We start from the raw sequence: 46,705 nt of genomic DNA, 5'->3' as shown, positions 1-46,705 counted from the left end.
CGGCGGCGGCGGCGGCGGAGGCTCGCCCGCGTCTTCCTCCTGCGGCTCGCCCGCGTCGGTGCGTGCGGGGCCGGCGTCCTCCTCTTCCACGGTCGCGTCGGGGTCCGGGCCCGCGTCCTCCTCCTGCGGAGGAGGCGGCGGCTCGGCGAGGTTCGACTCGAAGAACGTCAGCGCCGGCGCGGGCGCGGCCGGCGCGCCTGCGAGGTAGACCTTGGCCTCGCCGCCGCCGACGGGCACGGTGACGAGGTCCGGCTTGCCGTCGCCGTTGAGGTCGGGCGTGCCCGCGATGAACGTGTCGGCGCTGTACGGGATGGGGAGCTCGACGGCCGCGACGGCCTTCGCGGTCGGACCGTAGCCGCACGCGGCGTAGAGCTTCGAGTCGTCCGCGGCGGCGAAGACGATCTCGCCCTTGCCGTTCTTGTCGAGGTCGAGCGCGGCCTTCGCGCGGCCGGAGAGTGTCGCGAACGTGAGCGGCTCGGACGACTGCTTCGTCGCGTCGATCGACGTGATCGTGAGCGTGTCGGAGAGGATCGCGAGCTCGCTCTTGCCGTCGCGATCGAGGTCGCCGCCGAGGCGCGTCGCGCCCTTCACGAACGAGGTCCACGGCGTCTCGACCGCGGTCGCCGCGTGCGCCGGCGTGGCGTCGAACGTGAGCGTCGCGATCTTGTCGTCCGTGACGAGGACGAGGCCCGCGGGCTTCTTGCCCGCCTTCGGCGAGTAGAACGCGAACCGGCGCTCGGCCGCGTTCGCGTACGCGATCGAGACCGGTTGCACGTTCCGGTTCGCGCCGCCGAAGAGCGCGGTCTGCGAGGTCGCGGTGACGATCACGACGTCGTCCTTGCCGTCGCCGTCGAGGTCGCCGATGACGTGGTAGAGGACCTTCTCCGTGACGGCCGGGATCGTCTTCTGGTTCCAGAACGCCGGGTCGCCGTCCTTCGTGCCGTAGACGATGCGGTACTCGATCTGCTCGGGGCCGTTCTCGTCGTTCTTGGGGACCGACGTCTGCGCGACCAGGACGTCGTCGTAGTCGTCGCCGTCGAAGTTGCCGATACCGACGATCGCGAGCGACGTGCGCGTCCGCGTCGAGTCCCAGCGCTGCCCGAGCTTCTCCTCCGCGCCGACCTTGAACGTGCCGTCGCCCTGCCCCTTGTAGAACTGGAGGTTGTTCTTGTCCCGGACGCGCACGAGGTCGAGCTTGTCGTCCTTGTCGAAGCGACCGAACACGAGGCGGGCCGGCGCGAGCAGCGGGCTCTCTCCGCCGCCAAGCGCGACGAGGTCCGGAAGCGGCTGCGCCACCGGATCGAAGCCGAAGTTGCACGCGGCCTTCGTCTCTTCGTCGAGGTGGGCAGCCGCGCCGTCCGTCTGGGCCTCGTTTTGGTGGAGGCAGGCGACGACCGGGACCGTGAACGAGACCGCGACCAGGGCGAAGGAGAGGCGCTTGAGCATGGGCACGTACGACATACGGGCCCGCGCCCTCGGCCCTTCCCTACATTTCGGCACCCAACGTCAAATGCGAAAAGGACAGCTATTTTCGCTGTCCTTCTCGAGGGGTGGGAGTGCGGGCCGGAGGCTACGACTTGCGGCGGCGGCGGCCGAGGAGGAGCATCGCGGCGATCACACCGCCGATCGCGCTGGTGGAGACGCCGTGCGAGGAGGCCGGGGTGGCCGAGCAGCCGTCGTTGACTGCCTGCGGCTGCGGGCGCGGCGTGATGGTGACGCCGCCGGTGGTCGAGGGCTTCGTGGTCGGCTTCTTCGGCTTCTTCGTCGGACCGTCCGCCTCGTCGACCGGGCGCTCGGTGGGCTCTTCGCTGTCATCGTCGTCGCCGGCCTGATCGGGGTCGGTGTTGCCACCGCCGCCACCACCGCCGCCGCCTCCCGCGTCCGGGCGCGGGCCTGCATCCGAGGACGGACCCGCATCCGGCGCCGGCCCCGCGTCGTCTTCCGGCGTCTCGCCCGCGTCGGCGGTGACCGTGCCCGCGTCCTCCGCGGTCCCGGTGTCGGGCGTCTCCGTGCCCGTGTCGGGCGTGCCCGTGTCGGCGCCCGCGTCGGGCGCGACCTCGGCGCTCGCGGAGAAGACGGTGAGCTCCGGCGGCGGATCGTTGCGCGTCCCGCCGAGGTAGACCTTGAGCTCGCCGCCGGCGGTCGGCAGCGTGACGAGGTCCGGCTTGCCGTCGCCGTTCAGGTCGTCGGTGCTGCCGAGGAACATGTCGGGGCTGTACGCGATCGGGAGCTCCACCGCGGCGATCGCGGTCGCGTCCGGCGCGTAGCCGCAGGCGGCGTACAGCTTCGTCTCGTCGGAGACGGCGTAGATGATCTCGTGGTTGCCGTTCGCGTCGAAGTCGGCGGCGCCGACGGTGCGGCCCGAGACGTCGTCGAACGTGAGCGGCTTGCCCTTGGCGCCGAGCGTCGAGATCGTGAGCTTGTTGGAGAGCATCGCGACCTCGAGCGAGCCGTTCTCGTCGAGATCGGACACGACCGGCGGGGCCTTCTTGTCGAAGCCGGCGAGCGTGGTCGTGACGGACGTGACCTTGCGATCGCCGCCGAACGTGAGCGTGCTGACCTTGCCGTTGTTGGTCAGGATGTTGAGCGCGGCGGGCTTGTCCTCGGTCTTCGGCGTGACGAACGCGAGGACGCGCTTGGAGGCGTTCGAGTACTCGATCGTCTCGGGCTTGACGTCGCGGTTGTTCTTCTGACCGAAGATGAAGCTCTGTCCCTTGTCGGTGAGGATGACGAGGTCGTCGGCGCCGTCCCCGTCGAGGTCACCCACGGTATGGGAGAGGACCTTCTCCATGACGGGCGGAAGGACCTGACCCGAGAGCGCGAGCTTCTGGTCGGACGTGCCGTTCACGACCTTGTAGTCGACGCGGATGTCCTTCGGGTCCGGGTTCTCGCCCTTCGGAACGGAGGTGATGGCGAGGATGAGGTCCTGGTAGCCGTCGCCGTCGAAGTCGCCGGTCGCGGCGACGGTGAGCGCGGTACGCGTCCGGCCGGTGACGGCGCCGGCGACGTTCTTCTCGGCGACGGCGGAGAAGGTGCCGTCGCCCTTGCCGACGAAGAGCTGGATCTTGGTGACGTCGCTCGCGACGACGATGTCGGGGTTCTTGTCCTTCGCGAAGTTGCCGACCGCGAGGCGCCTGCCGCCGACGACGTTGCTCTTCGGCCCGAGCTTGATCGGCTTGTTGGCCGCGGCGTCGACCGGCGTGAACCCGAAGTTGCACGCGGTCTTGGTCGCCTCGTCGAGGTTGTCGGACGACACCCCTTCCCGATCCGTCCCTTCGTCGAGGCATGCGACCGCAGGAACCGAAAGGGCAAGAGCGACAAGCGCGAAGGGCAGACGTTTCATACCCACCCCTCGTGCAACGACGGCGCCAAAACACCGACAAGGTAGTCAAATGTAGGCCACATCATTCAACCCACCGAATTCACTAGCCCCCGCCTCACGAGGAACAATCACTGCAGGGTAGTCAAAGCGCCCACACACGATCCGGTAGGGCGGTGCCTGACCGATCCAGATCCCCCCACCTCGATTGCGCAAAAACACGCCACCCACCCGACAGCAGTGCGGCAACGTTGCGCCTAACCGAGCGTGGCGGAGCACGCCGACATCGCGCGCCGCGCGGTTCCTGTACACGACGCTCCTCGAAGTCACGTCACGCGCTCGCGCTTCCACATCCAGTCGTCGACTCATCCCGCGCTCTGGTGACCGACAGGCGCGCCTCGACAGCATGCGCGCGTGAACAGGATGCAGACGAACGCGTGCGGCCCTGGTCGGCGTCGTCATCGCGCGGCGAGGATGGCGCGGACGAGACGCGGCGCCTCGCGACGCGCGAGCTCCTGCTTGGTCGGATCCTCCACCGTCAAGTGCAGGCGCTCCTCCTGATGGAGTAGCGCACGACCTCGACGCGCGCCCCCACGGGTTACGACCGCGCATCTTCGATGACCGTTGCCGCCTAGCAACCGGCGGCTCCTTTCCCATCGCGCAACCATGCCCACGAACCGCGGGGACCTCGGCACGGAGGTCCCTCACGGTCGGGCGAGCGCGGGCGATCAGAAGATGCGGATCGAGGAGGCTTCGTCGCCGAAGCCGCCGAGGCTCTGCGTCTGCTCGCCCGGTCCGAAGGTGCGCGTGCTGCCCTTGCAGTTTGCATCCTTGTAGAGACGGAGGGTCCTGCCCGTGCGATTGCGGATGCTGCTCGCGCGGTCGTTGAAGTTGTACTTGCCGCCCAGGTTCTGACAGCCGCCGTCCCGGAACTGGAGCAGGCGACCTCCGAACTTGCTGTGCTGATAGATGCACGCGTACCCCGCCGAGCAGGAGCTCGCGAGCGCCGAGCTCGTCTCCCCTTGCTCCTCTTCTTCTTCGACGTCTTCGGCTGCACAACCCACGGCAAAGGAAGCGAGGAGGAAAAGCGCTGCGAGCTTGGTGATGAGAGAAGTCGTCATCGTTGCACCTCGCAGGTCACTACGACGGAGGCGCTGCTCGGTTACGTGGCCGGTTGCTTTTTCTTTTCTATTTTCCAATAGATGGACTCCTTTTCACCGGGGCGCGCGCGGACCATCTGGCGCGACGGCGATGCGCAAGTGCTCGCGCTAACATCCGCGTCTCCGCGTCGGGTTCGATTGCCGCAACGCCGCGGGCGAGATATGTGACGGGACCGATGCGCCCGCGTTTTCCTTTGGTTTTGTCGCTCTGTGCCGCGATCGCGGCTTGTGCCCTCGGAGACGACGACAAGCCCTCCGGCGACTCCGCCAACCTCGCGAGCGTGAACGCGTGCCTCGGCGGCGTGCGGCCGTCCGGCGGCTACGGGTTCGCGCCCGCGTTCAACGACATCTCGTTCCGGAACCCGATCGCCGTCGCGCCCCTGCCGGGCGACAACGAGCACTTCCTCGTCGTCGAGAAGGCCGGCGTCATCAACTACGTCGCCAACGACGGAACCCGCAGCGTCGCGCTCGACATCAAGGACCGCGTCAACTCGAGCCCCAACGAGGCCGGCCTCCTCGGCCTCGCGCTCCACCCGAAGTTCGCGGAGAACGGCCTCGCCTTCCTCTCGTACACGAAGCCGAGCTCGACGAGCCCCGCGAACCTCGCCTCCGTCATCGTCCGCATCAAGAGCAACGACGGCGGCAAGACGTTCGACAAGACCACGCTCACCGAGCTCCTCCAGTTCGATCAGCCGTACTCGAACCACAACGGCGGCCACGTCGCGTTCGGTCCCGACGGCCGGCTCTACGCGTCGTTCGGCGACGGCGGCTCCGGCGGCGATCCGCGCGGCTACGGCCAGAACAAGGACGTCTTCCTCGGCAAGATGCTGCGCATCGACGTCGACGTCGTACCGGACGGTCAGCTCTACGGCATCCCGGAGGACAACCCGTTCGCGAACGGCGGCGGCAAGCCGGAGATCTACGCGTACGGCCTCCGCAACACGTGGCGCTTCAACTTCGACTCGCTCACGGGCGAGCTCTGGGCCGGCGACGTCGGCCAGAACCGCGCCGAAGAGGTCGACAAGATCACGCTCGGCGGCAACTACGGGTGGGGCGTCCGCGAAGGCTTCCGCTGCTACAAGCCGGAGCCCTGCCCCGTCGTCGAGAACGCGATCGATCCGATCGTCGAGTACGGCCGCTCGATGGGCTTCTCGATCACCGGCGGCTACGTGTACCGCGGCACCGCGCTCCCCGAGCTCCAGGGCCGGTACATCTTCGGCGACTTCGGCGGCAAGATCTACTCGATCCCCACCACCGTCTCGCCCACGCCGCCGCCGATCGCGACCGTCGCCTTGACGAACTACTCGATCTCGTCGTTCGGCCAGGACAACGACGGCGAGCTCTTCATCCTCGACTACGGCGCCGGGAAGGTGAAGCGCCTCGTCCCGCAGCTCTCCTCCGAGGGGCTCCCCGCGAAGCTCTCGCAGACCGGCTGCGTCCTCGCGAACGATCCGAAGACGCCGTCGTCGAAGCTCCTCGCCTACGACGTCACGACGCCGCTCTGGAGCGACGGCGCCGAGAAGTACCGGTGGATCTCGCTGCCGCCCGACGGGAAGATCAACGTCGCGCCCGACGGCCACTTCGATCTTCCGAACGGCACCGTCCTCGTGAAGGAGTTCCGCCTCGGCGGCAAGCGCATCGAGACGCGCCTCTTCGTGCGCCACACCGACAGCAGCTGGGCCGGCTACACGTACGAGTGGAACGCGGACGAGTCCGACGCGCTCCTCCTCCTCGACGGCAAGACGAAGGAAGTGCCGAACGGCAACGGCGCGCAGGTCTGGACGTATCCGAGCCGCTCGCAATGCATGCAGTGCCACAACGGCGCCGCGGGCGGCAGCCTCGGTCTCGAGATCGGCATGCTCAACATGGAGCACGACTACCCGGCCGACGAGGCGGGTCCGGCGGCGCGCATGAACCAGCTCGCGAAGCTCGAGCAGCTCGGCGCGTTCGCGGCGCCGCTCCCCGCCGAGCCGCGCGCGAAGTTCCCGAACCCGGCCGACGAGTCCGTCGACGTCGAGGCGCGCGCGCGCTCCTACGTGCACGCGAACTGCGCGTTCTGTCACCGCCCCGGCGGTCCGGGCCGCGGCGCCGCGGACTTCCGCTTCAGCCGCACCTTCAAGGGCACGAAGGTGTGCGAGGCCGAGGCGGAGACGGGCGACCTCGGCGTCCCCGACGGCAAGCTCTTCGTCCCCGGCGATCCGAGCAAGTCGCTCATCTCGCTCCGCATGCACACGCTCGACGGCAACCGCATGCCGCCGCTCGCGTCCGCGATCGTCGACCCGATCGGCACGTCCGTCGTCGACGGATGGATCACGACCACGCTGATGTGCCCGTACTGAGCCCGTACTGAGCCCATACTGAGCGCTCGACGCTTCGTCACGCCGCGAACGTCAGCGCGCTCGGTAGGTCAGCGGGATGGCCGCGGTGGCGTGGCCCGTGTCGACGTTCGCGATGCGGCGGCCCGTGACCGCCTTCGCGATGCAGGTGGCGACGTCGGTGCTCGCGAGCGCGCCGGTGACGTTCGCGCGCCGGACGTTGCCGACGTCGTCGGTCTCGAGATGAAGCGTGGCCGCGCCCTCGACCGGGCTCGCCGCGCGCGACAGCGCCGCGCGATAACACAAATCGATACGTGACTTGACCGGCACGATCGCGCGCTCGACGCTCGCCGACGTCGCGCCCGTCACGACGGGCGTACCGAGATCGACACGCGCCCTCTCGAGGGAGAACGCCCGCGCAGACGCCGAAGACGACGCCGGTGCCGCCGTGACCGGAGCAGACAGCGCGGGCGACGACGGCACCACCGGGGCGGGCGGGACCGCGAGCGACGGCGCGACCGGGGCGGGCGACGACGGCGCGACCGGGGCGGGCGGGACCGCGGGCGACGGCGCGACCGGAGCGGGCGGGACCGCGGGCGACGACGGCGGGTCCGGAGAGGGCGGTGCGGGCGACGACGGCGCGACTGGAGCGGGCGGTGCGGGGGACGACGGCGCGACTGGAGCGGGCGGTGCGGGGGACGGCGGCGCGAGCGGAAAGGGCGACGCGGGCGACGGCGCGACTGGAGCGGGCGGGGCCGAAGGGGGCGGAGCGGGGATGGGCTCCGGCCGCACGAGGACCGGTGTCTCCGGCGCGGTCGGTGGATGAACGACCGGCGCGGGCGTCGAAGCGCGCGGCTTGGCGGCGATCGCGTGCACCGCCGCGGGCCGCGGTGCCGCGACGATCGACACCGGACGTGTCATGACCTCGGGCGCCTTCGGCGCGGGCGCGGGCACCGGAGCGGACCGCGGCGCCGCGGCGACGGGCGCCGTACGCGGCGGGGCCTCGGGCTCCTTCGACGCGACGGACAACGCGACCGGCGGAGCGACGACGGGCGTGTCGGGCGCGACCGTGAGCGCCGCGGTGACGTTCACGCTCTCGCGACGACTCGTCTTTGCGATCTTGACGCCGCCGAGCACCAGGACGGCGACGGCAGCGAGCGTAAGCCCCGCGCCGACGACACGCCGCGACCCACGAAGCGGCGGCAGCGGCGCGACCACACAGGTTAGGGAGCTCCGCGACCGCAACGACGCGACGACCGGAACGAAGCTCCCCTCACCCGGCGACACCACATCAGACGAAGCAACGGCTTCCATCGACACGACCGCACCACGCGACGCGATGCCGGACGACGCAACAGCTCCCGGCGACGCGACGGCTCCCAACCGCGCGACCGCGCCACGCGACGCGACGGCGCCCGGCGGCGCGGCTTCCAACGACGCGACCGCACCTCGCGACGCGATGCCGGACGCGACAGCTGGCGCGACCGCACCTCGCGACGCGACGCCGGACGACGCGACAGCTCCCAACGACGCCGCGCCAGGCGCCGCGGGCCCCCACGTCGCCCCCTCCTCCGTCGCGGGGCCCGGCGCGAAAGGGGCCGAGGCGCGGCGGGGCGTCGTTGGGGCGGCGAGCGCGTCGCGGAGGGCGGCGCGCATTGCGCGGGCGGTCGCGAAGCGGTTTGTTGGGTCCTTCTCCAGCGCCTTGAGGCAGATGCGCTCGAGGACGCGATGGCACTGCGGCGCGAGCGCCGACGGAGCCGGCGGCGGCGCGTTGATCTGCATGAGCGCGACCGCGACCGCGGAGTCGTCCTCGAACGGTAGGCGGCCCGTCAGGAGGAGATAGAGGACCACGCCCGCGGCGTAGACGTCGCTCCGCGCGTCCACGGACTCCGCGCGCGCCTGCTCCGGGGACATGTACTCCGGCGTCCCGAGGAGGAAACCCTTCATCGTGAGACGGCGGCCGGACTGCGACGGCAGATCGTCGATGTGCGCGATGCCGAAGTCGCATACCTTCACGCGCTCGCCCGCGCCATCGTCGTCCCACGTGGGCGCGACCATGATGTTCTCGGGCTTCAGATCACGATGGAGGATGCCGACGTCGTGCGCCGCGCCGAGCGCCGCGAGGGTCTGCGCGAGCAGATCGACGATGCGGCGCGGGGGGAACGCCGCCGGAACGCCGCCAGGCTGGTGCGCCGCCTCCTCGATCAGATCCGCGAGGTCACGCCCCTCGACGAGCTCCATCGCGATGTAGAGGACGTCGCCTTCGGCGCCGTGATCGAGGATCATGATCGAGCACGGATGATCGAAGCGCGAGGCCGCGCGGGCCTCGCGATAGAAGCGCTCCGCGAAGAGCGGATCCTTCGCCAGCTCGGGGTGCATGACCTTGATGCACACCGCCTTGTCGAGCGTGACGTGGTGCGCGCGATAGATCGCACCCATCGCGCCGGCGCGAAGACGCTCCTCGAGCCGGTACTTCCCCGCGAGGGTTCGCCCGACCAGCCCATCGAGTGACGCGCTCATTCCGCGCCGCGAAGTGCAACCCACGCGCCGCGACGCAACCGCGAGCAATCCCGATCGAGCCAGCTCGAGTCAGGCCGCGTCGTTCGCGGCGAAAGACACCGGCGTGGCGCTTTGGATCTTCTCCGCGCGACAGACGCGGTTGCGACCGCCCACCTTCGCGCTGTACATCGCACGGTCCGCGCGATCGACGAGCGAGTCGAGCGACTCGCCGACCGGCCCGGGCGAGAGCTCCGCGGCGCCGATCGACGCGCTGAGCGGCATCGGCGTCCCCCTCGCGTTCGTCACGACGAGCTTCTCGATCGCATCGCGCATGCGCTCGGCGACGATGAGCGCGCGCTCCTCGTCCGTGCCCGGCAGCGCGATCACGAACTCCTCGCCGCCCCAGCGACCGACGAGGTCGTACGTCCGCGACACGCGCTGGAGCGTCTGCGCCACCGCGACGAGGACCGCGTCGCCGGCGCCGTGTCCGTGCGTGTCGTTGATCGCCTTGAAGTGATCGAGGTCGAGGAGGAGGACCGACGTCGCCGTGCCGGTCCGCATCGCGCGGTCCATCTCGCGCCGGAGATTCGCGACGAACGCGCGACGGTTCATCAGGCCGGTCAGGCCGTCCGTCGTCGCGAGCCGCTGCGACTCCTCGACGAGGAGCACGAGCCGCACCACCGCGGGGAGCTCCTGCGCGACGAGCGGCGCGATCTTGTCGATCCGCGACGGCCCCGCCGGCACGCCGAACGCGATGCGGCCGAGGCGCGACCCGCCGAGCGTGAGGTCGTAGACGAGCGTGCGCGCGGCCGCGTCGACGTCGCGCGCGTCGTCGTCGTGGATCCGGACCATGCGCGACGTCTCGGGCGCGATCGCCAGCGCCTTGGCCGCTTCTCGCTCCGCCGCCTCGGCCTGCCGTCGATGCGCGTGGATCGCGAAGTACACCGGCGCCGTCGTCGTCAGCGCGACCCAGCGATAGTCGACGAGCTGCGTGAGGAGCTGGGAGAGCGAGTCGAACATCCGATCGAGCGCGCTCGATCCCGCGAGGGAGCGGACCTCCGCCGCGACGACGGAGGCGAAGAGCGCGCGATCGAGGTTCTCCGCGATGCGGTCGCGGATGTCGTGCGCGCCGCCGGACATGCGGAAGAAGAACGGCGTGCTCTCCTCCTCCTCCTCGAGGACGTCGTCGAGCGCGCGGACGAGCTCGCCCATGCGGCCCTTCATGACGAGCGCGCGCGCCCCCGCGTGGCGAGACCAGAAACGCGAGCGCGGATCGTCGACCTCCGAGCGCAGGATGATCGGGACGTCCTCGGTCCCCGGCTCGGCGGAGAGCAGGCGGCAGAGCTGGACGCCGGACACGCCCGGCATCCAGAGATCGCAGACGATCGCGGAGGGCGGATCGGCGAGCGACATCTCCGCGCCCGCGACCGCGTCGGCGGCGTCGTCCACCACGTAGCCGTGCGCGCGGAGGCGCTGCGCGAACACGTTACGAGTCTCGGTGACGGGATCGATCAGGACGACGCGGCGGGAGGCGACGGTCATGGAGAAGCTGTTCGGTGATACGGCCTTCGTGCGTCGTTCTTCAGGCGGCGAGCGCGGTCGGCGCGGCCTGGCGGTACGCGTCGCCGAGCGTCGCGACGGGGAACACGAAGCGGAGCGTCGTCCCCACGCCGCGCCGGCTCTCGATCGTGACGCGACCGCCCATCGCCTCCGTCACCGCCCGCACCGCGGCGAGGCCGACGCCGTGGCCGGAGACCTCGTGCGCCTCGCGCATGGTCGAGAGGCCGTCGGCGAAGACGGCGGTCTCGAGGTCACGCTGGGTCCGATGCGGGAGACCTCGCTCCGCCGCGCGCTTCGCGACCGCGGGCCAGTCGACGCCGGCGCCGTCGTCGGTCGCCTCGATCACGACGTGGTCGTCGCGCCGCGACACCTCGACCGAGATCCGCCCGCGCGGCGGCTTGCCGGCGCGGACGCGCGCGTCCGTCGCCTCGATGCCGTGGTCGACCGCGTTGCGGACGACGTGACCGAAGGCGCTCCAGAACGGCGTCCACGCGGCGGAGTCGCAGCGCAGCGCGCCGGCGCCGCCGCTCACGTCGACGCCCTTCCCGAGCCGGCGCGCGAGCGCGACCGCGGCGTCCTTCGCGCGATCGACGCGGAGCTGCATCGGCTCGAGCCGGAGGAGCCGCGCGCGATGCGCGAGCTCCGCGTGCGAGGCCTTCGCGTCGATGCGGGCGACGAGCGCGTCGAGGTCGTGGCGCTCGACGTGGACCGTCGCGGTCGGGACGTTCGCGAAGAGGAGGCGGAGGCGCGTCTCGAGCGCGAGCCAACGAAGCGCGAGCCGCGCGACGTCGGCGGGACGAGGCGCCTCGTCCGACGCGAGCACCCCGGCCTCGATCACGGCGCACGCGGCGGCGACGGAGCTCGCGCCGACCTGCGCGGCGACGCCCTTCAGCGTGTGGATCGCGCGCCTTCGATCGATGAGCGTCCGCGCGTCCTCGATCGCGCGGACGAGCGCGCTCGCCTCCAGCACGAAGTCGGCGACGGCGGCGCGGTCGACGAGCGCGCGCTCGCACAGCGCGACGAGATCGCTCCGCGTCGCCTCCGCGTCCTCTTGTTCGATCTGCTCCGTGACGTCGGTGAGCACGACCAGCGCGTGGCCGTCGCCGGTCGGACGCACCGCGAGCTCGAACGTCGACGCGCCGTGGCGGAGGCGCTTCGGGAGCTGTTCGAGGGCGACCTCGACGGGGAGGAAGCCGTCGAAGATCGCCTCCCACGCGAGCTCGAAGTACGCCGCACGCTGCGGATCCTCGCGCCGGAAGAGGCTCCAGATCGCGGCGCCCTCCTCGATCGGACCGAACCAGCGCGCCATGACCGCGGAGCGGTGCGCGCCCATGCGGCCCTTCGCGTCGACGACGACGAAGCCCTGCGCGACGTTCGCGAGGAGGAGCTCGATCTCGCGGCTCCGCGCCGCGAAGCGCCGCGCGAGCATCGGGCGAAGACGACCCAGCAGCCATACGCCAGTGAACGCGACCGCGAGGGCGAACGCGGCGGCGAGGAGCGGCCGCCGCGGCGCGGCGCCCGAAGCCGCGACCTCGACGACGACGGGTCCTCGCGCCGCGCGAGCGGAGGAGACCGCTGGCGCGCCGCGGCTCGCGAGGACGGAGCCGTCCGCGCGCTGAACCGCGATCCATCGAAGCTCCGTGTCCGCAGCGATCACCTCGAGCACGGCGCGCGCGTCGCCGGCGTCGTCGCGCGCGACGGCGGGCCCGACCTCGCGCGCAGCGATCGCGGCGTAGCGCTCGGCTCGTCGCTCGAGCGCGTGGCCGTCGTCCGTCGCGACGCGGCTCGCGTGGAGGACGGAGAAGGCGAGCACGAGGGCACCGGCGACGAGCGCGACGACCGCGAGCACCTGGAGGTGGAGGCCGGCCTTCACGGCGCCTTCAGGTCGTGCCGGTGATCTTCCGCGCGGCGGCGACGAGGAGCTCGGGCTTGAACGGCTTCACCATCCAGCCGCGCGCGCCGCAGGCCTTCGCCGTGCGGACGAGGTCGGGGTGCCCCTCGCTCGTCAGCATGATCACCGGCGGCGGGAGGGCGCCGGTGTGCGAGAGCGCCTCGACGAACTCGATCCCGTTCATGCGCGGCATGTTCACGTCGCACACGATGAGCTTCACCTCGTCGGAGGTCGCGAGCTTCTCGAGCCCGTCGATCCCGTCGCACGCTTCGATGACCCCGAACCCCGCGGCCGAGAGCGCCCGCGCCGCCTCTAACCGAACCGTCGCCGAGTCGTCGATGAGCATCACGCACGCACCCATGATCCGAACCTTTCACGCTGGGGGAGTCCATGGTCCAAACGGCCCGACGTCCCCCGCGATTAAGGCCCCGCGCTACTCCATCTCGACGCGGTTACGGCCGCCGCGTTTGGCGCGGTAGAGGGCCTTGTCGGCGCGGTCGAGGATCGCTTCGCAGTCGAAGTTGTTGCGCTCGTCCGCCGCAGCGACGCCGCCGCTGAAGCTGATGTGCCGCTCCTCGTTCTTCTCGCCGAGGGCGATCCCCTTCGCGGTGACGGAGGCGCGGAGGCGGTTCGCGACGACGCGCGCGGCCGGCCCCGCCGTCGCGCGCAGGAGGAGCACGAACTCCTCGCCGCCGTAGCGGCAAGCGATGTCGTCCTCGCGGAGCGAGCCGCTGATGAGCTCCGCGACGTGGCGGAGCACCTTGTCGCCGTCCTCGTGCCCGTAGGTGTCGTTCACGAGCTTGAAGTGATCGATGTCGACGATGACGAGCGAAAAGGGCCGCTTGTGACGGCGCGCGTGGGCCGACTCCTCGCGCAAGCGGCGCTCGAAGTAGCGGCGGTTGTAGAGGCCCGTGAGCGCGTCGAGCGCGGAGTACTCGATCGCCACCCGCAGCTTGTTGCGGAGCTCCCGCTGCAACTTCGAGCGCTCCGCGACCGCGCGCACCTTCGCGCAGAGGAGCGGCGTCGAGAGCGGCTTCACGACGTGATCCATCACCCCGGCCTCGAGCAGCTTCATGAGGTCGGCGTCGTTCGGGGCGCGGTCCATGATCATCATGACCGGGATCGCGGAGGTCTCCGGCTCGATCCGCAAGCGGGAAAGGATCTCCCACGCGTCGAGGCCGAGCGCGATGTCGACGAGGACGCAGTCGAGCGAGGCCGCCTTCTCCGAGGCGATCGCGGCCGCCTTGTCGGCGCTGTCCGCGTGCGCCGCCTCCATCGCGAGGAGGCTCACGCCGTTCACGACCGCGTGCCGCGTCGCCTCGTCCGCCACCACGAGGATCTCGCCCGCCGCGATCGGCGCAACGGAGGCGAGCATGGAATCTCGGGCGGTCAAGACGGGGAAGATTGTACTCCATCCTCGTGCTTCGCGGTGACGACCGCGAGGGCGCCGCCGAGGATGAGGAGGCCGCCCGCGACCGAGCCGCGGTGCAGCGGCTCGCCGAGCACGACGACCGAGCACACGACCGCGACGAACGGCTCCAGCAGCGTGAGCACCGACGCGTGGCTCGCGCGAATGCGCTTGAGCGCGCGCGTGAACGCGAGGCCGCAGAACGTCCCGATGCCGAGCGAGGCCGCGAGCGCGACGCCGATCGACGTCGCCGGCGCCGCGCCAACGGCGCCGGCCGGCACGAACGACCAGAGGAGCGGTACGCCGATCAGCCCGTGGTAGAACATCATCTCCGACGCGGAGAACACGGTGTTGAGCCGCTTGTTGGTGAGCACGTTCGACGCGTAGAACACGGCGCTGCCCGCGCCGAGCGCGGCGCCGGCGAGGTCGCGCGCGCCGAAGCCGTCCCGCCACGGCGCGAGGAGGAGGACGAGCCCGACGAACGAGACCGCGACCGCGGCCGCGGTCCGCCGCCCGAGCCGCTCCGCGAGCAGGAGCGGCGCGGAGAGCGCGACGAAGATCGGAGTGAGGTAATGCGTGAGCACCGCGATCGCGACGCTCGTGCGCTGGTACGCCGCGAAGAAGAGCGCGATGTTCGCGGCGTCGGAGACGCCGAGCCAGGCGACGCCGAGCCAGTCGCGAAGGGTCGCCTTCACCGGGAGGCGATCGCGCAAGACGAGCGGCGCGCTCGCGACTGTCATCACCGTCATCGCGATCGCCGACTGCAAGGACGAGTGCATCGGCGCGTGGCGAAGGACGAGCGGCCACGTCCCCCACCCCGTCGCCGCCACCGCGACGAGCGCGTAGCCGAACGACCTACTCCGATTTGGCAAGGTCCTTGAGCTTCGCGAGCGTCGTGAGCGCCTCGATCGGCGTGAGGCGATCGATGTCGAGCGCGCGCAGCATGTCGAGCGCGGGATCGGCGGGTCGCTCCGGAGCCCGCGGCGCCGCGGCGAAGAGGCCGAGCTGGTCCTCGTTCTTGCGCTTCCGCACCCCGCGCGAGGAGCCGCCGGTCGGGAGCGACGCCGTCGTCTCGAGCCCCTCGAGGATCGCCTTCGCGCGCGCGAGCACGTTCTCGGGGAGCCCCGCGAGCCGCGCGCACGCGACGCCGTAGCTGCGCGAGGCCGCGCCGCGCTGGACCTTGTGGAAGAAGACGATCGTGCCGGCGTGCTCGCGCGCGCTCACGCTGAAGTTCTCCGCGCGCGCCGACGTCTCCGCGAGCTCGGTGAGCTCGTGGTAGTGCGTCGCGAAGAGCGCGCGGCAGCCGACCACGTCGTGGAGGTGCTCCGCGACCGCCCACGCGATCGAGAGGCCGTCGTAGGTGCTCGTCCCGCGGCCGATCTCGTCGAGGACGACGAGCGAGCGCCGCGTCGCGCACTTCACGATGTTCGCGGTCTCCTTCATCTCGACCATGAAGGTGCTCTCGCCGCGCGCGAGGTTGTCGCTCGCGCCGACGCGCGTGAGGACGCGATCGACGACGCCGATGCGCGCGCTCCGCGCCGGGACGAACGAGCCCGTGTGCGCGAGCACGACCGCGAGCGCGACCTGACGCATGAACGTCGACTTGCCGGCCATGTTCGGGCCGGTGACGATCCAGAGGCGCGAGCGGTCCGCCGCGGCGTCGGGGGACGCGTCGAGGGTGACGTCGTTCGGGACGAAGCGGCCCGCCGCGGCGAGGCGCTCGACGACGGGGTGGCGCGCGTCGACGAGGTCGAGCGCGAGCGAGTCGTCGACCTCGGGCCGCGTGTAGTCGTCGCGGTGCGCGACCTCCGCGAGCGCGCTCGCGACGTCGATCGTGGCGAGCCGGTTCGCGACCGCGCGGAGCCGCTCGTCGTGCACGGCGAGGTCCTTCACCAGCGCCGACCAGAGCTCGGCCTCGCGCGACGAGAGCCGCTCCTCCGCGTGCGCGAGCTTGTCGGCGAGGTCGTCGAGCTCGTCGCAGGTGAAGCGCTCCCCGGTCGCGATCGTCTGCTTGCGCCGCCACGCCTTCGGCACCTTCGCGAGGTGGCTCTTCGTCACCTCGATGTACCAGCCGAAGACGCGTGTATAACGCAGCTTCAGCGACGGGATCTGCGCCTCCTCCCGGCACCGCGTCTCGAGGTCGACGATGAGGCGCTGCCCGTCCTTCGCGAGCACGCGCGCCTCGTCGAGCTCCGCGTCGAAGCCGTCGCGGAACACGTTCCCCTCGCTCGCGCGGATCGGCGGCTCGTCCGCGATCGCGCGCGCGAGCAGGTCGTGCACGTCCTCGCAGCGATCGACGAAGGCTTTTCTGGTTCGAGAGGGCTCTGCCCTCTCGAGCTCTCCCGCCGGGGGCCGTCGCGCGAAGACGCGCTCCGCGCCCCCGGACCCCACGAGATCGTCCGATATCTCGAGCGCCTCGCGCGCGCCTTTGTCGGGGCACGCCTTCAGCGCGTCGTCGAGGCCGGGGAGCTCGGCGAGCGAGCTGCGGAGCGAGGCGAGCTCGCGCGGGCCGATGCGGTCGATCGCGAGCTTCACCGCGAGCCGCTCGACGTCGGCGATCTTCGCGAGCCGCGCGCGGACGTCGCTGCGGAGGCCGGGCTGGGTGACGAAGAGCTCGACCCCGTCGAGGCGGCGCCGGATCTCGACGACGCGCGTGCGCGGCGCGAGGAGGCGGCGGCGCAGGAGCCGCGCGCCGGGGGCGGTCTTCGTCGCGTCGATCTGCTCGAGGAGCGAGCCCTTCGTCTCCCCATCCATCGTCCGGACGAGCTCGAGGTGCCGCTGCGTCGCGTCGTCGAGGACGAGCGTGTCGCCGAGCGTGTACTCGGCGAGCTTCGCGAGCGGGAGCTTCTTGCCGGGCTCGCAGATCTTCGCGAGCGCGACGCAGCGCGCGGCGGCGCGGAGCGCGACGTCGCTCGCACACGCCTTCCGCGCCTTGCCCTTGCCGAGCACGTCGTCGAGGAGGGCGATCGCGCTCGCGAGATCGAGGTCGGCCGCCTCTTCGCGCACGGTGGCGCGCGGCAAGCTGGCCCGCACCTCGGCGAGCAGCTTCGGCGCGCGGACGAGGACCTCGCGCGGATCGAGGCGCACGATCTCCGCGATCGCCGCCTCGGCGCTCTCCGCCTCGCACGCCTCGAGCGTGCCGGTCGAAAAGTCGAGGACCGCGACGCCGACCCGATCGCGCTCGTCGACGTCGATCCCCATGAGGAAGAGGTTCTTCCGCGCGTCGAGGGCGGAGTCGTCGTAGGCGAGCGCGGGCGTCGCGATGCGCACGACCTCGCGCGGGACGATCCCCTTCGTCTTCGCGGGATCGGCCATCTGCTCGGCGATCGCGACCTTGAAGCCCTGATCGAGGAGCTTCTGGATGTAGCCGGCGGCGGCGTGGTACGGGACGCCCGCCATCGCGATCGGCTCGTCCGCGTTCTTGTTGCGGCTCGTCAGGGTGAGGTCGAGCACGCGCGCGGCGACGACGGCGTCTTCGAAGAAGAGCTCGTAGAAGTCGCCGAGACGAAAGAACAGGATCGCGTCGGGATACTGCGCCTTCGACGCGAGGTACTGCTTCATCACGGGAGTGTCGGCCCCGTGCCCGGTCTTGCCGCCATTCATCGGACGGACGAAGGTCTGTCAGTAGTACGGCGCGCGCGCAATGGACACGAGCGAGAGATCGATCAGGACGAGCCCCTGCGCCGCGCCGTCCACGACCGCGATCTGGCCCAGCGTCTCGATGAACCTCATCGATTGCGGGTTCACGGAGGTCGAGCCGGTCGCGGAGGTCAGGTCGATGACGAGGGGGCTGAACTGCCCGCGCGTCTGGAACGCGTAGAAGGTCTCGCGCGTGGGCACGCTGTCGACCGCGGTGAGGCCGCCGCCCGTCGACTCGGGGTCGATCGTGAAGCCGTTCTGGACGAAGAACGAGAACGCCGGGTTCCGCATCGCGAGCGGCGTGTCGCGGTGCGGCGCGAACTCACCCGGACCGTACGGCAGCGCCGGCGCGCGCCCGTTGAGGAGCTGCTCGCGCGGGTCGCAGGACGGCACGCATCGCCCGGTGGCGTCCGGCAACAGGTGGCTCATGAAGCCGAGCGTCGTCCCGACGGTGATCCACTGCGCGCCGCCGCGCACGGTGAAGCCCGCCTGGTTGTGGAAGCAGCAGCGCGCGAGCTTCATGTACGGGACGTTCGAGGCGTCGGAGTAGATCGCCTCGCGCGTCTTGTTCGGCGCGATCGTCGCGAAGCGCCCCACGACGACGTGGTCGTCGTACGCCTCGAGGATCGGGAAATCGCGCGTCGCGTTCTGCTGCTGCACGGTGCCGAAATAGCTCGAGCACGCGGCGTGGCGCCGGCCGGGGACGCGCGGATCTTCCGCCGCGCTCCGCGCGAGCTCGCCTTCCCAGCAGGCGTCCGCGCCTTGCAGGTCGGGCAGCGACCAGTACGGATCCGTCGCCGGGAGGAGCTCGTCCGTGATCTGGACGTAGTCCATCATCCGGCGATCGAGGCGCTCCGAGTACCCCGGCCGGCCGGACGCGGCGAGCGCGTTCGTGACCGCGTTCGCGCGCTCGGCGCCGAGGACCCAGTCCTCCACCCCCTTCGCGCAGAAGCGCGCCTGGGGCTGGCTCAACGTGAGCGTCCGGTACTCGTCGCGCGTCGCGATCGCCGCGGGCAGGCCCTCGAAGCCGGGGAGCTTGCCCTCGTAGGTCACGGTCCATTCCTGATCGAAGTGGACGTCCGGCGTGTCGATCGAGAAGCGGACCCCGACCTCCTCCGTGCCGGCGGAGACGCCGGGGCGCGCGGCGGTGGGACGGAGGCGCGGCGTCGCCTCGCTGCCCTGACCGAAGAGCGCGAGCGGCGCGCCGGTCCCCGTGATCGACGGCGCGGACGGCAGGTACGGGACGTGTTTGCCGGTCGTGAGGTCGTCGCGGAGGAGGAACGTCGAGCGGATGCGGTGCGGCGCGGAGACGGGGAAGAAGATCTCCTGCGACACGCTCTCTGGCGCCGGGATCGGCGCGTGGTACGGATCGACGTCGCCGGGAGCGGGCGCCGGCTGCGGCACCGAGAGCGCGCCGATGTTGACGGCGACGCCGGACTCGCTCGAGGAGAGGTCCTGCGGGCGGCGGCACGGCGCGTCCCAGTCGTCGACGTCGATCGCGACGATCTCGCCCGTCGTCAGCGTCGCGAACGCGAAGATGCCGCGGAGGCGGGTCGGGACGAGCCCGACGTCGACGTCGCTCGAGCTCGCGCGGTACGCCGCGCCGAGGTCGCCGTTCGGATCGGCCTTCAGGTCGACGTTCGGGTTCGGGTTGCACAGGAGGCCGCTCTGCGCGGTCGGGAGGCCGAGGCCGTTCACGCGCTTGAGCGGGAAGTCGTGCCGCGCGAAGGCGACCGCCACCACCGGCGCGCCGAAGCCGATGCGGTCCTCCGGCTGGAACGGGTTCAGCTCCGGGTGCGGGCGGCGCATCGGCGTCCGCTCCGCCGTCGCGAGGTTCGTGACGTCGAACACGGCGATCGTGCCGTCCTTGCGATCGACGGCGTAGAGGAAGCGCCTGTACTCGCGCGTGGGCGGGCTCACCGCGAGGTCGCGGATCGACGCGGCGCGCGTCGGGTCGGCGAGGCTCGACACGACGAAGGGCTCGCGCTCCACCGGCGCGCCCGGGGTCGAGAGGTCGATCACGTGCACGAGCGGGAGCGCGTCGTCCGCGATGAAGAGCGTCTGGTCGTCGCGCGCGATCGCGACGGGCTGCGGCGCGTCGAGCGGCCCGAGATCGAGCGCGACCTCCTCCTCGGGGGCGCCGGCGTCGGCGTCGCCGCCGGCGTCGGGCTCGCACGTCTCCGCCCCACCGTCGACGGGGAGCGGCGCGCCGCCGTCGGGTCCGGCGAGGCGGCTCGGGCACGCGCACGGACGCAGGCCGCAGCTCGCCGGTCGATCGGCGGCCGCGCACGTCAGGTCGATGCCGCCGTCGACCCACTTCACGCCGTCGTCCCAGCGCGCGCCGGGGACGAACGACGCCGGGATCGCGTCGCCGCCGGCGAGCTCGATCGCGGAGGTGACGGGGCAGTCCACGAGCTCTCCGGGCGGCAGCGACGGGCCGGCGCCGAAGTCGTCGAGCACGTCGCCCGCGCCGTTCTTGCGCGGCGTCGCGCGGAGGAAGGGCTTCGGATCGATCGTGACGATCTTCGCCGGGTTCACGCGATCGCCGGGGAGGACGACGACGAGCTCGTAGGCGGCGAGGTCGTCGAGCGTGCCGCGCGGCACGACGCTGAGCGCGCCCGGCCGCTGCGGGAGGCGGCAGACCGGCCACGAGCCGAGGGTGGTGGGGCCGTCCGGATCGCGGCGCGGCGCGCGGTCGCCCATGATGCGGTGACCGGGGATGCCGTAGATCGCGAACTTGTTCGGCTCCGCCGCGGCGACGAAGGCCATGCGTCCGTCGGGCGTCGCGGCGACGTCGGTCGGGATCGCGCCGACGGGGAGGAAGTTCAGGCCGGGGACGGCGTGGTTCTGATCGACGACCTCGGAGGCGCTGAGGTTCACGACCGCGACCTCGCCGCGCGTGGTCTGCGTGACGAGCGCGAAGAGCTGGTTCTCGAGGACGCTGCCGTCGCCGAACGGCGGCACCGGCGCGCAGCCCGCGGGCGGGAGCGGCTCCGGCGCGTCGGGGCCGCGGACGCGGAGGCAGATCGTGTCGACCCGCTGCGCGCGCTCGAAGGTGCGGATCGGTACGCTCGTCGGCGTCTGCGAGCACGCGAAGAGCACGCCCGCGATCGTGAGGACCGCGCACGCGAGGAGCAAGAGGCGGAGTCGCAGCGCTCGCATCTCAGGAGCCCTTCGGGTTCGTCGGCTCGCCGAGCGTGAAGACGACGCGCTCGAACGTCGCCGTGCTCGGCACCGCGTTGTCGAGGTCGATGACCTGCACGTACGACTGCGTGAAGCTGGCGAGGTACGCGAAGCGGTAGCGCCGGACGTTCTGATCGCGCGCGTCGATCGGCACCTGTACGTGGCGCGCGACCTCGTCGAGGTCGAACGGGTCGAAGGCCATCGAGAAGGGTCCGACCCCGACGCGGATGACGTTCTCGAGCACGCCGGCGTCGGGGTCGTAGACGAAGACCGTCGCCGAGTCGAAGCAGACCGCGAACACGCGGAGCGCGTAGGCGCCGTCCTTGTCGACGATAGGTGCAATATACACCTTCGACGGGCCCGCCGAGAGCGGGACCGAGGTGTGGATCCGCAGGCGATCGGGGTCGTAGGTCGCGACGCCGTCGAGCCCGACCGGCCCGTTCGCGCCGACCTCGCCGACGAGCAGCGCCGCCGGCGATCGGTTCGCGATGAACGCGCGCGCCGGCTTCCGCGCGCAGGCCGCGATCTCGCGATCGCGCGTCGCTTCGTCCGTCGCGGTCACCTTCGCCTTGCACGCGAGGCGCGGGGTGGGGTCGACGACGATGCCGCGCGAGTCGGCGCCGTTCGCGCTCGCCGAGATCGGGAAGGCGGACTCGAAGTCGAGGAAGGGACGCGGCGTCGACGCGGCCACGCCGCCGGTGTCGTCCGCGTACTGGCGGAGGAGGCTGACCTGCGGGATCGAGCGGCTGGTCTGGAAGAACGCGGGGCGCGGGAGCGCGGTGACGCCGAGGAACGCGTCGCGATCGTGCGGCACGGGCGTGATGCCGACCCCGCCGACCGGCAGGCTGTCGACGACGAACTGGAGCGACGGGGGGCTCTGGGCGAGGTCGGCGTCGTTCTTGTCGCGCGCGAGGCCGGTCAAGAACAGCGACGTCTTCGTGTCGTTCTGGTGGGTCATCACCAGCGCGGTGCCGTCCTCGCTGATCGTCGCGCCGAACGGCTCGCCCGGCAGCGTGATGCGGCGGGTGTTGTTCTGCTCGTTCGGATCGTCGCCGACCGCGTGCAGGCCGTCGCAGCGGTTGCCCGCGTCCTGCCCGCACTGGATCCGGAACGGCGCGTAGGTCGCCTTCGTGTCGCCTTGCGCCGGCGCGCTCGTGAAGTCGTCGCGCGCGATCGTCGCCCACGTGAGCGTCGCGTTCCCGCGCACGGGCGCGAAGAGGCGGTCGACCGAGGTCTGCGCCGCGGGCGGCAGCTCCTCGTTCGCGTGCAGCTTGGGCGTCTGGGGGACGAGGTCCTTCGTGAGCGGAGAGAGGAGCAGCTCGGTCGCGAACGCGCCGATGATGACGGAGTCGCGGATGTACGCCTGCGCCCGGACCGGGGGCGCGCACGTCTCGCCGAGCGGCTGCCGGCCGGGCTCGGGCGGGCCGGGGCACGCGTTGGCGTTCGGCGGGCGCACGAGGACGGGCAGGAGGGCGGGATCGGCGGGGTTCGCGATGGTGAGGAGCGCGTGCTGCCGGATCAGCCGGAGGTCGTAGGCCTGCAGCGTCCCGCCGTTGTATTGCAGGTCGAAGTCGGAGTTGACGGCGTAGAGCACCGTCCCGCCGTGCGAGACCTGGAGCCCGACGGGGAAATAGAGCCGATCCGACGGCGGCGCGCTCCCGTCCCCGGTGTCGTAACAGCCGCCGCTCGCCGCGACGGCCAGCGCCAAGAGAGCGACACCGCGCGGGCATCCTCCAAGAAAGCCCATAGGCCACGGGACCCTAGTACAGGCGGCCCTTCGAAAGAAGCTCGAACCCTTACAGCTCGATGATGATGACGCCGCGCTTGCCCTCGTCCGGCTCTTCGCGGCGGCGGGGGGGGCCGGGCGGGGCCAACGGCAGCTCGAGGTGCGGCTGGTCGTACCGCTTCCTCTCTTCTTCTTCGCGCTTTCGGATCTGCTCGATGATGAACGGAGGGAGCATGGTGAGTCCTAGCCAAGACCAGAACGACTGCTTCTGTTGAAGCTAGCAACCGGTTCGATCGGGTCAAGTAGCCGGCCGATCGTCGCCTTGCTACCGTGTGTCTCAGCGCAGTGCGTCGACGAAGCTCGACCGTTCCCCGTCTGGCCACCAGCACGTGCATTCTGCGCGTTTGCGTCGTCTTGTTCGTGGTTTTCGCGGGAGGCACCGCGTGGGCCATCCCGTTCGACCTCACCGGGGACGATTGGGAGGGCGCGTCGGAGCTGGTGCGCCTCGCGAAGGCGGAGTTGCCGGCGGGCCAGGTCGTGCCGACGTCGCAGATCGACTTCTCCGAGCTGAAGCCGGAGGACGGGCTCCTCCTCCTCTATCCGGAGCGCTCGCTCGACGAGGGCGAGCTCTCGAAGTTCATGCGCGAGGGCGGCCGCGTCGTGATGCTCGACGACTACGGGCGTGGCGAATCGCTGCTCACCGCCTTCAACATGCGGCGCGTGCCCGCGCCCCGAAGCCCGGCCGAGTGCCTGCGTCGCAACCCGCAGCTCGCCCTCGCCGAGCCCGCGAGCGCGCACCCGGTCGTGTCCGACGTGAACCGCGTCGTCACGAATCATCCCGTGGGGTTGGGGCATCCCGACCTCTCGCCCGTCCTCAAGATCCGCTCGTCGAACCACGATCCGGACGTGACGGTCGCGGTGGCGGGAGCGGTCGGAAAAGGCCGCCTCCTCGCGGTCGGCGACCCGTCGATCGTGATGAACTCGATGCTGCGGTACGCGGGGAACAAGGCCTTCGCGCGCGGGCTCATTCACTACGCCGTCGACAGCGACGCGTGGGGCAAGCGCGGCGGCCGGCTGTTCATCGCGTCCGGCACCTTCGAGCAGAGGGGCGCCTACGGCGGCTCGGAGAACGCGTTCTCGTCTTTCCTCCGCGATCTCCGCGATCTCCTCGATCAGATCAGAAAAGAGGGGCTCCCCGCGATCCTGGCGTGGAGCGCGTCGATCGCGCTCGGGCTGGCGCTCGTCGTGTGGGTCGGGTCGCGCGCGGGGCGGCTCCACAAACCGCTCGTCCCGCGGTTCACGCGGCGGGTGCCGGCCGTGGCCCAGGGCGGCGTCGCGGGGCACGCCGCCGTCATCGGCGCGCCGCAGACCACGCGCGTGCTCGCGATCCTGGAGCTGAAGTCCGCGCTCGAAGAGCAGATGGCCCAAGTGCTCGGCCTCACGAAGGTCCCCGGCCACCAGGAGCTCCTCACCCAAATCGGCGAGCGAAACCTCCTCGACGCCGAAGGGATGATCGCCCTCCGCAAGCTTCTGCTACGAATGGCAAACGTCGAGACCATGGTCGTTTTTCAGCGCAGCGGTGGCATGGTGCAGTCGGTTCGTGATCAGGAGGTCGTGTCCATCGCGCGCTCGGTGAAGCAGCTCGTCGAGGCGGTGCGCACCCGCGCCACGCCCGGGGTGGTCTCGTGACGCAGACGCAGGTGCACGGCGGACACCCGCACGGCGCCGGCGGGCACACGGGCGCCCCCGAGGTCGGAGCGGCGAAGGAGCGCGTCGAGGACCTCCGCCGCGAGGTCCAGCGCACGTACATCGGGTCGACGAAGTCGCTCGACATGATGATGATCGCGCTCCTCGCGAAGGGGCACGTCCTGCTCGAGGGCGTCCCCGGCGTCGCGAAGACCACGCTCGTGAAGGCGTTCGCGACCGCGCTCGGCTGCTCGGCGCGCCGCATCCAGTTCACGCCCGATCTCCTCCCCGCCGACATCACCGGCACCTACGTCCTCTCGCCGAAGGACGGCACGTTCTCCCTCCGCGCGGGCCCCATCTTCGCGAACGTCGTCCTCGCCGACGAGATCAACCGCGCCCCCGCGAAGACGCAGTCCGCGCTGCTCGAGGCGATGCAGGAGCGGCAGGTCACGATCGAGGGCGATCGCTTCGAGCTCCCCCTCCCCTTCCTCGTCCTCGCGACGCAGAACCCGATCGATCTGGAGGGCACCTATCCCCTCCCCGAGGCCCAGATCGATCGCTTCCTCGTCCGCGTCCCGATGGGCTACCCCTCCCCGCGCGAAGAGGCGCAGATGCTGCGGACGCACGGCGTCGAGCCGCCCCAGCTCCGCGCGCTCTTGAACCCGCAGGACGTCATCGCGCTCCAGAACATCTGCGCGCGCATCCACGTCGACGACGATCTCCACGACTACGCGGTCGGCATCTGCGGCTACACCCGCACCCACCCGAAGGTCGCGCTCGGCGCGAGCCCGCGCGCCACGCTCGGCCTCGTCAACGCGGCGAAGGCGCACGCGCTCGTCGGCGGGCGCGGCTACGTCGTGCCGGAGGACCTCCGCAGCGTCGCGCCGATGGTCCTCGCGCATCGCCTCGTGCTCGTCGCCGACGCCGAGGGCGACACGCGCGTCCGCGACGGCATCGTCGAAGAGGCGCTGCAGAAGGTCGGCTACCGCCGCGGCTTCCGCGCGGTGTAGCGATGCAGCTCCACCCGACGCGCAACACCTTCCAGGTCGCCCTCGCCGGCGCCGCGATGGTGGCGGTCGGGGTCGCGGCGAAGGTCAGCGCCGCGGTCGCGTTCGGCGGCGCGATGCTGCTCGCGATCACGCTCGGGCGCGCGCTCGCGCTCGCCACCGTCACGCGCATCCGCGCCTCCGGCTTCGAGATGGTGTGGAGCATGACCCGCCGCGTGACGCGCGTCGATCGCGGGGGCGAGGTCGTGATCGAGGCGGAGCTCCGGAACCGCGGCTTCGACGACGCGCGCGGCGTGTCGCTCCGCCCGGTCGCGTCGAGCATGCTCGACGTCACGATCGATCCGCCGGTGCTCGACCTGCCCGCCGCCTCGAAGGTGCGCTTCGACGTGAAGGTGCGGGCGAAGCGCGTCGGCCGCTGGGGCATGCACGGCATCGCGCTCGAGGTGCGCGGCACGCCGCTCGGCGGCGAGGGGCTCTACGAGGTCCCGCTCATGTTCGCGAACCCGCACGGCATCGAGGTCGTGCCGAAGCCGCTCCTCGCGATGCTCGAGACGGCGAAGGGCGGGCGCGCGCGCGCCGCCGCGCCGGCCGGACGATCGGCGCCGCTCACGGGCGACGGCGAGCAGCTGAAGGAGCTGCGCGAGCACGTACCCGGCGATCCGTTCAAGCGCATCGCGTGGCGCGCGAGCGCGCGGCGCGGGACGCTCCTCGTACGCGAGATGGAGCGCGAGGAGCGCGACATCGTGTGGCTCGTCATCGACGCGTCGGTGGAGCTGTGGGCGGGCGAAGAGGGGCGTGCGCCGCTCGACATCGCGGTCGACGAGGTCGGCGGCGTCGCGGCGCGCCACCTCGCGCGCGGCGACAAGGTCGGCCTCGTCGTCTTCGCGTCGCGCGTGCGCACGTGGCTCGCGGCGGACTCGGGGCCCCAGCAAGCGACGCGCATCGTCGCGGCGCTCGCGAGCACGGCGAGCGCGGTCGACGCCGATCGCTCGGAGGAGGGCGAGTCGGAGCTCGCGGCGCGGGTCGCGGAGCACCTCCGGCCGCTCGATCCGCGCGGCCTCGCCGACGTGCCGCGGAACAACCTCGACTCCCTCGCGACGCGCGCCGAGGCGCTGCGCGTCCGCGCGCCGTTCGCGCCGCGCCTGCCGCACGCGCCGACGCCGCGCGAGCAGCGGCTCCGGCACTACCTCGCGGCGTTCGGGATCGAGGTGCCGCCGCGCGTCGACGGCGAGCGCGAGAAGGCGGAGCTCCAGCTCGGCGCGGCGCTCGAGAAGATCGCGCTCGAGAAGAAGAAGAAGCCGAGCATCGTGCACGTCTGGGCGCCGCCACCCTCGCCCGACGGCGACGCGGTCGCGCGCGGGCTGAGGAAGCTCCGCGCGCGCCACGTCGACGTACGCTGGACGATGCCGTCGTTCGAGCCCGCGCTCGAGGGCGAGCCGGGCGCGCTCGCGCCGGTCGAGGAGGTCGTGCGCCAGGCGGTGAAGATGCGCGTCCGCGCCTCACAAGCCCGCGCCGAACGCGCCCTCCGCAGCCTCGGCGCCCGCGCCCGCGCAGTGGAACGCCGCCGCGCCCTCGCGAGCGCGGACCCCCCGCCGGAAGCCGAGGCCAAGGGCGGGCCCCAGGCGTGAGCAGCGACGCGCGCGCGGTGCTCCGGCGGGTGGGGCTCGCGCCGAAGCGATCGTTTGGGCAGAACTTCCTCGTCTCGGCGCACGTGGTGGAGTCCATCGCGCGGGCGTGCGTGCCGGACGCCGAGCGCGGCGCGGCGCGCGTCGTCGAGCTCGGGGCCGGCACTGGCGCGCTCACCGCCGCCCTCGCCGCGCGCGCGGCGCACGTCGTCGCGGTCGAGCGCGATCGCGACCTCGTCCCCGTCCTGCGCGACGAGCTCGCCGCGCACGGGAACGTGACCGTCGTCGAAGGCGACGCGCAGAGCGTCGTCCCGCGCGAGCTCCTCGGCGCCGAGCCCGGACCGCGCGTCCTCGCCGGGAACCTGCCGTACCAGATCACCGGCCGGCTCCTCGAGCTCGCGACGACGCACGCCGACGACCTCGACCGCGTCGTGTTCATGGTCCAGCTCGAGGTCGCGGAGCGGCTCGCGGCGCGGCCCGGGACGAAGGCGTACGGCGCGCTCACCGTCTTCGTCGGGGCCGCGTTCGAGGTGACGAAGCTCTTCGACGTCTCGCCGGGCTCCTTCCATCCGCCGCCCGAGGTCACGAGCGCGGTCGTCGCGCTCACGCCGCGGCGGCCGCGGGCGGCGGCGGAGACCGAGACGTTCCGCGCGCTCGTGAAGGGCGCGTTCGGCGCGCGACGGAAGACGCTGCGGAACGCGTGGTCCAAGGTCGCGGCGCCGGACCGCATCGCGGCTGCGGCAGCGAGCGCGGGGATCTCGCTCGACGCCCGCGGCGAGACGCTCTCCGTCGACGCGTTCGCTCGCATGGCCTCGCGCCTCGACGAGAGCGAGGATGCGACCGCGCGACGCATGTGAAGGGCCGCGCGCACCCCCTATTCTCGATGCCCGGGGCTTCGAGTGAGCAGCGAGCGCAAGAGGACGACCGCCGACGAAGAAGCCGAGGCGCGGAGCACGGAGCGACCTCCGAGCCCGGAGCAGGAGATCCAACGCGACATCTCCGCCGCGATCAAGGCGGCGAAGAACACCTCGCCCGGACGCTACGGCCCGCCCGCCGCGACGGCGAAGATCCAGCCGTTCGACCTCGCGCAGGCCCTCGCGCTCTCGAGCGCCGACACGGATCCGAGCTCGCGCAACTCCAGCAAGCCGCCGCGCGAGGACGACGCGCCCTTCGTCCCACCCGAGGTCGAGGTCCTCGGCGAAGAGGAGGTCCCGAGCGGCGTCGATCCCTCGTCGAAGCCCCCCGCCTCCGGCGCGTCGTCGAAGCCGCCGTCGACGAAGAAGCCGTCCTCGTCGAAGAAGCTCGCCGAGACGCTCGCGTCGGAAGGGACCCCGCCGGTCGTGCGGCGGTCCTACAACGGCCTCGTCGTCCTCGCGTTGATCGTCGGCCTCGCGCTCTCGGCGTACGTCTACGTCTACGCGAACCGCTAATTTTCGGTCGGGCACGCGAGGGCGGCGATGCCGCGCTCGGCGTCGCGGCGGTCGGCGGCGCCCGGCGGCGCGGTGTCGAGGTAGAAGCGGTAGCCCTCGCAGGCCTCCTTCTTCTTCCCCGTCTTCTGGTGCGCCTCGCCCGACTCGAACGCGGCGCTCATGACCCAGGCCGGACGCGGCTGGAGCTTCTTGCCCTCCTCGACCGCGAAGTAGAGGTGCCCCGCCGCCTCCGCGTACGCGTTCTTGTTCGAGAGGAGCTTGCCGTACTGCCAGCGCCAGTACGGGATCTTGTCGTTGCCCGCGATCGCCTTCTGCCACTCGGAGATCGCGGCCGCGGTGTCGTTCTTGTTCTCGTACGCCTCCGCGAGCGCGGCGTGCGCCTCGAGCCGCGACGGCTTCAGCTCGAGCGCGTGCTTGAGGTCCTTGATCGCGTCGTTGACCTGCGACTCCTTGCGCAGGAGCACGCCGCGCTGCCAGTACGCGTCGGCGAGGAGCTTGTCGAGCGCGAGGGCCTTCTCGATCTCCGCGCGCGCGAGGCCGAGCTGCGACGCGTCGTTCGCGGCCCATGCAACATACAAGTGATACTCGGCCTTGTTCGGATCGAGCGCCACCGCGCGCTGGAGGTAGCGGAGCGCCTGGGTCTGATCGAGGCCGCCCTGACGCAGGTACGCGCGCCCGAGGAAGTGGTTCGCCTCCGCGCTGTTCGGGCGCGCCTCGCGCACCTTGTTCAGGAGCGGGAACGCCTTGTCGATCTCGCCGATCGAGACGTACGCCGCGCCGACGCGGAGCATGAGGTCGGGATCGTCCGGCTGCTTCTGGAGCGCGCCGTTGAACTGCTCGAGCGCCTTCGTGAGGTCGCCGGACTCCTCGAGGAGGATGCCGCGCTGGAGCGACAGGCCCGGGTACTCCTTGTCGATCGCCGCGACCTCGTCGAGCGCCTTCGCCGCGAGGTCGAGCTTGTGCATCTTGAGGTAGGTCATGCCGAGGCGGAAACGCGTCCCGAGATCGCCCTGGTTCTTCTCGAGCGCGTTCTCGTAGTGCTCGATCGCCTCCGCGAACTGCCCCTGCGTGTCGGCGACCTCGCCGAGCGCGCGCTGGAGCGCGGCGCTGTCGGGGAGCTTCGCCTTGGCCTGGTCCATCTTCGCCGCGGCTTCGGCCGCCTTGCCCTGCGCGGCGAGGTACTTCGCGTACTGCGCGTACGCCTGGATCGAGTCGGGGTTCTCGGGCGTCGCGAGGTCGATCGCGATGCCGTAGAGCTCCTCCGCCGGCTTCTTGTTTCCGAGCGCGTCCTCGACGCGGGCGAGCCAGAGCGCGACGATCATCTCCTTCGGCGCCTTCTGGCGCGCGGCCTGGAGCTGCGTCTTCGCGTCGGCGAGCTGCTCGAGGGAGACCTTCGACTTCGCCGAGCCCACGATCGCGGCGACGCTGTTCGGGTCCTTGTTCAGCGCCTCGCCGAAGCGCGAGAGCGCCTCCGTGAAGCGGCTGTCGGCGTAGAGCACCTCGCCCTGACCGACGAGCGCGGTGACGTTGCGCGGATCGACCTTCACCGCTTCGTCGAACGCCATCCGCGCTTCGCCCATGCGATCGCGCGCGAGCATGATCCAGCCCTTCGTCGTCAGCGCGGTCGCGAGCTCGGCGACGCCGAGGTTCTTCCTGTTCTTCTCGTCGAGCACGGCGGCGAGGTCCTTCGTCGCCGACGCGTCGTCGCGCTGCATGTCCCAGAGGAGCTGCGCGCGGAGCGTGAGCGCGCCGTTGTGCGCCGGCGAGGCCTTGAGCGTGGCGTCGACCGCCTCGCGCGCCTTCGGGAAGGCCTTCGCCATGAAGTGCGCGCGCGCGATGCCGAAGTACGTGCGCGCCGAGCCGCCGCTGACGTGCGCGGCGTTGAACGCGGCGAGGGCCGCGGTCGGGTCCTTCTGCGCGAGCGCGATCTCGCCCTTGAGGATCGAGAGCTCGTGCTGGATGCCGTCCTTCGGCTCCTTCGCGATCGCGACGTCGACGAGCGACTTCGCCTTCGCCCAGTCGCTCGACTGCGCGGCCTGCGCGGCGCGCGCGGCGGCGAGGTACGAGACGTCGACGTCGGCCGGGATGTCGGTGATGAACGTGCTCACGTGCGCGGCGCGGGCGGGGTTGTTCCCGAAGCGCACCTGGTTCGTGTACTCGACGAACGCGGCGTACGCGCCGAGCGGCCGCGAGCGCGGCGCCTTCTTGCGCGCGTCGACGAGGTCGTCCGCCGCTTGCTGCGCGCTCGCGAACGTGTCGAGGGCGAGCTTCTTCCGCGCGAAGTCGCCCTTCTCGCGCGCCATCTGCGCGTTCTCGCCGGAGTGGAGGCGGTCGGTGATCCAGACGTGACCGAACGCGCCGACCGACGTGAGCTGGAGCGCGGCGCCGCCGACGACGATGGCGGCGACCGCGATCGCGGCGATGCGGAGCGCCTTCGACGGCGGGCCGCTGTCTCGCGCGCGCTCGCGCAGCCGCCCCGGCACCGCGGCGCCGGGGCTCGGCCCCGACTTCGGCCCGGCGTCGAGCGACGCTTCCTGGAACGCGAGCGAGCCCGCGCTCATCGCGACGGGCGGCGCGATCGGCGGCAGGTCCGCGCCGCCGCCGCCGAGATCGACCTCGCCGAAGCCGAGGCCGCCGCCTTGCGGCTGCGCCGGGAGCGGTGGAAGGCCGCCGCCCATGCCGATGCCCATTCCGCCCGAGTTGTCGGCCGGGAGATCGACCTCGCCGAAGCCACCCGCGTCGAGCGGACGCGGCGGCGGGGGCGGGGCCACGCCGAACGCGTCGCTGCCGGCGCCGACGAGCGGGAGATCGATCTCGCCGAACGAGACCGGCGCCGGTCCAGCGCGGTTCGGGAGCAGTCGATCGTCGCCCATCGCCGAAGGCAGGTGCGCGCCCGCATCCATCGCCGACGGAAGGTGCGCGTTGCCGCCCATCGCCGTCGGCAGGTGCGCGCCCGCGCCCATCGCCGACGGAAGGTGCGCGTTGCCGCCCATCGCCGTCGGCAGGTGCTGGCCCGCGCCCATCGCCGTCGGCAAGTGCTGGCCCGCGCCCATCGCCGTCGGCAGGTGCGCGCCCGGGCCGGTCGGCGCCGGGAGGTGCGCGCCCGGATGCGCGGCGGCCGGCAGGTTGTTGCCGAGCCCGGAGTGGAGCGGGAGATCGTTCTGGAGCGACGGCAGATCGAGCTCGCCGAACCCGCCGCCCTTCGCCGCGGGGAGGCCCGCGCCGACCGGCTGCACGACCGGGAGATCGCCGAAGCCGCCGCCCGGGAGCGACGGCAGATCGGCGGTGCCTCCGCCGGTCTTCGACGCGGGCAGATCGACCGAGCCGAACGTGCGGCCCCCGGCGGGAGGCGCCGCCGGCTTCGGGGCGGGGAGATCGAGCGAGCCGAAGCTCGACGCGAACGCGGCCGGCGGCGCGGCGGCGGCCGTGGGGGGCGGCGCGGGCACGGGGCGCGCGGCGGTGGGCTTCGGCGCGGGGAGATCGATCGATCCGAAGCCGCCGCCGCCCGCGGTCGGCGCCGCCGGGACGGCGGGGAGATCGACGTCGAAGTTGAAGTCGGTCTTCGGGATGACAGGCGCGGCCTTCGGCGCGGCAGCCGGCGGAGGCGCGGCCGCGAGCGGCGGCGGCGCAGGCGGAATCGCCGGCGCGATCGGCGGCGGCGCGTGCGGCGAGAACTTGGGCGGACCGCCGCGGTTCACCGTCGCGGGCAGCGCCGCGTCGCTCGCGAGCGCGGGGAGATCGAGATCGTCGAGTCCGCCGAACGGCGGCGGCGCGGCAGGCGGCGGCGCGGCGGGCGGCGGCGCGGCGGGCTTCGCGCCGAACGCGGGCGGACCCTTCCCCGGCGGGCCGCCCGGCTTCACCGCGGGGAGCGCGACGTCGAAGTCGATGTCCGGCAGGTTCGCGACCGGCGGCGCTGCCTTCACGGCGGCGGAGCCGGGCTTCGGAGCGAGACCGACCATCGTCGCCTTCTTCGGAGGCGGAGCCTTCGCTGCGCCGCCGTCGGCGGGCGGAGAGCCCTTCGACGGATCCGTGACGAGGAACGTGTGCCCGCACTTCGGGCAACGCATCTTGAGCCCGGTCGGCGGTACGCGCCGCTCATCGACCTGATAGGGCGCTTTGCAAGACTCGCACTCGACCTTGAGCATGCAGCGTTAGGCTATCACGGCTTCTCTTGCCGCTACCCCTTTCCGCCTCGCGCCGGACGCCATCTCCGTTGGCCCTCATGGCGGTCAGCGCCGTCCTCTTCGCGACGATGAACTTCCTCGCCCGCGTCGCGACGGCGTCGGCCTCGTGGACGACGGTGGCCGCCGTCCGCGCGGCGATCGGGGCCCTCGTCGCCTACGCCGCCGCCCGCGCGCGCGGGCGCTCCGTCGCGGCGAAGGACCAGCGCGCCGTGTTCTGGCGGAGCTTGTTCGGCACGGTGAGCATGCTCTCGACGTTCTATGCGATTTCGTCGAAGACAATGTCGCTCGGAAACGTCGTCACCCTCCTCAACTTGTCGCCCGTCTTCCTCGCGCTCCTCGCGCCGATCGTCCTCCGCGAGCCGACGCGCCCGATCGTCGCGCTCGCGATCGCGGTGGCGCTCGCGGGCGTCGTCCTCGTCGTGCGGCCGAGCTTCGTCTTCGGCGCCACGACCGCGGCGCTCACCTCGCCGACGGGGCCGAGCGCGACCGTCACGACGCTCGCCGCGTGCGGCGCCGCGCTCTCGAGCTCGATCGCGATGATGATGCTCCGCCGCGTCGGACAGACCGAGTCGCCGGAGGCGATCGCGTTCCACTTCTCCGTCTTCGCCGCCGTCGTCCTGACGCTGCTCTCGCTCTTCGATCCGAAGCTGCCCTCCCTCCGCGACGCGGTCTGCATGCTCCTCGCCGGGATCTGCGCCGGCGTCGCGCAGCTCGCGATGACGCGCGCGTACGCGCTCGAGAACGCGGCGCGCGTGGCCGGCATGAGCTACCTCGCCGTCGTCGCGAGCGCGCTCCTCGGCGCGGCGCTGCTCGACGAACGCCCCGGCCCGACCGCGACGATCGGGATGCTCCTCGTCGTCGCGGGCGGCGTCCTCGTCACGACGCGACCACGTGAAGTAGCATCGCGCGCGTGATCGATCCCGCCCTCGACTACGCGGTCCAGCTCCGCCGCCGCGCCGACGCGATCGCGACCCTCGCGGTCCACGCCGGCGAGGACCCCGCCGGCGACGGCGCGCTCGACCCCGCGATCGTGATGTCGAGCGCGTTCGCGTTCCAGAGCACCGAGCACGCCGCGCGCGCGTTCCGCGGAGAAGAAGACGCATGGATCTACGGGCGCTGGGGCAACCCCACCGTCACCGCGCTCGAGGCGAAGCTCGCCGCGATCGAGGGCGCGGAGAGCGCGTGCGCGACCGCGAGCGGGATGGCCGCGATCTCGGGCGCGATCCTCGCGCTGTGCGAGGCCGGCGATCACGTCGTCGCGCCGCGATCGATGTACGCCGAGAGCGCGCGCCTCCTCCGCGAGCGGCTCCCGCGCCTCGGCATCACGACGACGTTCGTCGACGGCGACGCCGCCGCGTACGCCGCCGCGATCACGGACAAGACGAAGCTCCTCTACGTCGAGACGCCCGCGAACCCGACCCTCGCCGTCGTCGATCTCCCCGCCGTCGTCGCCCTCGCGCGCGATCGCGGCGCGCGCGTCCTCGCCGACGGCACCTTCGCGACGCCCTTCGCCCAGACGCCGCTCGCGCACGGCGTCGACCTCGTCGTGCACTCGGTGACGAAGGGCCTCGGCGGCCACGGCGACGTGATCGCGGGCGCGGTCCTGGGAGCACGCGCGATGGTCGACCGCGTCCGCGACACCGTCATCAAGGGCTTCGGCGGCATCCTCGCGCCGCACTCGGCGTGGCTCGTCGCGCGTGGCCTCCGCACGTTCGCGCTGCGCCAAGAACGCGCATGCGCCACCGCGGCGTCCCTGGCGCGCACGCTCGCCTCCCACCCCGCCGTCGCGATCGTGCACCATCCCTCGCTCCCCTCCCATCCCGGCCACGCGCTCGCGTGCAAGCAGATGCACGCGTTCGGCGCCCTCCTCTCGTTCGAGCTACGCGGCGGCCTCGACGCGGGCCGGCGCGCGCTCGAGCGCCTGAAGGTCGCCACCCACGCGGTGAGCCTCGGCGACGTGCGGACGCTCGCGATCCACCCCGCGTCGACCACGCACTCGACGATGCCGGCCGAGACACGGCGCCTCGCCGGCATCGGCGACGGGCTCATCCGTGTCAGCGTCGGGATCGAATCCGAGCTCGAGCTCATTCGCGACTTCGGCCAAGCGCTCGAATGACTACGGGGCAACCTCTCGGGGGTCCGGGGCGTAGAGCGCGTCTTCGCGCGACCGGCCCCGGCGGGAGAGCTCGAGAGGGCAGAGCCCTCTCGAACAAGAAAAGACTAAGCTAGGCGCGATGGACAAGCTGGTCGTCAGCGGTGCGCGTCAGCACAACCTGCGTGACGTGAGCGTGACGCTCCCGCGCGGCAAGCTCGTCGTCTTCACGGGGCCCTCCGGCTCCGGGAAGTCCTCGCTCGCCTTCGACACGATCTACGCCGAGGGCCAGCGTCGCTACGTCGAGTCGCTCTCCGCCTACGCGCGCCAGTTCCTCGAGCAGCTCGCGAAGCCGAACGTCGACCGCATCGACGGCCTCTCGCCCGCGATCGCGATCGAGCAGCGGCCGCTCTCGAAGTCACCGCGCTCGACGGTCGGCACCGTCACCGAGATCGCGGACTACCTGCGCCTCCTCTTCGCGCGCATCGGCGTCCCGCACTGCCCGAGCTGCGGCAAGCGCATCGAAGCGCAGACCGTGCAGCAGATCGTCGACCGCGTCCTCGCGCTGCCGGAGGGCGCGCGCTTCAGCGTGCTCGCGCCGATCGCGCGCGCGCGGAAGGGCGAGCTGAAGCTGGAGCTCGAGTCGCTCAAGCGCGAGGGCTTCGTCCGCGTCCGCATCGACGGCACCGTCGTCGACCTCGGCGATCCGATCGAGCTCGATCGCAGCAAGGCGCACGACCTCGACGTCGTCGTCGACCGCATCGTGAACAAAGAAGGCGTGAAGGGCCGCGTCACCGAGAGCGTCGAGCTCGCGCTGAAGACGGGCGAAGGCCGCCTCCTCGTCGCGGTCGAGGGCGAGGAGCCGTTCTGGCTCTCGGAGCGCTTCGCGTGCGTCGACTGCGGGATCTCGCTGCCGCCGATCGAGCCGCGCATGTTCTCGTTCAACGGCCCGCACGGCGCGTGCCCCGCCTGCGACGGCCTCGGCGCGCGCACGGTCGTCGATCCCGAGCGCGTGGTGGGCGATCCCGCGCGCTCGCTGCGCGAAGGCGTGATGCTCGCGTGGGGCCGCCGCGGCTCCGTCGCCCTCGCGACCGAGCTCGCGGCCGCGGTCGAGGCGCTCGGCGTCGATCCCGACCTCGCGTGGGCCAAGCAGCCCGAGGAGATGAAGAAGGCGCTCCTCTTCGGCGCCGAAGAGACGAAGGGGAGGTCGAAGAAGAAGAAGCCGTACGCCGGCATCGTCCCGCGGCTCGAGGCGCGCCTCGACGCGAGCGACGACCGGCAGATCGAGGAGGACGATCCGGACGAGGACGAAGGCGGGATCGCCGACGACGAGCTCGGGCGCTTCCTCGTCACGCGCACCTGCTCGGCGTGCAAGGGGCGCCGCCTCCGGCCCGAGGCGCTCGCGGTGAAGCTCGGCGGCAAGGACATCGCCGAGCTCGGACGGATGGCGCTCGAGCGGCTGCGCCGCTTCCTCTCGAGCCTCGGCAAGGACGGCGAGCAGTTCACCGCGCGCGAGAACGCGGTCGCGGAGCCGCTCCTCCGCGCCGTCACCGCGCGCCTCGGGTTCCTCATCGACGTCGGCCTCGACTACCTCTCGCTCGATCGCAGCGCGCAGACGCTCTCGAGCGGCGAGGGCCAGCGCATCCGCCTCGCGACCCAGATCGGCGCCGCGCTCGTGGGCGTGCTCTACGTCCTCGACGAGCCCTCGGTCGGCCTCCACGCGCGCGACAACGCGCGCCTCATCGAAGCCCAGATCCGCCTCCGCGACCTCGGCAACACCGTCTTCGTCGTGGAGCACGACCGCGAGGCGATCCTCGCCGCCGATCACGTCGTCGACATGGGCCCCGGCGCCGGCGCGCACGGCGGCACGATCGTGTCGGCCGGCGCGCCCGCGCAGGTGATGGCGGACCCGAAGTCGATCACGGGTCCGTGGCTGAGCGGCAAGAAGCAGCTCCCGATCCCGAAGACGCGCAAGGCCCGCGGCAAGGGCGCGGTCCGCGTCGCGGGCGCGCGCGCGCACAACTTGAAGAACGTCTCGGTGGAGGTCCCGACCGGCCTCTTCACGTGCTTCACCGGCGTGTCGGGGAGCGGCAAGTCGAGCCTCGTCGTCGACACGCTCCTCCCCGCCGCGCGCGCGAAGCTCTACTCCGCGACCGCGCCGATCGGCGAGTGCGACGCCGTCCTCGGCCTCGAGCACGTCGACAAGGTCATCTCGATCGATCAGGCGCCGATCGGCCGCACGCCGCGCTCGAACCCCGCGACGTACACCGGCGTGTTCGCGCTGTTGCGCGAGCTCTACGCGGGAAAGCCGGAGGCGCGCGCGCGCGGCTACAAGGCGGGCCGCTTCTCCTTCAACGTGAAGGGCGGGCGCTGCGAGGCGTGCCAGGGCGACGGCGTGCTGCGGGTGGAGATGCATTTCCTCCCCGACATCTTCGTCACCTGCGACACGTGCGGCGGCAAGCGGTACAACCGCGAGACGCTCGAGGTCGACTACAACGGCCTCTCGATCGCGGACGCGCTCGATCTCACGGTGGAGCGCGCGATCCCGTTCTTCGAGGCGATCCCGCGCGTGCGCGAGCGGCTCGACGCGCTCCGGCGCGTGGGGCTCGGCTACCTCACGCTCGGCCAGCCGGCGACGACGCTCTCGGGCGGTGAGGCGCAGCGCGTGAAGCTCGCGCGCGAGCTCGCGCGCAAGGCGACCGGGCGCACGCTCTACGTCCTCGACGAGCCCACGACCGGCCTCCACTTCACCGACATCGAGATCCTGCTCGCCGCGCTCCTCGAGCTCCGCGATCAAGGCAACACCATCGTCGTCATCGAGCACAACCTCGACGTCGTCGCGTGCGCCGACTGGGTCGTCGACCTCGGCCCGGAGGGCGGCGACAAGGGCGGCACGATCGTCGCGGCGGGCACGCCGGAGGAGATCGCGAAGACGAAGGGCTCGCACACGGGCCGCTACCTCGCGGAGGTCCTCTCCCGCGCCGAGACGCGACCGGCGTCGAAGAAGAAGTCGGCGTCTCTGCCGTCGGTGTAACGAGTGGAGGCGGACTCCGAGCCTCCCACGACGCAGGTGACGGCGAACGTGCACGACGCGTCGACGGTCGTGGGGGCGCCGATGCAGCAGCTCGCCGACGACCTGCACCACGACGAGATCGCGCGCACGAAGAGCTTCGCCGGCGGCACCGCGATCATCGCCGGGTTGGGCGCCGTCGCGCAGCACATCAACCAGAGCACGTCCTGGGTCGGCCCCATCGCGCGCGTGCTCGTCCCCATCCTCGCGCTCGAGGCGGCGGCGCTCTGGTACCTCGCCGCGGTGAAGAAGGCGTACTCGCGCGGCGGCACGATCGCCTTCGGCGCGACGGCGGTGCTGTGCTCGGCCGCGATCGAGGCCGACGTCGGCCTCTTCTCCCCCATCATCGCGGCGAGCGTCCTCGGGATCCCGTTCTTCGCGCGCGCGCGAACGGGGCCGATCGTCTGGGCCTTCGCCGGGCTCAAGATCGCGATCTACGTCGCGCTCGCGACGGCGGTGATCTTCGACGTCCTCCCGGACGACGGCCACTTCTCCGCCACGCACGTGCCGCGCTCCCAGAAGATCACGCAGATGCTCCTCGTGACCGGGCTCTTCGTGCTCGGCCTGCTCCACGGGCGCTCGAGCCGCAAGTCCGCGCTCGAGAGCATCGCGCTCGCGCGCGCCGGCGCGATCGAAGCGCGCCGCCGCGTCGCCCAGCTCGACGAGGCGCGCGGCGACCTCGAGGCCGCGCTCCGGGCGCAGCGCGGGCGCGACGGCATCTACACCGGCACGCGCGTCGGCGCGTGGGAGGTCGGCGCGCTCATCGGTCGCGGCGCGATGGGCGAGGTCTACGCCGCGCAGAACGGCGACGGAGAAGAGGCGGCGTTGAAGCTCCTCACCGGCATCGCGCTCGAGGACGAGACCGGGCGCGTCCGCTTCGTGCGCGAGGCGTCGGTCGCGTCGCGCCTTCGCTCGCCGAACCTGGTGGAGGTCCACGCCGTCGGCGAGGGCAACGACGGCGTGCCGTACATGGCGATGGAGCTCCTCTCCGGCGAAGACCTCGCGTCGATCCTCCGGCGCGAGGAGCGGCTCGACGTCCGCGCCGCCGCGGACATGGTCGAGGACGTCTCCCGCGGCCTCGCCGTCGCCCACGCCTCCGGGATCGTCCATCGCGACCTCAAGCCGGCGAACATCTTCCGCGTCGCGGGGAAGCGACCGGTGTGGAAGGTGCTGGACTTCGGGGTGTGCACGGAGGAGGGCTCGAGCGGCACCCTCACCGCCGACCGCATCATCGGGACGCCGCTCTACATGGCGCCGGAGCAGGCCGAGAGCCAGGCGGTCGGAAGGCGCACGGACCTCTTCGCGCTCGGCGCGGTCGTGTACCGCTCGCTCACGGGCGTGCCGCCGTTCACGGGCGCGACGGCGCCGCAGCTCCTCTACGCGATCGTCCACGACGCGCCGGTCCGCCCGAGCGAGCTCGTCGCCTCGCTCCCCACCGACGTGGACGCGGTCCTCGCGATCGCGCTCGCGAAGAAGCCGGAGGATCGCTTCACGAGCGCGACGGAGATGGCCGCCGCCCTCCGCGACGCCGTGAGCGGCCGGCTCGATCCGGCGCTCCGCGCGCGCGCCGACGCGATCGCCTCGTGGCGCCCGTTCGAGACGTAGCGAGACGCGGAGCTACAGCCCGTGCTCGCGGAAGAACTTCACCGCCGCTTCGGTGGCGTCGATGTCCTTCGTCGCGTGGCCCATCACGGGGAAGGGATCGAGCGTGCCCGGCCACTGGTGGCCGCCTCCCTTCACGGTGCAGAGCGTGACCGGCGCCGCGCCTTCGTGCTGCTCGCACGACACCTCGCCGCGCGCGAAGCTCGAGACCGTCGTCTCCGCCGCGCCGTTGTGCTTCGCCCAGAAGGCGTCGGTCGTCGCGGGGGACGGGAACGTGCCGGCGGTGTCGAGGAGGCGGCCGAGGAACCCGAGCGCGCCGCTCGGCTTGCCGCCGCCGTACGGGACGAGCTTGTCCTCGGTGCCGTGGAAGGCGAGCACGGGGAGCGGGGTCGTCCGCTTGCAGTCGGCCTCGGGGATGCCGAGCGTCCCCGCGACGGGCACGATCGCGCGGAGGGTGTCGCCGAGCTCGCAGCCGAGGCGATGGGAGAGGAACGCGCCGTTCGAGAAGCCGGTCGCGAAGATGCGCGTCTCGTCGACGCAATACGTGCTCGCCACCTCTTCGAGCAGCTCGCGGATGTATCCGACGTCGTCGACGTTCTCCTCGCGCGCGGTCCCGCAGCACTCGCCCGCGTTCCAGCTCTTGTCGACGCCGTTCGGGAAGAGCGTGAGGAAGCCCGCGCCTTCGCCCTCGTCGGAGAAGCGCTCCATCCGGACCGTGTCGCGCATCTGCACGTGGTCGAGCAGCAGCGGATGAAGCACGAGGACGAGCGGCAGCGGGCGCGCGGGGTCGTAGCTCGGCGGCGCGTGGAGGATCGCCTCGCGAGCGCGCGCGCCGACGTGCAGCGTGATCGTCGTATCGCCGGGCGCGCCGCCCTTTCCGGTGCACGCCGGCGCCGCGGGCGCGGGCGGAGGGGCCGGCGGCGGGGCCTCGATCGTATCGATCGCCGCTTCCGGCTCTTCCTCGATCGGCATCGTCCCCGGGCTGTTGCAGCCGACGAGCAGGCAGAGGGCGAGGAGGAGGCGGGTCAGCATCTGGTCACTTGGTGACCAAGTTGTTCAACCCACGTGCCCTCGCTGTCTCACGTCATTTCAAGCAGATAGCCAATGTGTGCTGTAACGTTGGTGAGAAACATGGCGACCAAGTTACCCAGCCAGCCGCTCCTGCCGAAGGAGCGGGCGGCGGAGCAGATCGTCGAGCAGCTCGGGGCGCTCATCGTGCGCGGGGAGCTGCGGGAGGGCGACGCGCTGCCGAGCGAGCGCGTGCTGGCGGAGCGCTTCGGGTGCGCGCGCGGCACCGTGCGGCAGGCGATCCACAAGCTCGGCGACTGGGGTCTCCTCGAGACGCGGCAGGGCGGGACGACGCGCGTCGCGGACGCGTCGCGCGCGTATTCGGTCGAGGTGACGGAGCTCCGCTACCGGCTCGGCCCGGTCGACGCCCGCGAGCGGCGCGAGATGATCGAGCGACGCATGCTCCAGGGCGTCGCGATGGTCGCCCTCGCCGAGCTCCGCGTCGACCGCACGGAGATCGAGCGGCTCATCGAAGTCGTCGCGTCGCTCGAGACGATCGAGGACGCGTCCGAAGCGTGGAAGGTCGAGAGCGAGGTGTGGACCTCCCTCGCGAAGATGGGCAATAACCGCCTCTTCGAGCGCGAGCTCACGTGGTGGACACGCGTCGTCGAGACGGCCCGCGCCGAGCCCGCCCCGAGCTTGATGACGCCCAGCGTGCGCTTCTCCTTCTACAAGGAGCTCCTACGCCGCCTCCGCGACGGCGACGCCGCCGCGCGTTTCTACCTAGAAATGACCCAGCTCCTCCTCCGAAGCACCACGCTCAGCGAGTAGCCCGCGCACACGCGAGCGCGTCCTCCGAAGCACCACCCGGACGGTGTGCAGAGTCGCGGACGCGAGACGTCGGACCGTAGCGTCCGACGTTAGCGGGCTATCGCTCGGGTGCGCGCCGGGGCACGAGGACGCGAGGGCTCAGGTGTAGTCCTTTTCGTGGCGCTCCTGATCCTCTTTGCAGCGGATGCAGAGGGTGGTCTCCGGGCGCGCTTCGAGGCGCTTCACCGAGATCTCTTCGCCGCACTCCTCGCAGGTGCCGAAGCTGCCGTCTTCGATCTTGCGGAGCGCCTTCTCGATCTTGTCGAGGAACACCTTCTCACGACCGCGGAGGCGGAACGTGAAGGACTGGAGGTACTCGCTCGAAGCGAGGTCCATCTCGTCCGGCAGGTCGTTCGAGTCGAGGGTCATGTCCTCTTCGAGCGTCTGCTTCGCTTTCTTCACGATCTCGTCGCGCTTCTCGGTGAGGAGGGTCTTGAACTTCTTCAGTTGGACTTTGTTCATCACGGCCTCCAAAAGCGCGCTGGCGGATTCGCCGGCTGTCGCGAGGGCCCGACACGGTAAGCATCGTGCTCCGTCCGGTCAACGCTTGGCGAACAACCCCCGCAAGCCGCTCATCATTCCATTTCCTTGCCCTCGAGTTCCAGCCACTTATGCACGAGCCTCACCAGGCCTCCCCCCGGGCCGTATGCGGCAATTTTCCGTCGTCCACGGCCCCTCGACGCGATAGACCCGAGCCGTGCCGCCCACTCCAGCCCTGCCGCCGTGGACCGGACGCCATTTCGTCGGCATCGACGAGAACGGCATGGGCCCGCGGCTCGGCCCGCTCGTCGTCACCTCCGTCCTCGCCCGCGCCGCGGAACCGAGCGTAGGCCTCGACCTCGCGACGAAGAAACCACGCGGCGCGCTCGCAAAACGCATCGGCGACTCGAAGCGACTCGTCGCGTTCGACGACAGCACCCTCGGCGAAGCCTGGGCACGAGCGCTGGCCCAGCGAGGCCCGACCGCCCCACCAACCGAAGCGCCCGCGACGGCGTCGATGGCCGCGACGAACGCGACGGCCAGGCCCGCCGCGACCGCGATGCCCACCGCGACCGCGATGCCCGCCGCGACCGCGGCGTTCGCTCCGGCCACGCCGGCCGAGCTGCTTCGCGCGATCGTGCTCGATTCCGAAGGCGAGCTCCGTGCGCCGTGTCCGTCGCATCACGTGGACCTCTGCTGGGGCGACGCCGGCGAAGCGCTCGTGTCCTCCGCGGCGGACGTCGCGCGCTGCGCGAAGGACCTCGATCGCCTCGCCGCGAAGGGGCTCGACGTCGTCCGCGTGCGCGTCGCGATCGTCTGCACGCGCCGCCTCAACGACGCGATCCACCTCGGCCGCTCACGCTTCGACGTCGACCTCCACACGATGGAGCGGCTCACGCTCGCCGCGCGCGCCGACGCCGGCGAGGACGTCCTCGCGCTCTGCGGCAAGGTCGGCGGCTTCGACTTCTACGCCGATCGCTTCGGGCCGCTCGCGGGCCGGCTCCACACGGTCCTCGGCGAAGGCCGCGCGCGCAGCGACTACCAGGTCCCCGGCGTCGGCCGCCTCTCGTTCCTCCGCGACGCGGAGGAGGGCCACATCCTCATCGGCCTCGCGTCGCTCGTCGGCAAGTGGGTGCGCGATCACCTGATGCGCCGCATCGTCCGCTTCCATCGCGCGCACGTCCCCGACCTCCCCGACGTCAGCGGCTACCACGATCCCGCGTCGACGCGCTTCATCGCCGACACGAAGCTGGTGCGGAAGAAGCTCAACGTCGACGCCCACTGCTTCGAGCGCAAGAGCCTGCAGGGCAAGGGGGCTTCAACGCAGGGGCCCCGCTCGCAACCGTAGGCAGGAGCTACTTGGGGGCGGCGGAGCCGCTCGGGGCCGGGGCGGCGGAGCCACTCGGAGCGGGAGCGGGAGCGGAGGCGGGGGGCGGCGGGAGCGTGAGGAGGGTCTTCATCTTGGTCGTGGCTTCGTCCTTCGTGATGCGGGCCTTGGCGGCGTCGCCGCCGCGGAGGGCGTACTCCTCGTCGCCGACGCCCCAGATGACGTTGCCCTTGCGGACGATGAACATCTCGACCTTCTCGCCCTTCGTCGGCACGACGACGTGCGCGCCCTCGTCGCCGCCGCTGTTCGCGATCGGCAACGTCCCCGGCTTCGCCTTCATCGTCTTGAAGGCGTCCTTCGCCTGCTCCGCGTCGTCCTTCACGATCGCGAGGACACGCCAGCGGCGATCGCCCTCCTTGTAGAAGCCGACCGCGCCGGGTCCGATCCCCGGCCAGCCGAGGACCTCCTTCGGATGGAAGACGATGCCCTGCGCGATGCGGTTCGCCGGCGGCAGCATCTGCGCGGCGGGCGGCAGCGTCTCGGCGCCGGGGAGGCGGCTCCCGATCTCCTTGCCGACGGCGGAGAGCACGACCTCACTCGACTTCGCGCTCTGCTCCGGCGACTCGTTCTCGTTCACGTACGTCAGCTCGACGAGGTGCTGCGCGCGCCACACGTACGCGCGCCCGGTCCCGATCGCGCCCGCCGCCTTCGCCTCGAGGACACGCGGCGTCGACGGCTCGGCCGGATCGCCCGAAGCAACGCGGAGCGTGTACATGCCATACGCGCCCGCGACGTCCGCGAACTGCGAGAGGTTCACCTCCACCGTCCCGCCCTTCCCGCTGCCGTCGACGTAGTGGAGCGACACGACGCGCTTCAGCCCGAACCGCTTGTAGACCTCACACTCCCCGTCGAACGCGGTCGTGCAGACCTCGTCCATCGAGAGCTTCCCCTTCTCGCCATAGGTCTTCACCTCCCCCTGCGGATCGACGCAGTAGCCCGCGGCCGCCTTCGGCAGCATCGGCGCCGAGACTCCGTCGGTGAGCTCACCGCCCCCCTTCGCGCACGGCGCGGGGTTCGCGGAAGCGACGGGAGGAGGAGGCGGCGGGTTGTCCTTCGGCTTGTCGTCCTTGCACCCCGTCCCGAACACGGAGAGCGTGATGGAGAAAAAGAGGCCAAACCGACGAGACTTCATGGCCATCGGTCATAGTCGAGCACCGACCAGGCCCGGCTACTTTTTTCGTAGCCCCGCAAACGGTTCGACCTCCACGCCTCCCGGCACGAGAAAACCCGCTCCGCCCGCGTGTCCGACCTCGTGCCCCGAGAGGCATGGCACTTGCTGTGTTCACGTGGAACCGGCGCCTTGATGAAGGGATCCCTCGCACTACGACGCACCACGCGACGCCGCTCGCGACGCGGCTTCACGCTCATCGAGCTGATGGTCGTCGTCATGCTCATCGCGATCCTCGCCGCCCTCGCCGCGCCCTCGCTCGCCACCGCGCGCGACGACCAGCTCGCGTTCTCCTACGCCCGCCAGGTCTCGGAAATGGTGCACAATGCACGCGCTCGCTCGGCGGGCCGCGGCGCCGCGCACCTCGTGCTCTACATCAGAGGCGCCGGAAGAGGCGAGCTCCACGTCTTCGAGGCGACGGACGGCCTCCTCGCGACGAGCACTCCGATCGCGGGCCCGAACCCAGTCTCGAGCTGCCGGGCTCCGAACCAGTGGCAGAACGTGACGGCGCTGACACCGGCCGCCGGCGACCGTTGGGTGCACATCGAGTCGCTCAATCTCAACAACATGTCCGCCGCCTCGGTGCAGGTGAAGCAAAACATGATGATGCTCGGGCGCGTCGCGACCGGGACAGACCCACCGGCCAACGTGGACGCGTGGGCGCTCTGCACGACGCCGAACGGCACGACCTACTTTGGGTCCGACAACAGCGCGGCGAACGCGATCGCTGCCATGCAGAGCCAGCCCCCGTTCAACGGGGTCGCGGAGCTCGACATCGCGCGCCACGACACGGGCGGGCTCGTCGTCGGCCTCACCCGCCGCGTCATCATCGCCAGCGGCGGCGCCCCGAGGATCAAGTCCGAATGAAGCGCACTCGCCTCCGCCGCGAGCGCGGCTACACCGTCGTCGAGGTGATGAGCGCGATGACGCTCTTCGCGATCGGCGCGGCCGGCGTCATCAGCATGCAGCGCGTGACGATTCAGGGCGGTGATGACGCGCGGCGCATGGACATCGCCGTGAACATCGCGCACGAGTGGTCCGCCCGGCTCCATCGCGACGCGGCGTTCTGGACGCGGCCGAGCGCCTCCTTCCCCGACGAGAACAACCTCGCGCAGACCACCTGGCTCTCTGGCGCCGCAGGCCTCGACGCGACCACGCTCGGCCCGTGGACCACGCCCCCCCTCGCGGGCGATCACGTAGGCCGGAGCCCCGCGTTCGATCTCTTCGGCCGCGATCTTCCGGCGGCGGGCGGAGACCCTCACATCTTCTGCACGCAGTATCGCTTCCGGTGGATCACCCATCCCGGAGCCACGGGAGCGTCCCAGCGCATGACCGCGCTCCTGCGCGCCGAGATCCGTGTGTACTACGCACGTCTCGACGAGGCGCCGATCGTAGACTGCTTCGGATACGACCCCGAAGCGAACAAACCCAGACTCCATTTCGTCCACGTCACGACCGCTGTGCGGCCGAACCCGGAGCCATGAGCATCCCCCGTCGCAAGACCAGCCTCAGGCGCGCGCGCGCGCGCGGCTTCACGCTCACCGAGCTGATGGTCGCGCTCGTCATGGGCCTCATCGTCGCCCTCGCGTCGGTCGCCCTCGCCCGCTCGGCGACCCTCACCTTCCACGAGGAGGTAAGGACGTCGTCGACCGAGATGGCGCTCCGCATGGGGGCGGATCGCCTGCGGCAGGACCTCTCGCGCGCGTCCTTCATGTCGACCCCGAACATCGTGCTCGACCCGAAGGTCGCGCGCCTCGCGAACGTCCCCGACGGCGATGCCAACGTCGCCCGCTACGCCGGAATCCTCCGACTGCGCGGCCTGCGCATCGACGTGGGCTCGACCCAGTTCGGTGTCCCGGCGCCGCTCACGGACGTCGGCATCGTTCCCGACGCGGTCGAGATCGTCGGCAACATGACGAGCGACGACGCGTACAGCGGGACGATCACGATGAACGCCGGCGCGGGCGGCGGCTGCGCGAACGCGCAGACGATCACCCTCGATCCCAACGCCGACGCCGCGGTCTACCAGCTCGCGGGAATGTCGGCTTCGGTCCCCTACGACGATACTCGCTTTCGCAACAACGCGAGGACCGCCTTCCAGCCCGTCGCGGGCAGGAGGTTCCTCGCGCAGGTGACGGACGCGATCGGGTGCCACCACTACGTCCCGGTCTGCAACGTCGATGTGGCCGGAGGGAGGCTCGCGGTCACGGTCTCCGGCGACACGAACCTGCGCGGCGTCCTCTACGCGAACAGCGGGTCGGGTGTCGGCGGCGACTCCTACGAGAACCCGGCCGGCGGCGTCGCGCGCGGCTGTGGCTCGAGCGAAGGCGGTCGCGTCACCATCGCGCCGCTCTCGCGCGTCGTCTGGAGGCTCGCGCTGGCGACCGAGTCGATGA

The 46,705-nt window shown here is 71.6% G+C and carries 31 protein-coding genes and 1 pseudogene (1 of these 32 running past the window's edge); 15 read left to right on the top strand and 17 right to left on the bottom strand.

The window, feature by feature from the left end; all coding sequences use genetic code 11:
- The 3 genes from KF837_42665 to KF837_42655 all read right to left on the bottom strand — a co-directional run.
- The coding region (locus KF837_42665) for a VCBS repeat-containing protein (protein ID MBX3234073.1) at positions 1 to 1,446 on the bottom strand (1,446 nt) is incomplete at its 3' end.
- 124 nt (positions 1,447 to 1,570) lie between these two features.
- The gene (locus KF837_42660; GenBank protein MBX3234072.1) at positions 1,571 to 3,256 is read right to left on the bottom strand and encodes a VCBS repeat-containing protein; all 1,686 of its coding nucleotides are present in this window, start codon (positions 3,254 to 3,256) and stop codon (positions 1,571 to 1,573) included.
- Between the two features lie 791 nt (positions 3,257 to 4,047).
- Positions 4,048 to 4,440, bottom strand: a complete 393-nt coding sequence (locus KF837_42655) for a peptidase inhibitor family I36 protein (GenBank protein MBX3234071.1) — start codon at positions 4,438 to 4,440, stop codon at positions 4,048 to 4,050.
- A gap of 239 nt (positions 4,441 to 4,679) precedes the next feature.
- Here KF837_42655 and KF837_42650 point away from each other — a divergent pair, with 239 nt between their 5' ends.
- Positions 4,680 to 6,818: a PQQ-dependent sugar dehydrogenase gene (locus tag KF837_42650; protein MBX3234070.1), complete on the top strand. Its 2,139-nt coding sequence runs from the start codon at positions 4,680 to 4,682 to the stop codon at positions 6,816 to 6,818.
- Between the two features lie 51 nt (positions 6,819 to 6,869).
- Here KF837_42650 and KF837_42645 read toward each other — a convergent pair whose 3' ends face one another.
- From KF837_42645 to KF837_42600, 10 genes are all read right to left on the bottom strand, one after another.
- Entirely contained in the window at positions 6,870 to 9,314 is a 2,445-nt protein-coding gene (locus tag KF837_42645) for a protein kinase (GenBank protein ID MBX3234069.1), read from the bottom strand.
- A gap of 69 nt (positions 9,315 to 9,383) precedes the next feature.
- Positions 9,384 to 10,835, bottom strand: coding sequence for a GGDEF domain-containing response regulator (locus KF837_42640; protein ID MBX3234068.1), 1,452 nt, complete (start codon positions 10,833 to 10,835; stop codon positions 9,384 to 9,386).
- 40 nt (positions 10,836 to 10,875) lie between these two features.
- Positions 10,876 to 12,726, bottom strand: coding sequence for an Hpt domain-containing protein (locus KF837_42635; GenBank protein MBX3234067.1), 1,851 nt, complete (start codon positions 12,724 to 12,726; stop codon positions 10,876 to 10,878).
- Positions 12,727 to 12,733: 7 nt separating this feature from the next.
- Positions 12,734 to 13,093, bottom strand: a complete 360-nt coding sequence (locus tag KF837_42630; GenBank protein ID MBX3234066.1) for a response regulator — start codon at positions 13,091 to 13,093, stop codon at positions 12,734 to 12,736.
- Between the two features lie 84 nt (positions 13,094 to 13,177).
- Positions 13,178 to 14,119, bottom strand: a complete 942-nt coding sequence (locus KF837_42625; protein MBX3234065.1) for a diguanylate cyclase — start codon at positions 14,117 to 14,119, stop codon at positions 13,178 to 13,180.
- 14 nt (positions 14,120 to 14,133) lie between these two features.
- Entirely contained in the window at positions 14,134 to 15,024 is an 891-nt protein-coding gene (locus tag KF837_42620; protein MBX3234064.1) for a DMT family transporter, read from the bottom strand.
- Positions 15,008 to 17,755 (bottom strand): DNA mismatch repair protein MutS, encoded by a 2,748-nt coding sequence (mutS, locus tag KF837_42615; GenBank protein MBX3234063.1) that lies wholly within the window; start codon positions 17,753 to 17,755, stop codon positions 15,008 to 15,010. The genes KF837_42620 and mutS overlap by 17 nt, the downstream gene beginning before the upstream one ends.
- Before the next feature lie 18 nt (positions 17,756 to 17,773).
- A complete protein-coding gene (locus KF837_42610) occupies positions 17,774 to 20,953 on the bottom strand; it encodes a hypothetical protein (protein MBX3234062.1) in 3,180 nt (1,059 codons plus the stop codon).
- 1 nt (position 20,954) lies between these two features.
- Positions 20,955 to 22,682 carry a hypothetical protein gene (locus tag KF837_42605; protein MBX3234061.1) on the bottom strand — a complete coding sequence of 576 codons (1,728 nt, stop codon included), beginning with the start codon at positions 22,680 to 22,682 and terminating at the stop codon, positions 20,955 to 20,957.
- A gap of 88 nt (positions 22,683 to 22,770) precedes the next feature.
- Positions 22,771 to 22,935 (bottom strand): hypothetical protein, encoded by a 165-nt coding sequence (locus tag KF837_42600; protein MBX3234060.1) that lies wholly within the window; start codon positions 22,933 to 22,935, stop codon positions 22,771 to 22,773.
- A gap of 185 nt (positions 22,936 to 23,120) precedes the next feature.
- Between KF837_42600 and KF837_42595 the strand changes: the two genes are divergently transcribed.
- From KF837_42595 to KF837_42575, 5 genes and pseudogenes are all read left to right on the top strand, one after another.
- A complete protein-coding gene (locus tag KF837_42595) occupies positions 23,121 to 24,389 on the top strand; it encodes a DUF4350 domain-containing protein (protein MBX3234059.1) in 1,269 nt (422 codons plus the stop codon).
- Positions 24,390 to 24,448: 59 nt separating this feature from the next.
- Positions 24,449 to 25,396 (top strand): annotated as a pseudogene (locus tag KF837_42590) (AAA family ATPase).
- Between the two features lie 2 nt (positions 25,397 to 25,398).
- Positions 25,399 to 27,021 carry a DUF58 domain-containing protein gene (locus KF837_42585; GenBank protein ID MBX3234058.1) on the top strand — a complete coding sequence of 541 codons (1,623 nt, stop codon included), beginning with the start codon at positions 25,399 to 25,401 and terminating at the stop codon, positions 27,019 to 27,021.
- 17 nt (positions 27,022 to 27,038) lie between these two features.
- Positions 27,039 to 27,875, top strand: coding sequence for a ribosomal RNA small subunit methyltransferase A (rsmA, locus tag KF837_42580; GenBank protein MBX3234057.1), 837 nt, complete (start codon positions 27,039 to 27,041; stop codon positions 27,873 to 27,875).
- 42 nt (positions 27,876 to 27,917) lie between these two features.
- Entirely contained in the window at positions 27,918 to 28,448 is a 531-nt protein-coding gene (locus KF837_42575) for a hypothetical protein (protein ID MBX3234056.1), read from the top strand.
- Here KF837_42575 and KF837_42570 read toward each other — a convergent pair.
- Positions 28,445 to 32,593, bottom strand: coding sequence for a zinc-ribbon domain-containing protein (locus KF837_42570; protein MBX3234055.1), 4,149 nt, complete (start codon positions 32,591 to 32,593; stop codon positions 28,445 to 28,447). The two genes, KF837_42575 and KF837_42570, sit on opposite strands and share 4 nt — an antisense overlap.
- A 77-nt stretch (positions 32,594 to 32,670) precedes the next feature.
- Between KF837_42570 and KF837_42565 the strand changes: the two genes are divergently transcribed.
- From KF837_42565 to KF837_42550, 4 genes are all read left to right on the top strand, one after another.
- Complete coding sequence (locus KF837_42565) at positions 32,671 to 33,546, top strand: DMT family transporter (protein MBX3234054.1); 876 nt, start codon at positions 32,671 to 32,673, stop codon at positions 33,544 to 33,546.
- Positions 33,543 to 34,748 carry an aminotransferase class I/II-fold pyridoxal phosphate-dependent enzyme gene (locus KF837_42560; protein ID MBX3234053.1) on the top strand — a complete coding sequence of 402 codons (1,206 nt, stop codon included), beginning with the start codon at positions 33,543 to 33,545 and terminating at the stop codon, positions 34,746 to 34,748. Before KF837_42565 ends, KF837_42560 begins: the two co-directional genes overlap by 4 nt.
- Before the next feature lie 118 nt (positions 34,749 to 34,866).
- Positions 34,867 to 37,758 carry an excinuclease ABC subunit UvrA gene (gene uvrA / locus KF837_42555; protein MBX3234052.1) on the top strand — a complete coding sequence of 964 codons (2,892 nt, stop codon included), beginning with the start codon at positions 34,867 to 34,869 and terminating at the stop codon, positions 37,756 to 37,758.
- Positions 37,759 to 37,761: 3 nt separating this feature from the next.
- The gene (locus KF837_42550; GenBank protein ID MBX3234051.1) at positions 37,762 to 39,399 is read left to right on the top strand and encodes a serine/threonine protein kinase; all 1,638 of its coding nucleotides are present in this window, start codon (positions 37,762 to 37,764) and stop codon (positions 39,397 to 39,399) included.
- 12 nt (positions 39,400 to 39,411) lie between these two features.
- Here KF837_42550 and KF837_42545 read toward each other — a convergent pair whose 3' ends face one another.
- Positions 39,412 to 40,428: a hypothetical protein gene (locus tag KF837_42545; GenBank protein ID MBX3234050.1), complete on the bottom strand. Its 1,017-nt coding sequence runs from the start codon at positions 40,426 to 40,428 to the stop codon at positions 39,412 to 39,414.
- A 99-nt stretch (positions 40,429 to 40,527) separates the two neighbouring features.
- Between KF837_42545 and KF837_42540 the strand changes: the two genes are divergently transcribed.
- Entirely contained in the window at positions 40,528 to 41,235 is a 708-nt protein-coding gene (locus KF837_42540; protein ID MBX3234049.1) for a FadR family transcriptional regulator, read from the top strand.
- Positions 41,236 to 41,373: 138 nt separating this feature from the next.
- On the opposite strand, the gene KF837_42535 is transcribed toward KF837_42540, so the two are convergent.
- The gene (locus KF837_42535; protein ID MBX3234048.1) at positions 41,374 to 41,736 is read right to left on the bottom strand and encodes a TraR/DksA C4-type zinc finger protein; all 363 of its coding nucleotides are present in this window, start codon (positions 41,734 to 41,736) and stop codon (positions 41,374 to 41,376) included.
- Between the two features lie 235 nt (positions 41,737 to 41,971).
- Here KF837_42535 and KF837_42530 point away from each other — a divergent pair, with 235 nt between their 5' ends.
- On the top strand, positions 41,972 to 43,102 hold the full coding sequence (locus tag KF837_42530; GenBank protein MBX3234047.1) for a hypothetical protein: 1,131 nt from the start codon (positions 41,972 to 41,974) through the stop codon (positions 43,100 to 43,102).
- A gap of 7 nt (positions 43,103 to 43,109) precedes the next feature.
- Here KF837_42530 and KF837_42525 read toward each other — a convergent pair whose 3' ends face one another.
- On the bottom strand, positions 43,110 to 44,273 hold the full coding sequence (locus KF837_42525) for a hypothetical protein (GenBank protein MBX3234046.1): 1,164 nt from the start codon (positions 44,271 to 44,273) through the stop codon (positions 43,110 to 43,112).
- 171 nt (positions 44,274 to 44,444) lie between these two features.
- Between KF837_42525 and KF837_42520 the strand changes: the two genes are divergently transcribed.
- The 3 genes in view from KF837_42520 to KF837_42510 are tightly spaced (each overlapping or abutting the next) and all read left to right on the top strand, a layout consistent with a single transcriptional unit that may run on beyond the window.
- Positions 44,445 to 45,176, top strand: coding sequence for a prepilin-type N-terminal cleavage/methylation domain-containing protein (locus KF837_42520; protein MBX3234045.1), 732 nt, complete (start codon positions 44,445 to 44,447; stop codon positions 45,174 to 45,176).
- Complete coding sequence (locus tag KF837_42515; GenBank protein ID MBX3234044.1) at positions 45,173 to 45,793, top strand: prepilin-type N-terminal cleavage/methylation domain-containing protein; 621 nt, start codon at positions 45,173 to 45,175, stop codon at positions 45,791 to 45,793. Before KF837_42520 ends, KF837_42515 begins: the two co-directional genes overlap by 4 nt.
- Positions 45,790 to 46,705: the 5' portion of a type II secretion system protein gene (locus tag KF837_42510; protein MBX3234043.1), read on the top strand. 470 nt of this gene lie beyond the right edge of the window; only the first 916 of its 1,386 coding nucleotides appear in the window; it begins with the start codon at positions 45,790 to 45,792; its stop codon lies off the right edge, out of view. Before KF837_42515 ends, KF837_42510 begins: the two co-directional genes overlap by 4 nt.

This window comes from Labilithrix sp., from assembly GCA_019637155.1.
GTDB lineage: Bacteria > Myxococcota_A > Polyangia > Polyangiales > Polyangiaceae > Labilithrix.
Note: the sequence above shows the minus strand (reverse complement) of the source record. Positions and strands in the feature narration are given on the sequence as shown.

Bases quoted from the DNA above. Each gene is read 5' to 3' on its own strand.
- KF837_42540 (MBX3234049.1), top strand. From the start codon at position 40,528: ATGGCGACCAAGTTACCCAGCCAGCCGCTCCTGCCGAAGGAGCGGGCG.
- uvrA (MBX3234052.1), top strand. From the start codon at position 34,867: ATGGACAAGCTGGTCGTCAGCGGTGCGCGTCAGCACAACCTGCGTGAC.
- KF837_42515 (MBX3234044.1), top strand. From the start codon at position 45,173: ATGAAGCGCACTCGCCTCCGCCGCGAGCGCGGCTACACCGTCGTCGAG.
- KF837_42565 (MBX3234054.1), top strand. From the start codon at position 32,671: ATGGCGGTCAGCGCCGTCCTCTTCGCGACGATGAACTTCCTCGCCCGC.
- KF837_42645 (MBX3234069.1), bottom strand. From the start codon at position 9,314: ATGAGCGCGTCACTCGATGGGCTGGTCGGGCGAACCCTCGCGGGGAAG.
- KF837_42535 (MBX3234048.1), bottom strand. From the start codon at position 41,736: ATGAACAAAGTCCAACTGAAGAAGTTCAAGACCCTCCTCACCGAGAAG.
- KF837_42600 (MBX3234060.1), bottom strand. From the start codon at position 22,935: ATGCTCCCTCCGTTCATCATCGAGCAGATCCGAAAGCGCGAAGAAGAA.
- KF837_42570 (MBX3234055.1), bottom strand. From the start codon at position 32,593: ATGCTCAAGGTCGAGTGCGAGTCTTGCAAAGCGCCCTATCAGGTCGAT.
- KF837_42525 (MBX3234046.1), bottom strand. From the start codon at position 44,273: ATGAAGTCTCGTCGGTTTGGCCTCTTTTTCTCCATCACGCTCTCCGTG.
- KF837_42625 (MBX3234065.1), bottom strand. From the start codon at position 14,119: ATGCTCGCCTCCGTTGCGCCGATCGCGGCGGGCGAGATCCTCGTGGTG.
- KF837_42520 (MBX3234045.1), top strand. From the start codon at position 44,445: ATGAAGGGATCCCTCGCACTACGACGCACCACGCGACGCCGCTCGCGA.
- KF837_42610 (MBX3234062.1), bottom strand. From the start codon at position 20,953: ATGCGAGCGCTGCGACTCCGCCTCTTGCTCCTCGCGTGCGCGGTCCTC.
- KF837_42545 (MBX3234050.1), bottom strand. From the start codon at position 40,428: ATGCTGACCCGCCTCCTCCTCGCCCTCTGCCTGCTCGTCGGCTGCAAC.
- KF837_42640 (MBX3234068.1), bottom strand. From the start codon at position 10,835: ATGACCGTCGCCTCCCGCCGCGTCGTCCTGATCGATCCCGTCACCGAG.
- KF837_42655 (MBX3234071.1), bottom strand. From the start codon at position 4,440: ATGACGACTTCTCTCATCACCAAGCTCGCAGCGCTTTTCCTCCTCGCT.
- mutS (MBX3234063.1), bottom strand. From the start codon at position 17,755: ATGAATGGCGGCAAGACCGGGCACGGGGCCGACACTCCCGTGATGAAG.
- KF837_42585 (MBX3234058.1), top strand. From the start codon at position 25,399: ATGCAGCTCCACCCGACGCGCAACACCTTCCAGGTCGCCCTCGCCGGC.